The following is a 57,671-nucleotide window of genomic DNA, read 5'->3' on the forward strand; positions in this document are numbered from 1 at the left end:
CCCGCGGAGCGGGATATGCCGCGCTGGCGCGCGTCATAGTGAATGAATTGCGCAAGCGCAATTCAGATTCCGGCGCAAGCGCCGGAATGGAATTCCGTAAACGGAATTCCTAACCGAATGCAATTCGCGCAAGCGCGAATTGGGGGGCGACCGCGCAAGCGCGATCACCGGGGCTGGCTACAAGGGGAGGTGCATCGCGTGCGGGCCTGTGTAGAGCTTGGGGTTCCTGGCCACCATCCCTGCAACGGATGTGACGGGCCATCGGTCTGACGGAGTGCCGGCCCCACTGCAGTGAAGGGTTCCGCTGCGCTCCACCCTGGCCTCTCCCCCACCATCGAAACTGTCCGGTCAAGCTCGCCGATGCCCCGCCAGCATACAGGACAACCGGCTGCTCGTGGGTGAGAATGAGTCATGCATCACCCTGGGGGGGCGAAGTTGGCGCGGGAGGGATGCATCACGGATAGCTGCTGTGTAGAGTCTGGGATCGAGCACCACAACCCCAGCGTCGCGCACCTCGCGCTGGGATTCTCTTTCTGATTACGCGTCGCATTCCGCAAAAAGGAGAACACGGGGCATGGCCGTGAAGTTGCGTGACCATCAGATCGAGGCCGTTGCCGCTATTGTGCGGGGCTTCGATATTCCGCCGGGTGGTATTCCTTGGAATGGACTTCGTGGGCAGGTGCACGCCGCGTGCGGAACGGGAAAAACCATCATTGCGGCGGCGTCGGCGAAGCGCATGGTGCCCAAGGGCCGCGTTCTCGTTCTGGTGCCGACGCTGGACCTCTTGGCTCAGACGGTGAAGGCGTGGCACGACGCCGGGCACAAGGGGCCGGCGGTTGCCGTGTGTTCGCTCGGGGACGACCCGGAGCTGTGGAGCCTGGGGGTGCGCTCCACCACGAACCCTGTGCAGCTGGCGCTGTGGCACGGTCAGGGGCCGGTCACCATCTACGCCACCTACGCGTCCCTGGGGGTCCTGGCGGAGGCGTTCGAGGGCGTGTACGGGCAGCAGTTGGCCCCGGTGGACCTCGCGGTGGTCGATGAGGCGCACCGGACGTCAGGGTCGATGGGTAAGGCGTGGGCGGATGTCCACGACCAAGCCGTTATCCCGGCGTACCGGCGGCTGTATCTGACGGCGACGCCGCGGATCTGGGAGGAGCGCCTCAACCGCGAGGTCGCGGAGGGGGTGCGTGACCCGCTGCCGCGTGAGATGGCGGCTTCCATGGACGACGAGGCAGTGTTTGGGCCGGTTCTCTACAAGCTTTCGCTGGCGTCTGCCGTCTCGCGCGGGCTACTTGCGCGGTACCAGATCATCGTCCTGGAACTGTCCGACCCGGTCGTCACGCCCGAGCGGCTGATGGGCGAGGAGCGGCACACCGAAGAGGTGCGCGGGGAGCGCCTCGGGGCGCTCCAGGCCGCGCTGTTGCACACGATGGCGCAGCACAACCTCAGCACCTGCATCACCTTCCACCACCGGACGATAGAGGCACAGGCATACGCGGAGGGCCTGGAGCGCGTCGCGGCCAAGCTGCACGCCGACCAGCCCGAGAAGTACCCGGCGGCGATCTGGGCGGACTGGCTGTGCGGCGAGCACGTCCCCGAGCGCCGGCGGGGAGTCCTGGGCGGCTTCGGGTCCACCGCGCTGCGGGCCGTGCTCTCGAATTGCCGTGTCCTGGGTGAGGGCGTCGACATCCGGGCCGTGGACTCCGTGGCCCTGCTGGACCCCAAGGGCGCTCCGCACGACATCGTCCAGGCCATCGGCCGGGCGCTGCGTCAAAAGCCCGGACAAGGGAAAGTCGCCTCTCTGATCGTGCCGGTATTCCTCCAGCCCGGAGAAAAGCCGGAGGACATGTTCACCTCCGGATCGTATCGGCCTTTGGTGAAGGTATTGGAGGGGCTGCGCGCTCACGATGAAGAGGCAATCGAATTGCTCGCGATTCCGCAGGAGCCTCAGAAGGACGTCGCTCAGCCGTCCGAGTACATCGGTCCGCCGCCCGAGGAAGGCGAGGATGAGTCTCGTCTGCTGCTTCGTTTTGCGGCTCCGCGTGACCCGGTGATGGTCGCGGACTGGGTGTCCTTCAACGTGATCGACACTGAGCGCCAGGACTGGGGCCGCGGCTGGGCGGCACTCAAGAAGTTCGCGGAGCGTGAGCTTCACGCCAGGGTTCTGTACGGGCACAAGGAGGGCGCGTACCCGCTCGGGCAGTGGATCGCGGAACAGCGACGGGCGTACGGGGCGGGGCAGATGACCGGCCAGCGCGCGAAGCGGCTGGAGAAGCTGGGCATGGTCTGGAGCCTCGTGGATGAGCGGTTCCAGGAGAACCTGGAGGCCGCGAAGGCGTACTACGACCAGCACTGGACGCTGTGCGCGCCCCGGCCCGCGACCATGCTGGACCGGCCGGTGGGGCAGTGGCTGTCCAACCTCCGCCGCCCCGGCGCGCTCGCCGAACACCCCGAATGGGAAACGGCGTTGAAGGACATCGACGAGGACTGGAACCCGTCGTGGCCGGCGGAGTGGCAGCGGCACTACGCCGCGCTGCGCGAGCTGATGGCCGACGAAGAAAGCCAGGCTGGTGCCTCGGAGGTCCTGCCCGGCTTCACCGTCCACGGCATGGACATCGGGAAGTGGCTGGCCCGGCAGCGCACCCGGTCGGTCTGGCAGGCCCTTCACGACGGGCAGCGCGAGCGCCTGGAACAGCTCGGCATCGTCCCGCCCGCCCCCGAGTTGGAAGTACCCGCGAAGCCGTCCACAGCGCCCCTGAGCGCCTTCGAGAAGGGCGTAGCAGCCCTCGCGCAGTACAAAACCCGCACGGGCTCCGTGACCGTCCCCAGAGGCCACGTGGAGCAGTTAGAAGGCGGCCCTGCGGTCAAACTCGGAGTGTGGATCATGAACCAGAAGGGACGCCGCGCCAAGCTCACCACCGACAAACTCGCGCAACTGGCCGCCCTCGGACTCGATTGGGCAGCGGCGTAGGCGATCGGACGGACCTCGAGTGCTGTGTCTGTGGGGGGCCTTCGCTGTCCCGGGCCTGCGGCATCGCACTGGAGTGCGTGTAGGCACTGGGATCCCGGGCCGCTCCCCCTCGGGCTATGTGGCGGCCGGGAGGGGTTCTGTAAGGCTGTCCAGCTGTTCGTAGAGGGCCCGTACGAGCCGGGCGCGAGACCTCAGGAGAGCCGGTCGTCATCACCAGCTCGATCACGGATCGCCCGTCTGGCTCGATGCCAGGCTTCGAAGACTTCGGGAAGCTGGTCCAAGAGGCCGCGCACTGTAAACAAGAGGACGCTCACAGCGCCCGCAGTACCCAAGATCCACATCGTCAGGGCATCCACCGATTCGACACCTTCGTGACAGAGGTCGAACCAGCGACGGATATTGCTCAGTTCGACCACAAAATGGTCAGAACTGAGTTCCGCGCCGACAGCAAAGCTCAGGTACAGCTCAGGAGGGTCAGGCGGGAGCCAGGGCATCCGCAGGCGGCCGTTTGGCGTAGGAGTCCGGGTCGTGGTTAACGGATCACAACAGGATCGACGACATGTCGGCTCATCAGCACCTGCGCCTACTTCCACTAGCCAAGCACACCGCACGGCTCCCAGGCCGGAACGCCTCAACATCACGGTTCAACCAGGCAGTCCGTGATAATGGACGATCCGTCGTTGAAACGCACCGGCGCCGACCACCCCAACCAACCCCCTCACACGGAGAGTCCTACGGGCTGCTGGCGCTGCGGAATTCCCCTACGGCACGCCGCAGGACGGAAGCGAGGTAAAGCTCGGAGTGTTCCTCAGCAACAGCAAGAGCCGCCGGGACAAACTCACCACCCACAAACTCCAGCAGCTGGCCGCCCTCGGACTGCAATGGGCAGCCGCGTAGGCGATCGGACGGACCTCGAGTGCTGTGTGTGTGGGGGGCATGTCGGAGTCGGCGTGGCCCCCTCACGCGGTGTCAGGCGCCAGCCTCTTTTGACATGGATGGTCAGGGCTGCACCACCCCCAACGGCCTTGGTGTGGCGCGGAGATGGAGCAGACGGGTCAGGGGCGGGCGGGCATAGTGCTGAGGGTCTCGCGCTTGTACGCCTTGGAGGAGTAGTTGTGAGTCAGCCGTCCGTCGCGCTCGTCCGTGCCCAGGCCGTGCAATACCGTGAACGGGTCGCGAGCTCCTGCGGCTCCGCGTTGACTGCGGAAGAGACCGCCCTCGTCGGCAAGGAGGCCGGCCGGGCCGCGGCCCGCCGGGCCATTCACGAGGCGGTCACCAGTACGTGGGAGCCGATCGGCTGGATGGGTCCGCTCCTGGTCGCCGCCGCGCTTCCCTGGATCATCCGCAAGCTGACGGCCTCCCCAGTGGTCGAATTGTTCTTCCCTTTCTCCTGGCTCTCCCACGTCATCGAGACGAATGACGCCCCCGGACACTACTCCGCGCTGTTCTACATCGGCTTCGGCCTCCTTTTCGCCGTCGTACTCGTCCTGTCGCTCGTATTTCTGCTGGGTCCTTTGCCGAGCGGCGCGCGGGCCGTGCGTGCCGGGCGAGTGGCCTTCGTCCACAGCCTCGCCCTCTGTGTCGTTGCCGTCTCGCTGATCCTCTTCGCTGTCTCGGGAGGTGTCCACGGGGGGCAGTGGTCCACCGCCAGCGAGATCCTGGCGAGAACGGCCGCGAAGATCGCCTTCGTGGTGCTGATCATGTTGGGGATTGGCCTGGCCATCGCAGTCTGCTTCGTGACGGTCTCTGTCCTGCTCGGGTGGGTGATCCGGCCCATCATGCGGCCCTATGATCCCCTGCTTCTCGCCCTGGTCGACGCCTGCGCCGTGACACATGCCCACCGCGATACCTGGTTCCTGCCGAATTCGCGGAAGGCAGTGGAACGCGCTTTGAAGAACGCCGCCCGCCGGGCAGAGACCGCAGTGCCCGCCCGGCCGTTTCCCGGCGGGCGCGAGCTCGCGCGGGCCGACGTGCTTCGGCTGGCCGCCGTCATCCGGCAGCACCGCATCCCGATAGCTCGGGCCAGCGGCCCGGCTTCCTTCGACCTGGTCGCCCAGTCCCTGTGGTCCGGGGTGATCGCGCTGATCGACGACGACTGGGACGCCCTGACTGCAGCCGCGGAGCCGGTGACCGCTCTCTCCCGACTGCGCAGGACAGCGGTCGCGCTGTGGCCCCCGGTCGTTCTCCTCGCCGCGGCCATCGCGCTGCCGTGGATACCTGGGGTGGAGCAGGCACCCGCTTTGGTGAACGGGCTGCGCGTCACCCTCGTCGTCACAGCCGTGCTCGGCCTTGCCCTGCCGCCCGAGTCTGCCGCGAGGACCTCCATCCTCGACGTCCTCGGCAAGGCCCTGCCCAAGTAAGGCACGTCCATGAGCCCGGCAGGACCTCGGGCGCGGTGTGCGGCCCAGGCCCTACACGCACTCAAGTGCGATGCTGGGGGCCCGAAGGCGGTGGCGTCGCACTGGAGTGCGTGTAAGCCTTGAGATCTTGGGCCCGGTCCCCCGGCGGGCTACGTGACGGCCGGGAAGGGCTCTGTGAGGCGGTCCAGCCGCGTGTAGATGGCCCGTACGAGCCGGGCGCGGTTCTGGGCGCAGCGGGCGGTGCGCTCCAGTGGTGCGGACAGGCGGCCGTCGGTTTCGCGGAGGACGACTTCGGCGAGGGCGCCGCGGCCGTCGCTCTTCGGCAGGGCGGCGGCATGGTGCCGGCCGTTGACGGCGACCGCGCGGGCATGCCCGGTCAGCTGGAGGGCGATCTGCTCGTTCATCTGCTCGGATACCGTCTGACCCATGGCTTCCCGCGAACACCCGCCGCTCCCCGAGTCGGTCCGTCACGGTCTGCGCGCGATCGTCTTTGACACGAACTCCTTATCCCCGCGGTGGGCTTGACTTGGACCTTCTGCGGGAGTGGGCGCAGCGAGCCTTGGACGATGAGTTCGAGGTCTGGGTGGCGGAGCCGGTGCTGTGGGAGATCGCGGAACACGCCGCCGCATCGTGGAGGCTTGGCGGGCGAGTACGAATCGGGCCAGGAAATCGATGCAGGCGGCCGGGCTGAGGATTCCCTCCGACGATCTGTACTACTCGCGTGCGGAGGTAATGGCCGCCGTGGACACATCCGTTCGGAGCCTTGCGCCGTCAGTCCGGATCATCGCCCTTGACGGTGATCTGGCAGTAGAGGCACTCCGTGACCAGGTGCAGATACGTCCGCCCGCCAAGAAGAAGAGTGACGTCAAGACGGGTGCCGCCGACAGCGCCTGGATCCGGCAGGTCCTGCGGGCCGCCGACAACGACATCGACTCCTTCGTGATCGTGGGTGCGGACGCAGATGTCTACGAGGCCTTCAAGGGCTGGAACCGCCCGAAGCCGCACATGGTGCCTTTGCACGCGCTTCAGAGAACGCTCTTCGTCCTGGAGGCTCCGAGCGACGAAATCAAGGACGCTTTGGTGCAGTTCCTCCAGGGCCTGGTGGGCCAGCGGCTGGAGGCGGGGCGTACGCCGGATGAGGACCTGATTCTGGGCGACGTCGCAGTTCTGACCGAGCTTGTCGACGATTGGGAAGACGACCAGATTCGTGACGTGGAGCTTGGCCGCATTAGAGCCGTCGTGGGTATGAACCAGGTGAAGATCCGCCGGAGAGGACTAGTAGGGCTTGGTCAGGTCGGTATCGGTTCTGGCATGTCGCGGTGACAGGTGGGGCAGGCGCCGGTCCAGACCGCGAGGAGTAACTGCAGTTCGCGGGCGACTTGGTAGAGGCTCAGGCCGGCGCCGTCTCTTTTGGGGACCGGGTGAGTCTCTGGAGGGTGCAGAAGGCGTGTGCGACGGAGACGAGGGTGACGTGGTGGTGCCAACCTCTCCAGGTGCGGCCTTCGAAGTGGGCCAGGCCCAGGGCCTGCTTCATCTCGCGGTAGTCGTGCTCGATTCGGCGGAGCTTCGCGGTGCGCACGAGGGTGGCCAGCGCCGTGTCGGCGGGCAGGCTGGACAGCCAGAACTGGACAGGTTCGGGCTCGGTGGCGGGCCATTCGGCCAGCAGCCAGCGCACCGGCAGCTCCTGGCCGTCGCAGGCTTTGCGGATCTCGCATCCGGCGGGCCTGATCCGCAGGGCCACGAAGCGGGAGTACATGCGCTTGAAGCCGCTGCGGCCGCTGCCAGGACGGGATCCTTCCCGCCACTGCACCGGCTTCGCGGCCTGCCTGCCGGCCTCGACGACCAGCTTCTTCACCGTCTGCGCCGGCTCGGGGTAGCCGGGCTGGGGCCGGGGGCCGCGACCGCCGTAGGGCGGGATGTGCGGCCGCGCCCCTTCCGGCTGCGCGGTCGTCGTGGTCGAGATGCCCACCACGTAGTCGAGCCCGCGTTCTTCCAGGCCCAGCCGGAAAGCGGCCGTATCGCCGTAACCGCCGTCGGCCACGGCGAGCGGGACATCGATACCCCACGACCGGGTCTCGTCGATCATGTCCAGCGCCAGCTGCCACTTCTCGACATGGCCCACCTCGGCGGGGATGCCGCACGGCCCACGACGGGCCACCTTGGCGGGATCGGCCTTCGGCGAGGCGGGATCCCAGCTCTCGGGCAGGAACAGACGCCAGTCGATGACCGCCGACGCACGGTCCGATGCCAGGTGCAAGGACACCCCGGCCTGGCAGTTGGTGTCCTTGCCCGCGGTGCCGGTGTACTGCCGCGTCACGCACGCCGAGGCGTCACCGTCCTTGAGGAGTTGGGTCGGGGACGGGACGCCGTGCACCCTCTCGGGTGTCGGTTTTCTCATCCCCGCCCGCCGAACCGGACGTGCCCGTTGGCCGAGCATCCGGCTCTCCACGTGATCCGATGGGTCAGGCGAGGTATTCACTGACCTGGCCGACGAAGGCCACATCGTCGTGGCTGGTCCGGCGGAAGCGAGCCCCGCGTGGATCGACCTCGTCGATGTTGTAGGGCGTGCTGATCTGCGCTCCGCGGAAGCGGTAGCGTTCGACCTTCATCTTCGCCGGGTTGTAGAGAACGATCCCGCCCTCTGCGATGCTGTCCGCTGGGAAATATCGGCGTCGCATCTGTTTCCAGGTCATGCGGGGGTGCTTGCGGCGAATCCAGAGATTCATTCTCCGCCACGCGTGCCAACCGAGGTACGAGAACGTCTTCTTCGAGACGCCGTAGCGGAAATAGGCTGCCCAGCCCCGAAGAACCGGGTTGACCGCCCGCAGCACCTCCTCCAACGACAGCGAGGTCATACCACGCCCCGTCAGCTTCTTGATCTTGTGCATCACCGATGCCAAAGCCTGCTTGGACGGAATGGTGAGCACAACACGACGACCTCCGCCCCAGAGCCTGCGCTGGATGTGGAAGCCCAGGAAGACGAACGCGTCGTCGATGTGTGTGATGTGGGTCTTCTCGTCAGAAAGGGTCATCTTCAACCTGTTGGCCAGCAGCACACCGATCTCCGTCTTCAGTGCTTCGGCCTCTTCCTTCGTGCCGTGCACAAGCACCACGAAGTCATCGGCGTAACGCACCAGCCGGAAGTTCGGCAGCCCCTTGCGACGCCGATGCTGCCGACGCCAGGCCGGGGTCATCTCGATGTCCCAGATCCGTGAGAAATGCCGGTCCAGGACGGAGAGATAGATGTTCGCCAACAGCGGTGAGGCGACTCCTCCTTGCGGAGTTCCGGTGAGGGATTCCGCGAATCCACCCTGCAATTCGACAACTCCGGTCCGCAGAAACGCGCTGACCAGCCGCAGAACCTTGCGGTCCTTGACGCGCTCGGCCACCAGGTCCATCAGGACGTGGTGATCGACGTTGTCGAAGCAAGCCTTGATGTCGCCCTCGATGACCCACTCGTAGTTCGACGGCTTACTGGTGAAGTGGTGGATCTCGGCGATGGCATCCTGAGCCCGACGTCCAGGCCGGTATCCGTAACTGGATGGATAGAAATCGACCTCGAAGATCGGTTCCAGGACCAGCTTGAGGGCCATCTGCGCCACCCGGTCGCGCAGAGTCGGGATGCCCAAGTAACGAACCTTTCCGTTCTTCTTGGGAATCACCGCCTGCTTGACCGGAAGCGCCGTGAAGGACCCGTCCTTGAGCGAAGAGCGAAGCTCCTCCAGGAACGGAATCAATCCATGACGTTCCTCGACGTGGTAACGGGTGACCCCATCCACGCCCGCTGTCCTGGCACCCCGGTTGCCAGACACCCGTTCCCAGGCCACCAATAATGTGGCCCGATCACAGATCAAGTTGAATACATCATCGAACCGGCGATCTGGTTCGGTCCTTGCCCATCGGTGCAGCTTGATCTGGTGATCGAGTACCCGTCGCTCAGCCGTCATACTGCCCGGCCAAGTTGTTGTCGACGGCACGTCGTTATTCAACAACGTTCCTCCCCGACAGCAGTCTTGCTGCTATCACGCTGTCGCCCTTTCCCGTGTGACCGGCTTTCCCGGCCTCTGAGTACTACGGCGACTCCGCCACGATCTGGCGTCATCAGCGGGCATTGCGCCTGCCCGCCGCCCGGCCGGCTGCCGGACGGGGAGGGCGATGCCAGATCGCTTCCCACGTTCACTGAGAATCTTTGCGACGGCTTCGGTGCCCGGCTTTACCCCGGCAGCATCGCCACGGACCGCATATCGCAGGATTGGTCCGGGCCTCCCGACGTGCCACAAGCTAAGGACGTCGGGAGAGGAGAGGCCACCGGATAGAGCACTCTCCAGCACTGCGGCGCGGTCCATCCACCAGATTTGGCAGACCGCTGACGACTCACGGGGCTTCAACCACCGGTTCAGTTTCCTTGCACCCATTCCGTCTTCGCTTGCGGGCACGAACCATCTGGTGGTCTCGGTTCGCCCCTACGTTGTCGAGGCCGCTTCCAGCTTCACCCCCAACCCAGGGTTCCGCCTGCCTCCAGCTTCAGCCAGTCACTGCGATGACCAGCGGCGGGTTCTCCCTCCCGCTCGATTCCTCAGCGCCTCGTGGCGCACACCCGGTGTCATCAATGATCAGCGCAGTCGGTTTGATCACCTGCTGCATCCGCCACGCCAGCCGGGCCCGCACATGCGCGGCATCCCACGGACTGGAGGTGATGAAGTGGGCCAGAGCCTGCCGGTTGCCGTCCTCGCCCAGCCGGGCGGCCATCGGCTCCACCGACTTGCGCCGCCCCTCCAGCAGCAGTCCCCGCAGATAGACCCCGCCCCAACGGCGCTGATCCACCCGCGCGAACGGCTCGAACACCTCCGCCGCGAAATCCTCCAGATCACACCGGACCGCGGCCAACTCCCCACCCATCACAACAGGTCAACGGCCCACCCCATCAAACGGACACGCCACCAGCGACTGAACCCGACCAAGCCCTACTAGATGCCTTCGGCGATGACCTCGTTGGGGCGCTGGGCACCGATGCCCCGCTGTGCGTCGAACAGGCGCCGGGCGTAGTCGGCCTGGAGGTGGACGGTGATGCGCCGTGTGCGGCCGTCGTCGGTGGTGCCGACGGGCGTGGTGTATCCAAAGCGGGCGGGCCTCCACAGTGATCCCGGTCGTGGTCGCAGCCTGCTTGCGGCGCCGGTCCGGGAATCTTCTTGTCGAACACCGGCGCCGTGACGTGGACCGGCCCGGACAGGCCGACGGTGAGGCGGGCCGCAGCGGCGAGGAAGGCCGTGTTGATATCGATGCCCACCGCCCAGGGCAGTAAAAGCTCCTCATCGGACAGCAGTTGCGGGTCGCGCACCCACCGGTAGGCCTCCTCATCCAGGAAGCCGCCCTCCCAGCCGTGCGCGACCGGATGCTCGGGCGGGGCCTCCTGGCGGCGCGGGATCGGTCGGCCAGGCCAGTGCGCCCGGGTTCGGACCGGACACCCACGCGCCGGTCGCCTCATCCTTGACCGGCCGGGTCGGCGGCCGCAACGCCGTCATGAGCTCCAGACCGGTCACCGCGGTGGAACCTGAGGGGTGGGTACCCGGGATGCGAACACGCCCAGGACACGGACCAGATCGGCGGGATGCAACTGGGCGGCGTCGCCCCAGGCGCGGCTGTCCATGGCATCCCACAGCAGGACCGCCAGCTGCACGCACTGCCGCCGGCCGCCGCTGCGCTGTTAGAGCAGCAGTTGGAGCCAGTTCGGGATCTCCGCTCCTGCGGTGCGGCCCAGGCCCGTGGCGATTCCGCCGATGAAGCCGAGGATCGCGACCGCGGCGGCGCGGCGTAGGCGGGAGGTGTTGCGCTGGGGGGCATCGGGAGCCGTCTGGGTCATGCTGCGAGCTTGCGGTGTACGGAGGGTCGTGCGCAGCGCGCAACAGTTGCCAATGATGCGCAACGCGTTGCCAATTCCTGCGCAACAGTCTGACAGCGCCAAGTGGTAGCCGACACTGGGACAGTGACGACCAGTAGACGCCGAAGCGGGGCCAGCGCCCTTGGCCGGCTTCACCCGGATGCGAGCCCGGAGCGCCGGGAACTCGCCCTTGCTCTGCGCGAGTTGTTCCAGAGGCTTGAGTTGCCCCTGCGGACTTACGCGGACAAGGAAGCGCGCGCCGCCAGCTCCGTAAGCCGTGCGCTCAGTGGCGAGCGGCCGGCGCAGGAGGATTTCGTGAAGAATCTCCTCCACGACGCGGGCGAGCCCCCTCGGCCGCCATTGTCTGAGAAGGAGACCGCCCGGGTGTGGGCGCTGTTCCGCAAGGACGAAGAGAGCCGCATGGATCCGGCGAGCCGCATCCGGCTCCTTGAGCGCAGCAGGCGCGAACTGGAGAAGCGCCTGCGCGAGCTGGAGGACAGCCGGGCCGCCGCAGACGCGGACGGCACCGCAGCCGAGTTGGACTCCCTGCGCCACCGGCTGCACCAACGCGAGCGGGAGCTGGCACGGGTCGAGCAGGAGCGCGATCAGCTGGCGCGGCGCATCAGGAAGCTACTCTCCGAGGCCGGACTCCAAGACGGCCACAGGCCCGTGGTGATCCGGTCGCCGTTCGCCCGCTGGTACGACCCGGAGGCACGGCCCGATCGGGAGTGGTACTGGCCCGCCTACGCCGACCTCCTGAGGCAGCGGGGGTGGGCGGACCCGAGGATGGCAGACCTGGACGAGGCGACGGACCAGGTGGTGGAGAAGCTGGCCGACCCGAGCGCGGCGGAGGCATACCAAGCCAAGGGCTTGGTGATCACGCCCGTGGGATCCGGCTCGAGCGCCCACATCACCGGCACCGTGGCGAAGGCGGTCGATGCGGGCTACCGCCTGGTCATCGTACTGACGGGGCCGAGCAACACGCTGCGGTACCAGCGGCAACGGACCCTCGACCGCGATCTGGTGGGGCGGGAGAACATCTTGCGCGGCGCAGACGAGTCCGACGACTCCGAGTACGGGGACGATCCCGACTGGTTCAAGACGGACGGGTTCCTGCGGCACGGCCGACATCCCGCCTCGGAAGGTTCGTTCGACATTGTCCGTCTGACGACGCGCGACAACGACTACGCCAGCCTGCGCCAGAGCCTCGCCGCGCTCGAGTTCGAGAAGCGGATGCCCCAGCTGCCGCTGAACGGTCCTGAGAACCTGCACGCCACGGCCGTACGGCTCATGGTCGTGAAGAAGAACAAGACCATCTTGTCCAGGCTGGAAAAGGACCTGCAGAGCATCCAAACGCCGCTGGCGGAGATCCCCACGCTGATCATCGACGATGGCACTGAGTGGGATCCGGGCGTCGTGAACACCCACAGGAAGGCGACCGGAGCTGGGAAGGTGGGCCTCACGTCCGTCCAGGTCGCCATGGCGGAACTGCTGGGCCTCTTGCCCAGGGCGCAGTACATCGCCTACGCCACGTCACCCTTCGTCGGCACCCTCATGGACCCAGCCGCCCTGGAGGACCTGTTCCCGAGGGACTTCATCGTTTCCCTGCCGCGCCCCGCCGGCTACGTGGGTGTGGAGGACTTCCACGACATCGACTCGGACGTCCCGGAGGAGCAGCGTACCTTCGCCAACTCCCCGGAGAAAGCACACGTCCGCAACCTCGTGCTCCGTGACGAGGACGATAACCAGGGCGAACAGCAGGCGATGGACATGTTCGTGCTGACCGGCGCGGTGAAGCTGTACCGGGCCACGCGTGGCGGGGGCGAAGCACCAACCGACTATCGCCACCACACCATGATCGTTAACTCTTCGGATCGCGTCATTCGGAAGCGGGAACAGGCAGCGCGCTTGCGCCGCCTCTGGTACGAGGGCTCCTACGACCGGGCCGACGGTCTCGGACGGCTCCGCGAGCTGTACGAAAGGGACGTCGAGCCCGTTTCCTGCGAGCGAGCCGACGGGCTGCCCGTCCCCGAGTCCTTCGACGAGCTCGTACCGTACGTCGTTGCTGCATGGTCGCGGATCGACTCCGACGGCAACGCCGTCGTGATCGAGAGCGGATCCACGCACGACGAACACAGCAGGTACGAGCTGGACTTCACGCGGCGGCACATCTGGAAGATCCTCGTCTGCGGCTCTCGGCTCTCCAACGGCGGCACCGTCGAGGGTCTGACCGTCATCTACCAGGGGCCCCGCACCGATAGCTCGGTGGTTCTGGCCGGGATGGGACGCTGGGCCGGCTTCCGTATCGGCTACCGGGACCTGATGCGGCTCTACTTCGCGCGGGTCCCGACCGATGCCGACGGGGGCCTTTTCCACGCCTTCGCGGCGATCTTCCGCGACCAGCTCTCGTTCCAGGAGGACCTGGCGCGCTACGCCGTCGAAGTCGACGGCAGGTCACAGCTCACGCCCGCCCAAGTGCCCTCGCTGCTCGCGCAACACCTGGGCGCGGTGGACCCGGAGCAGCGACGGAACGCTCTCTTCAACGCCGAACTGGTCGAGATCCGCTCACCCGGCCGGTGGATCGAGCCGCTCGCCCACCCCGTGGACGCGGCAGCAAAAGCCCGCAACGTCCAGCAGTGGCGGCCACTGCTGGACGTTCTGGCGAAGCCCCGCGTGCTCAGCGGGCGATCCACCTCCCTCCGCGCCCGCACCGGCCTGGTCGCGCACGCCCGCCTGATGCATGTCTTCTCCGAGCTGGAGGGCACCGGACCGCAGCTGCGCCCGCACCTCGCCTACCTGGAGCAGCTGGGACGGGAGCCCGGGGGCCAGTGGCTGCTGGTCGTGCCGCAACCCGCTGGTGACGGACCCACGGCATCGGTACTCGGCTTTGAATCGCTACCCCTCTTCCGCCAAGCGCGTCGGGCCAGCCGGGGGGACAGCTTCGGCAGGATCACGAAGCCGTCGCACGAGTCTGCGGTCGAGGCCGCAGTGGGTCGGACTGACGGAGCGTTGCCGCTCCTGGGGGCGGTGCTCCTGTACCCCATTCACGAAGGGGAGGACGGCTCCGTCAAGGAGCGGGAGGCGGACCCGTCGCAGATCGTCTTTGGGGTCGGCGTCTACACCCCAGAGAAAGAGGAGGGCCCGTTGCTTCGCTTCCGTTCCGTACTCAGCCCTTGATGCGACTGGCGTTTGAGCCGGAGGTACCCCGTCGATCCCTGAGTCGGCGGTAGGACGCCAGCACGGCGCAGCCAGACCCCCAGTCTGGCCCGCGTCAAAATCCTGGCCAACTATGAAGCGGGCACTGAGCCGTGTCACCCGTTACCTCACTGAGGAGGCCTGCGCGCCGAGGTCCAATCCCGCATCGCCGCCCCAGGCTGGTCCTGAGACGGTTGCAATCGTCCGTCACTCGCTGGGCTCCGTGGCAGCTTTCCAGTCTGCCCACCGGCTGACGCGGGAGCTTCCGCTGCTGCTTCCCCGCGGGGGCCGCGTACGGTGGTTTACGACCGCCTCACCGACGCCAAGGCGGTGCCGCCCAGCGCTGAGTGAACTTCGCTGACCGCGACGACCTGGTAACTGCGGCGCTCGATCTCGCGCCGCTCTTTGCCGACCCGTACGGGGCGCTCTCCTCCGACTGGACGCTGGACAATGGTTCCGAACTCCACCGGGCGGAGTCATACCCCGGCGAGCAGCCGTCGGCGAGGCCGTGGCCAGGGCACTCGGATAAGACGGGGCGATCGGTCCCTGCCGCTCGCGACAGACAGATGCGCAGCCACCAAGCTGGGCGTCCCAATGAAGATCCGGGCTCGCGGGCTGCCGCGATTCGTAGCCGCCCGGGAGCGAACTACGGGCCGCGAATGCGCGGGGCTTGCCCTGGCTGCGGGCCTCGCGGGCACGGCGGCCGGCCCCTCATTGAGTCCCTTGGCTTGCCTTCGCGCAAAATGCCAGCTCAGGACTGTCTGAGTCCCCGTAGCAAGGGACTAGAGGGACTGAAGGGACCGAAAAATCCAGTTCCGTTGATCACGGGTGCGTGTGTATGCGCGCGCACAAGACAAAGACGTTCTACGTGAGCGGTTCATAACAGAGATATTCGGTCCCTTCAGTCCCTCGATGGGCCGAGACCTTCATGGTGACCTGCTGTTTTACACAGGGACTGACGAGAGACCAAGGTGCCCTGAAGCCCTTGAGTCCCTCCGACCCGTCCCGCCGGGCAAGCTGCGACACACCTGGACGGCTGAGGTGACCAAACTGGAATGGAAACGGACATCGACCCCAACTCCCCAGGTGGCAAAGGGACTGAAGGGACTGAAGGGACTGAAGAAGCCAAAGGGCTACGTCTGCGCCCGACTGCCTGATGTAGGGTCTGGCGGTATTGGAAAACTCAGTCCCTTCAGTCCCTTGCCCGGCAAATGCAACGCTGTGAGCAGGCGTTTTTCCGCAAGGGACTGAACAAAAGCTGTCAGCCCCTCGGGTAGGACAATCAGCGTGCCGCGTCATGGTGAGACCAGCCTCCCCTCGCTGGGAGGAACCTCGAGCCCTCACGACATCGCCCGCTGATGCGCCGCGAACGGCTGGCCAGTCCATCCGCTCGCTCCAGGCCGCAAGACCCCCGCCGCGAACTGCTATCCGTGCCGGGATAACCCCCACGGCCACCGGGACTGCCCCTGCAAGCCCGCGGGCAGGTGGTGCCATGGATTCCACGCCGCGACCACGAACCCCGCGCTCCTGGACGCCTGGTGGGAAAACAACCCCGCGTTCGGCGTCGGAGTCTCCTGTGGCCCGGCAGGTCTCCTCGTTCTGGACATCGACACGCACAGCGCGCAAGTGCCCGACCGGAACCGCCTCCTGCCCGGCATTCCCATTCATGAGAGCGTCAACCTGGCGGGCCTGGCCTCAGGATTCGACACGCTCGCTCTGCTCGCGGCACTCCGCGGCCAGCAAAGCCCTGCGGACGACGAGGCGACGCTGCGAGTGCATCTCACGGCAGAACAACTGACGTTCTCGTGGCAGATGACATGAGGTGCCGCACGCCGAATCCCCGGCGCACGGCCGGGGTTTCGGCATGGGTTCGGGCCGGCTACCAGCTGGGGGCATGCCTCGATCTCCACAGCTCGATGCTGGCGGGGTCCATGTCGACGACGCCGTACTGGGGTTGCTCCAGGCGGCGGTGTCACCACATGAGTCCGGCGACAGCCAGCGGGTCCTTGCCGGCCAGGCGGCACAGTTCCTTCGCGGTCATGCCGCGTCGCTGCGCGCCCTCCCACACCAGTCGCGGCGATACCGCGCCCACCGCGAGCTGCAGGGCGCCGTCGCAGAAGCCGGCCATCAGGCTGGCGTTGTCGGCATTCCTCACGCCGACCATCGCCGCCTTCGCGAGAGCCTTGTCGTAAGCGTCCGGAGCGACGGTCCTACCCGGCTCGGACTTCGGCTCGACAGAGGTGGTGGTCGCGAATGCGGCGGGGCGGGCCGCCGAGTCGATGCCTGTGGCCAGGTCGCAGAAGTACCGGTCCTGCTCATGGTTGGTCGCCGGATCGGCCACGACGAGTTCTCCGAGGAACTGGCAGAACCCCCAGGGGCTCAAGTTCTGCACGTACTCCAGCGCCGTGCCGGTGGCCTGCTCGCGGTAGATGAACTGGTGCCAGGCACGCGCCGCGGTTAGTCCGGCCACGATTTCCTCGTAGCCCTCCAGCGCGCCCTGGTCCTGTACGCGCTCGTGGGCGATCCGGATGAGCCGGTCGGCTCGCAGGTGCATGGTCGTGCCCCCGGTGGAAGCGAGGCGTGTCCGGGGTCAGTGCGAGCAGCTCGCGCAGCCGGCCGGAGTAGGAGTCGGCCGCGGCGCGGTCGGCGGCGCGCGCCGACTGGTTCGACAGGTGGATGCGGACCTGGGGCTGTTATGTAGTCCGCACGTAAACGCCTCGTGCCCGGCATTGAAGCTTCCTGGGACGAGGCGTTTCACATGGATGAAGGCTGGGCCGTGAAGCCTCAGACCAGGAGTGACTTTCAGCCCGATGTGACTCGGAACTTCTCGGAATACCTCGGAAGGACTCACTCATCCTCACTCCACCGCAGTGACCGGAACCAGACGGAGGGAAGGATACGTACGCAACGATGTCCTCTCGACCCCAATCCGCCCCCAATCCGATCAGAGTGACGCGCATCACATCATTCGAAGCGCTCTGACCTGGGGTTTTCTTCCCGCCTCTACAACTGTCCTCTAAGTAAATTCTGGGTTTTCAATGGGTTCAAGTGCTCCGCTGAGAGCGGGAGTTAAGCGCGAGAAACGGCCGCCGATAGACTCCTGGAACGCGGAAGGAGCCCTGCATCCCAACAGGTTTGGTCGCCTCAGGTTGGGAGGGCTCCTTGCGCGGTGTCCCGAACGCATGCGACGAAAGGAACTCCATGACGGAGCCTAACGCGAATTCGCAACCTGAGCATCCACGTCCGGTAGACAAATGGAGGGCTGCCGCCCGGGTTCATCTGCGGAAATGGGTCGGCGGTCGTAGACGTAGTGTCTACCGTCACTTCGCGCAGGGCGTCGCCTACCAGCTGGGCAGCGGCGCCGTTACGGTGCTGATCCTGTGGTGGGAGACACGCCACTGACCAACTCCGCTGCCGACCTCGGCAAGGCGCGGTTGAAGGTGCTGGTCGACGAGCGGCTTCGCGACTGGGAGATGGGCGTCTTCGAACTGCACCCGCCTGCCGCTCTGCACGCCCGGTCCCCCGAGGAGGCGGCCCGCCGCGAATTGCTGGGCGAGTGGTGCTACCGGCCGCCTGGCGGTGAGGCGTTCACCGACGTCGCCCTACGGGTCGGGCAGTTCGTCTCCGACCTGGGCCGTGCCGCCCCCGGGGGGGCCTGGTCGTGGCGCACGATGGCGTGATCATCGCCCTGCGCCACGTCCTCTCGGGAATCGGCGCCACCGCGCCCGATCGGCTGCCGCCCGTCCCGAACGCGTCGGTTTCGTCCTGGAGCGGTGACGGTCACCAACTGCACCTGTCTGCCTGGGGTGAGACCTCCCACCTCATCTCGCCGGACCTTATGGAAGGGACACCCGCATGAACGACCACTCCCCCACCGACCCGGTTCTCGGGCACGTCCGGCCCGTTCCCGGCGGGCTGTACGGCGACCAGCCATACGAGGCGGCCCTCGCCGACCTCCGGGCGGCCGTAGCGGAGGTCTCTGCCGCGCTGCGTGAAGCCGACGGCCCGACAGCCGAGCAACTGGCGCACTACCAAGCAGATCTCAACCGCACCCAGCTTCAACTACGTCTGGACGACACCGAAACCCACCAGCGCGCCCACGCCCTCGCCCAGACGGTCCGTGACCACCTCGTCAGCGAGACCGGCGCGTGAGCCCAACACCGAGGGGCAGCTGCCGGCCACCGGCAGCAGCAGGCAGGTGATCGGAATCGCGCTCTCCCGAAGGAACACGGTGACCAGTTGCATGAACCCCACCAGCAGAATGCCGACGTGCTGGCCGCCGTGAGCCAGGGGCACACGGACTGCGGTCCGAACACGCTGTCAGCGACATCAGTCGTGTGCGGGTACGGGTCCGCCCCCCGAGCCGAGGGTCGGGGGGCGGCATCGAGCGGCATCGCTACGAAGGCCATGCAGTGGCCGCCGGTCAGGCTCCACGACGCTGGGGATTCAGGTCGCGAAAGCCAGCCGGCCGCGCTGTGGTCAGCCCCGTCGACTGCTCTTCAGGGGCCCAATTGGGTTCTCAGCACCTGTTGGACCACTCGTGGCTGGCGATGTTGTCGTTCATCGACTGGCCCTGGCCCGGCTGGCCGTCCCACAGGAAGTAGATGCCCGTCAGGTTGTTGAGGTAGCGCCCGTTCGGCAGGCAGTTGCGTGATCCCTCCTGGCCGGGGGAGTAGAAGAGGTCGACGTCCTCGTAGGCCCCGGCGTACCCGCGGTTCTCCAGGGAGCTGGCCCTGTTGCGCATGCTGATCGAGGAGTTGTTCTCGCACGTGTTCCAGTTGGCGTCGTCCTCATACCAGCGGCACATGGTTCCGCCCCTGTTGGCGTTCACCCAGGCGTAGAGGTAGCCGTCCGGTGCGGCGGCCTGGGTGGGGCCGGCGGGCTTGAGCGGTGCGGCGGCCTGGACGGTGCCGGTGCTGACGAGGAGCGAGAGGGCGGTGAGCCCGGTCGCGGCGATGAGCTGGCCGAGTTTCGTCATGTGCTGTCTCCTTCTCGGGTGGTGTGGTGATGGTGGAGTGGTGCGCGTCAGGCGGTGCCCGCGAGGGTGCGGGCCCGGGTGAGGGCGTCGTGTTCCAGCTGCGACTTCGTCCGGTACACGGACGGGTGAGCTTTGCGGGTCTGCTCGCCGTACCGTTCGTCGAGGCGGCGTGTGGTGGATGAGAGCCCCGTGAGGTCCGCGCATCGCGCCTCGGCGGTGGCCGTGCGGATCTCCTTCCTCCCCGGCGCCGTCCCAGCCCGGCTGTTGTCCATGAAGGCGGCGCGTGCCTGGTCGGGCGAGTCGTAGGCAAAACCCCTGGTTCTCATGCAGTGCGACCAAGTGGTGACCGCCTTGGTGAACGCCTTGTCGTTGACGACCTGCCGGCGGCGCTGTTCGTCGAGGGCTTGTGCGAGTGTGCTGGCGGTGAACCAGGCGTTGAGGTCGCCGTAGAGCGTGCGCTGCGCCTGGGCGGTGCAGCCGTCGTCGAAGCGGCCCACGCTCACGCCGCCCGGGGTGACGACTTCCAGGCGTTCGGCGGTTTTTCTCCCGTGCAGTGCGTCGACCGCCCGCTGCCGGTCGGCCGCGGACAGCGAAGAGAAATACCGCCGGTTGGGGTCGGAGGTCCGCAGCGTTTCGCGCTGGGCGATGAAAGCGGACCCGTAACCGTGTACGGAGGCCCACCGGGCGTCGTGGACGCCGTAAGGGAAATCGCGATCCTGCGGAATCGGCCAGCGCGGGGTGATCCACATACGGAAACCCCGCTCCCGCATGCACGACTGCGTCAGCTTCTGCTCAGCCTCGTGGAGCAGGTCCTTCTCCTGCTCGGTGAGACCCTGCGTGAGGGTGATGCCGGTCCCGGTATCCGGGCGGTCCGGGCGCGGAGAGCCGGTGCTGCTCTGGCAGGCGCCCACGAGACCGACGGCCAGCAGGGCCGCCACCACGGCACGACGGCGCCCAACGGTCGCCGCCCCACGGTCTGTCATGTTCCTTCCTCCCCCACATGGACCCCGTGAGACCGCGCCCCCGGGAGCTCTTCCCGCCTGTCCCCTCGGCCGGGGCGGCGTGGGAATGACAGTGGCACGACGTACCTGTGGAGAACCTGAAGGTGATTGACGCCAAATCAGGTATCGCCTCGCGGCGCTCGCCGGAATGCTGGCGGGATGCGGATTCTGGTGGTCGAGGACGATCGGCGGATGGCGGACCTGTTGCGCATGGGACTGGTCGACGAGGGCTACGCGGTCGACGTGGCCCACAACGGTGTGCGCGGCGTGGAGCTGGGTCTGGAGAACCCCTACGACGCGATCGTGCTCGATGTGCTGCTGCCCGGGCTGGACGGGTACCGGGTGTGCGCGCGACTGCGCGAGGCCGGGGTGTGGGCGCCGGTTCTGATGCTCACCGCCAAGGACGGCGAGTACGACCAGGCCGAGGGTCTCGACACCGGTGCCGACGACTACGTCATCAAGCCTTTCTCCTTCGTCGCGCTCGCCGCGCGCCTGCGTGCCCTGATCCGCCGGGGCCGGCCCGAGCGGCCCGCCGTCATGCGGATAGGCGACCTGGAGATCGACCCGGCCTCCCGCCGCTGCCAGCGGGGCGACACGCACGTCCCCCTCACCGCGACCGAGTTCGCCGTCCTCGAACTCCTCGCCCGCCGGGGCGGCGAGACGGTCTCCAAGACCGACGTGCTCGATCACGTCTGGGACGACCGCTACGACGGCGACGTGAACATCGTGGAGGTCTACATCAGCGCCCTGCGCCGCAAACTGGACACGCCCTTCCAGCGGCGCACCATCCACACCGTCCGGGGCTCCGGCTATCGACTGGACGCCGCCGAAGGGTTACCGCAGTGAGACCGGCCGGCCTGGGGCACCTTCTCCGCCGGCTGCGGCCCTCGGCCATCAGGACACGGCTGACCCTGCTTGCCGCGCTGACCTCCCTGGTGCTTCTGTCCGCGGGCGGGGTGGGCGTCGCGATCGCCGTACGCGCGTCCGTCCTACAGGACGCCCGGGAACGCGGCGCCGACCAAGAGCCATGGCGGCGTGTGTTCATCGAGGAGAAGCAGCAGGTCTCCTACCGCGGCAAACCGGTGCCGGACTGCGAGTCGACCTCTCCGATGCCCACGGGAGACCGGCAGACCAGATTCTGCGCCGTCCGCTACGACCTCAGCCTGGTCAAAGCCTCACTGCCCGGACGCCCGTCCATGTTCGACTCCCTCACCAGCCACGGAACGCTCTCCCTGAACCCCTTCACCGACCCGCTCCACGGCACCACCCCCATCCGGCACGCCAACGCCTATCTCCAATTCCCCGGATACGTCGTCATGGTCTACTCGATGGAGAAGAGCCAGGCCCGCGTCAACACCGCCATATGGTCCCTGACCGGCGGCGTCCTCGGTCTCTCCGCCCTAATCGCCGCCAGCATCTGGTACACCATCGGCAGAGCGCTACGCCCCGTCGAAGCCATCCGCGTTGAATTCGCGGAACTCACCGCCCATCACCTCGACCGGCGCATCACACCACCACGCGAAGGCACCGAAGTCGCCCGGCTGGCCGCGACCATGAACTCCACCCTCGACACCTTGCAGACCGCCATCGACCGCCACCGCCAGTTCGTCGCCGACGCCTCCCACGAACTCCGCACACCCCTCGCCACCCTGCGCTTCACCCTCGAACTCGCCCTCAGCAAACCCCACCTGACCCCCCTGGGCCGCACCGTCCGCGAAGCGCACAACGACACCGTCCGCTTGGAGAACCTCACCGACGACCTGCTGCTCCTTGCCCGGCTCGACATCGAGGAGGCCGACCGGCCCGTACACAAGACCATCGACCTCGCCGACCTCGTCCGCGACGAGACCGCCCGCCGCCGCCCCCCGCCCCACCTTGCCGTGGAAACCCGGATCAGCCCCGACCCGTACACGGTCAGTGGTCGGCAGGCACTCCTCTCCCGAGTCCTGGGCAACCTCCTCGACAACGCGGAACGGCACGCCAAAAGCACCATCACCATCACTCTGACCCGCGACACCCAGCGCCACGAAGCCGTCATCGATGTCGTCAACGACGGACCTCCCATCCCCGCCAAGGACCACCAACGGATCTTCGACCGCTTCACCCGGCTCGACCACTCACGCACACGCGACACCGGCGACAGGGACGGCTCCGGCCTCGGACTCGCCATCGCCAGACGCGTCGTCGCCACACACCACGGCACCATCACCGTCACCCCCTCACCGGCCGGTGCCCACTTCGTCCTCCGCCTCCCCCTCCACGATTCCTAATCTCGTTGTCAAACTGCGACTGTAAACAGATTTTCTGCGAGGACTGACAGTGAAGTCCTGTCGTTCACAAGGCTCGGAAACTGCACCGATCCACCCCCAAGGTGTGAGGTCCGCCCGAGCGGGCACGTTGGCTGCCACAGCACAAGCGGCACAACCTCCGCACGTCCGACCTCAACGACACAGGGCGCGCGATGCTTGATCAGGGCGTGACCGTACGGCGCCGCCGGGCTGCACCCTGTGGCGTCGCGGGCAAGGGCGTGCATACCACGAAGGGCAGGTCCTCCAGCAGGACGGCGGTTCGACGCCGACATCGAGGTCGTCGGACCGCGCGAACTGCGGTACGTGGTAGGACACTTGGCCCACCGCTATGCGCCGAAGCGGCGCCACAGCCGTCGTCGGTATCGTGCCGGTCGTACACCGATGATCGCCAAGGTGCTGACCCAGCCCATGGGCATCCCCGGCGCGGCCCTGCCCGAAGACGCGTTCATTGTGAGACTCGAAGCCGTCGCCCGCTACGTACGCACCAACCCCCTCGGATTCACCGCAGCCGCGCCCACCGGGGACTGGAGGGCGCGGTCAACCGGCTGGCCGGGCCGCCATGGACCGGCTCCTTCGAGGTGAACGCCCGCCCAGCGGAAAGTGCGGCATCAAGACCTCGCCAACGAGCCGCGGTCGACCGCACTGCGTTCTACGGCACCCGACCGTACGCGCACCTCCGCCTGGAGTTAAAGCGACGCTTGAACACCTGCGGGAGGCTCCGAATCCGGACCCCAGGTACTGACGCAGAGCCTCCCGCCCTCCCGGAACGAAGCACCATTGGGCCTTTGCCCGAAGCCTCGCCCTGGAGCGTTCCAACTGGTCATACTGACAGGACAATTACCCGACTGGGGGTGCGATGGCGGCTACGGGCACAGGGCGTGGTGGTGTCCTCTTCGGCACGGCCGCCGTGGCTGCGGTCGTGGCAGGCGGCGTAGTCGCCGTATTCGTCCCCGTGCACGACGCTGGGGCAGGCGGTCTGTGGCTGCTCGCCTGGTGGTTGTTGTGTGCCGGAGCCGCGGTGCAGTGCGCCGAAGTGGCTGTCGCACGCGCTGGACGGGCCCGTTCGTTCTCCGGCGGGTACGAAACCCGGAAGCTACGGTTGCGGCCCGTCGGGAGCCTGGCGACGGCTTTGGCGGCCGAACTGGCCCTGATCACCGCCAGACTGGCCGGGGAACAGATCTACGGAGCAGCCTGGGTGTCTGGCGGCATGCTCCTCGCACTGTTCGTCGTTGCCACTTGGCGTATCTACGTCATCAGCGACACCTACGGCTCGGGTCACACCCCGGCCGACACCCTCATGCTCTCTGCCGCCTTCGTGCTGGCCGAGGTGAGCGGCGGCTGGCTCACCGTGCGTTTCGCCGCAGAGGGTCCGCCGTGGGCGGCATGGGTTCTCGGAGCCGCGATGGTGGCACTGGCTGCGGGTTTCTGGCTGTGCGACTCGCAATACCACTCGTACACGTCCACGTACGCGGCGGTGTTCGGAGGCGCCGCGGCACTGGGTACAGCAGGCGTGGTGGCCCGCTCCGTGGTCCGCAGCGAGAATGCGCTCGCGTGGTGGGTGGGCGGCGTCGCAGCCGGTGGTCTGCTGCTCGTCGGCATTCTGGCCTGGTTGGGGGCTGTGGGCCGTCGCGGCAGGCAGGTCTCACCGGGAGCCCAACTCGCCGGGGTTCTCGTACCACTGGCGAGTCTGGTGTGGGCAGTGTGGGGCGGGGAGCGGTGGAGCGGGCAGGGTTCCGGCGACGGCTGGCTTGCGGGGGCGAGTTATCTTGCGGGCGCCAGCGCGATCCTGCTGGTGGCGCAGAACGCCGTGCTGGCCTGGGCGGACACCGTGCCACCGTCGCGTTTGACGGATAGAGCCGTCCATTCCGTGCGGCGGTGGGCGAGCCAGGGACGCGCGTACGGTCAATTCCCGAGGTTCGAGAAGCTCACGGCCTACGAGTCCCTCAAGCATCCCCTGCAGTCTGCCGGCGTGATCTCCATCCACGGGCGCACCGCTGTCAACACTGGACTTGACATCAACACGGTCTGGCCCCGGATCGAATTGGTCGCCCCCGAGCAGGTCAAACGGCAGGTGCGGCGCGGGGAACGAAGTGTGCTGGCCTGGAGGCTGGTCATCGCGAGCGCCGTGTGCACGGCGCTGGTGTGGCTGTTCATCGCACTCACCGGTCTCAGCGGCGACTCGCCGGCACTGCTCGTCGTGGGGCCGCTGCTCGTGGCAGCGTTTGCGATCGGGCAGGCTCGCGGCCAGCTGGTCGCGGTGTACGAAGCGAAGGCGAACGCGGTCGACGTCTTCCGCTACGACCTGGCGCGTCTTCTGCACCTTGAGCCGTCGGGGGACCGCTCCGAAATGATCCGAATTGCCGACGTGCTGAGCGGTGAACACGAGCACGATGAATTTCCGAGGCGTCCACCACAGCCGTGGGGCCAGGGCCCGGAGGAACGCGCGGGAGACCTGATCGCCGCTGATGTAGCCGCGCGGCTGCGCAGGGATGTTCAGGCCGATGTGCGACAGGCGGTCCTGGATGGGTTCGCGTCTGTCCCTCAGCGAAATCCGGCACACGCCACGCTCACGGAATTAGATGTTGTCACGCTCGCGCGCGAGATCGCCCGCGGCGCGGCAGGGCCCGTCAGCACCCACCTCAAGAGCCACCTGACGGAACTACAGCAAAAGTTCCACCAGGATCTCCGGGCCACGGTCCGCTCGTCACTGGAGGAGTCCGTGACCGGCACGCCGCTGACGAACTTTGTCGGCTATCTGGCTATCGAACTGGACCGGCGCGTAGGCAATGAGGCACACCAATCCGCACGCGCCGAGGGCGGAGCGATCAAGACCCCGGCAGGCCAGCGCGTGAACCTGATGGTCTCCGTCGTGCGTGACCCGCGCGCGCAGAATCTCGCCTCAGTCGTCGCGATCCGCCCGGACAAGGACTTCTTCGTTTTCGAGCCGGTACGGGTCGAAGGGGGCCAGGACGCTCGCACCGTCTCGTTCGACGCGATGGCCGACAGCTCGACGCTCACGCCTCTACCCCAGCGCCAGCATCTGCTGGTCGAGGAGGAGAAGCAGACGGCCTTCGGGTTCCAAATGCCGGATGAGGAGGGCAGCCACGAGGTGTGGTTCCAGCTGTACCAGGCGGCACACCTCGTCCAGGTCGTCGCCCTCAAGATCGAGGTGGAGGCCGCTCACCCGGATTCCGAGTCACGCGAGGCGACAGGCGGCGCATGAACCAAGCACGGCCCCCCGATGTCTCCGTGCGCGTCCTGACGAATGGTGAAGCGACCCAACTGGATTTCACCGCCCGCCGCCCAGGCGTCACGCCCGTACGCGTCACGCTCGTCGGCAGTGACGCATTACTGAGGGTCCGACGGGAACTGGACACGGGACTCACCCGACTCAAGGACGAATTGACCACTTTCGCCGTCGAGGACAAGGACCTCAACCGGGTCTTCCAGAGCCTGCACGGCCTCGGCCGCACCCTGCTCTTCATCCTGTTCGGCTCGCAGCAGGCCGTTCTCAAGGAGCTGCAGACGTTCTGGAACAGCGCCCTGCCGGCCGGCATGAACCCCCAGCTGCCGCCCCCGCTGGTCCAGTGCGTCGGCGGCAGGGACGGTTTTCTCCCCCTGGAGTTCCTGCCGCTCTTCCGAATGTTCCCCGGCCCGCCGGTCGAGACGCAGGACGACTTCGCCACGGCCTGCCGCACACTCGTCGGCTTCTCGTGCGTGGTGCGCCGCGCCATGCTGCCCGCTCCCGTGCACGGCGGGACCACGCTGCAGACCGGGCCGCAGGACCGTGTCCCCGTCCGCTACCTGTACTACGAGCATCTTGAAGGCGCCGTCGAGGAATTGGCGTGGTTCGCCGGCGCCGGGGGCGCGTACATCGACCTCGAAGGCCCCTACCCTGACGGCGCGGGGCGGGCACCGGGGCTGGCCGAGCAGATATTCAACCCGCGGCTCCTCCTCAACGGGGGGCACCGTGAACTGCCCGATCAGGTCCAGCACTTTGCCTGTCACTGCTACACGCGCTCCGACGATACGCTCGCCGCCGAGATCGAGCTCAGCGGAGCCGGCCACCACTCGCGCACCACGCTCGGTGCCCTCGGCGCCGACCTCGTCGCCCTCAGCACGAGCCAGGACGAGCGGGACTTCGATCTGCCGCTGGTGATGATGAACGCCTGCGGTTCGGGCCGCATGCGGGCCCCGGGGGCACCGTCGTTCCCGTACCTGTTCCTGATGAACGGCAATCGCGGCTTCATCGGCACCGAGACCGAGATTCCCGACGACGTCGCCGCCGCCTTCTCCAAGGCGCTGTACGAACGCTTCCTCATCCGCCGGATCCCACTGGGCAGAGCGCTCCTCGAATCCCGGCGGCAGCTCCTGAGTACCCTGCGCAATCCACTCGGCCTCGCGTATGCCGCGTACGCCGATCCCTGCCTGCACGTCCGGCCGAACCCCGAGGAGAGACCATGACGCCGTCCCAGCCCACGCCCGACACTCCTCGAACGATCAGCGTCCTCGGTCTGGAGGACACCGACCAGGGCCGCACTGACCGGATGGCCTTGCGGCGCTTGGAGGAGTGGCGGGCGGCCCGTACGGAGATTTCCGCCGAGGAACTCCAGTCTCGGCTCGGCGACTTCGTGGCCACTATGCGCGGGGTAATCGCCTCCTTGTCGCAGGAGGCGGGTGAGTTCCAGCTCAACGAGGTGACATTCAGCGCCGAGGTGAGCGCCAAGGGCACTGTGTCGCTGCTTGGTTCAGGCGGGGAACTGGCCGGACAGGCAGGTATCACCTTTACGTTCACTCGGGGCTAGGGTCTGTTGCGAAAGTGGATCTTGTTCGTTCATGATCACGTCTAGTGGGACGTGGGGATCTGACGAATGGCCAGTGGGCCCGGCTTGAGCCGTTGCTGCCTTCGGGCATCGAGCCTGACCGGCCGCAGGTGTGGACGCGGCGGCAGCTGATAGACGGCATACGGTGGCGGGCCCGGACCGGTGCCCCGTGGCGGGACGTGCCAGAGCGTTACGGGCCGTGGGACCGGGTCTACGACCTGTTCCGGCGCTGGCAGCGGGACGGGACGTGGGCTCGGATCCTCACGCAGCTCCAGGCCGAGGCGGACGCGAAGGGCCTGATCACCTGGGAGGTGAACGTCGACTCCACCGTCTGCCGGGCCCACCAGCACGCCGCCGGGGCGGTGAAAAGGGGGATCTCCAGAAGGAGCCGCCCGGCGGAGTCTTCGTTGAGCCGCCAGACCACGGTCTCGGCCGGTCCCGGGGCGGACTGACCAGCAAGATCCACCTGGCGGTCGAGCAGGGACAGAAGCCCTTGTCGGTGGTGATCACGGCCGGGCAGCGCGGCGATTCCCCGCAGTTCGAGCCGGTCCTGGAAGCGATCCGGGTTCCGAGGCTGGGGCTCGGCAGGCCGCGCAAGCGCCCGGACCGGGTGCGGGCCGACAAGGCGTACGACTCCCGGAGGAATCGCTCTTACCTGCGCAGACGCGGAATCAAGGCAACGATTCCGGTTCCTGTGGACCGAGTCCGCAACCGGCTGAAGCGCGGATCGCGCGGAGGCCGCCCGCCGAAGTTCGACAGGGACGACTACAAGCAGCGGCACGCGGTGGAGTGCGGGATCAAGCGCCTCAAGCGCCACCGTGCCGTCGCCACGAGATACGACAAACTCGCCGTCCGCTACGAAGCGACAGTGCTGGTCGCAGCCATCAACGAATGGCTGCGACCAGCAATTTCACAACAGGCCCTAGACGCAGGCGGGCCGCGGGGTACGCCACCAGCCCTGTCCGCCGAAGTTCACCGAGCCGTAGTAACAGTCATTGGGGAGACCGTGAAGCTCCATGCCGATCGCACCACTGTGTGCGGGAGAGGTGAAAGGGGTTCCGTCACGGATGAAGCGGCCGTCACCCGTGGAGATTCGCAGTCTGACTCCGAAATACGTGACGCCGCTGCGGTTAGTAAACCATGCGGTCGTCGGCACACCCGGGCCGGTGCTGACGCAGATATCGCGATTGGGGTCGTGATCGATTGACGCACAGCTTGTGTCCAGCTCCTGGGATGAGGACCCGGAGCTGCGTGGTGCACCACCGGCCTCATTCGCGGCCGAAGGCGTTACTCCGGTCAATGACAGGCATGCCACTGCCACCGCGACGGATCCGGCTCGTGACCATTTTTTCATGAACGTCACTGTCCTGCTCCTTGATGAGTGAGGCCTGAAAATTCTGGAGGTTTGTCGAGCATGGATGTCCCCAGAGCGGGACTACGGAATCTTCCGAGCGTGCGGTAATGCACTCACCGGTCCGGTCCGCTCTGCAGGTGGTCCAGATCGTATGCGGCGGTCGTGTGGGTCATCCCGGTATTTGAGGAGCATCAAATCCTGGCCGCGCGAACGTGCGTGTCCGACTCGCGGATTGGCCGTGCTTGGGCTGTAGCCTCCCGGCCCTGGCCGTGTGCCGTGGTCACATCGCCTGGAGGACTTCACTGGATCGGGACGGATTTGGGTGGGCAGGACGAGGCCTCGGACACTGGGGTGTGATGACTCGGCTGGGCAGGACCACCGAGGCGCTGTCGCGGACCTCTTGGGCCCCGGTGGGCCAGCCTCTTCCGTCCGGAGTGCAGGCGGTACGAGCCGGTTCACTGGTGGGCGTCACGGTGACCGTTATCGCGGTCAGGTCCGCAGCAACGTGCGGGCCCGCGCTGTGCAACGGTAGTGGACGAGCCGTCCCCGGCGCTCACGTTGCACGAGGTCGGCGGCGAGGAGACGCGAGAGGTGATAGGAGACCGACCCCGGGGTCAGGTGGTGGCGCATTGCCAGTTCGGTCGTGGTGCGACGCTGGGTAAGGCTCTTCAGGAGGGCGAGACGTGTGGCCCCGAGAACCGGTCCGATCCGGAGCCCTTGGGTCTGCTGCCTGACAGCGACGGGCACGACGAGTTGCCCTCCCAACCGCTGGAGCGGGGCGTGCAGGCCAATGCGGCGAAGGAAGCGGGACGGTACGAGCGTGAGAGCGGAGCTGCCCTCCACCCGCCCTGTATAGGCACAGGTCACCTCCAGTGCATCGCCGCGCCACGTCAGGCTCGAGTGGAGGGATGCCAGACTGCTGCCGAGGCCCTCCCGTGCCGTCAGCCGGCCGTGGCGTTCGATGAACTCCTCGCTCCCTGCAGCGATACGAGACCATTCAGGAGCAATCAACTGGGTCCACAACTGATGCAGCTCTTTGGCCAACTTCTCTCGAAGGTCGAATTCGTTTGTCTCGATGCGCGCGTGCACGCGATCAGCTACCTGCTGAAGCTGACTGCCAGCCAGCCACGGACACCGACGGCGACGGTGCGCGCCTCCGACCAGGAAAGCAGTGAACTGGCTGTTGATCTGCCGTGATTTCGCCGTCGCCAACTGGTGCAGTTGTTCGTCGATATCTGGTGAAAAAGACAAGGGATGAGGGGTGAGCACCTCAGGCAGATAGACCGTATAGCCACTGCAGATCGCCGCCAGCGTCGGCAGACGTCCGGACCGCAGCAGTGAACGGGCTGAGGACATCGCGGGATCCCGGGCCGGTGACTCCGATACTTCGACCAGAGCCGCCGCCAACTCACCGGCGGGCGAAAGGGCCCAGCGAGCCTTCGACAAGCGTTCTGCGGGCATGTCGATCCGAATCATCACATCTACCTCTTCGCCGTTTCCCGCCCGTTGCTCGTGCTCTCACGGACCTACGCCAGGCGGAGGACCACCAAGATCTCACCGTCACACTGCCCAGCATCTGACATGCGTCACCTTGCCGACCCTGCTGCACGCAAATGCGACGTCGCCCCCGGCACAGCGCAGTCCGGCCCTCAGCGACGAAGAGCCCACAGCCAGCCCTGTCGGCAACGGACCGCCCTGGCTTGGAGCCTCGACGGCTTCACGACCGACGCCATGGGCATCAGGCTTGAGGCGCCCGCCCGAACACCAGCTGGTCCGGGTGCCGCTTACACCCGGATACCGAACTCGGCGCTGGAACTTCGGCAGCGGCGGCTCGACTACTGCGCACAGCTCGTCGTCGGCTTCCCACGGCCCTCAAGGAGGGCCTACGCCAGCTGGCCTGGGACAACCGGACACTCGAAAGACCGCCTCCAAGCCGCCCGCTCCAACACACGCTTCCTAGTATCCTGAGTCGTTAATTCGTGTGCAGTATGCGGCGAGGGTGTCGAGGATGTCGTCGGCGGTCTTCGTCCGGACGAACGGCTTGGGGTTCTTGTTCCACTCGTTGATCCAGCCGCGGATGTCGCGTTCGAGTTCGATGACGCTGCGGTGGGTTGAGCGGCGGAGTTTGCGGCAGGTCAGCTCGGCGAACCAGCGTTCGACGAGGTTGAGCCAGGACGCCGAGGTGGGGGTGAAGTGCAGGTGGAAGCGGGGGTGTCGGAGCAGCCACTTCTTGACCGGTTCGGTCTTGTGGGTGGCGTAGTTGTCCAGGATCAGGTGGAGTTCGAGGTTGTGGGGGACGGCGGCGTCGATGACCTTCAGGAAGCGGAGGAACTCCTGGTGGCGGTGGCGGTAGTGCTGGGCGATGACCGGGCCGGAGGCGATGTCCAGGGCGGCGAACAGGCTGGTCGTGCCGTGGCGGACGTAGTCGTGGGTCATCTTCGCCGGCGTGGTCGGCGCCATCGGCAGCACGGGCTGGGTTCGGTCCAGGGCCTGTATCTGCGACTTCTCGTCCACCGCGAGGACAAGGGCGTTCTCCGGCGGGGACAGGTAAATGCCCACCACGTCGCGGACCTTGGTCACGAACTGCGGGTCGGTCGACAGCTTCCACGTCTCCACGATGTGGGGCTTGAGGCCGAACGCCCGCCAGATCCGCGAGACGGCCGACTGCGACATGCCCGCCACCCCGGCCGTCGAACGCGTCGACCAGTGCGAATCACCCGTCGGCGGCGCCTGGCCGAGCGTCCTGGCGACCAGGGCTTCGACCTGCTCGTCCGTGATCCTCCGCGGCGCCCCCGGACGCGGCCGGTCCACCAGTCCCTCCAGCCGGTCCGCGACGAACCGGGACCGCCACTTACGCACCGTCTCGCGCGAGACACCCAGGTCATCCGCGACCCGCGCGTTCGGCAGGCCCTCCGCACACGCCAGCACGATCCTCGACCGCAGCACCAGTGCCTGCGACGCGCTCTGCTTGCGCAACCAGCCCCGCAGCACCCGGCGTTCGCGATCGGACAACTCCAGCGGCAACGGCTTCGGACCAGACACAGCCACACCCTACAACCGCAAGCGAACTAACGACTCAGGACACTAGGGCCGGATCGACACCGACCGACTGCGTTCGCTGCTGGCCAGGCTGCCGCTGCCGCGGCTCCCAGACGGGCGGTTGGTCCTGGCCGTCGACGTCTCGCCGTGGTTGCGGTCAGACGCGCCGTGCTCGCCGGAGAGGCTGTTCTGTCACGTCTACGGACGGGCGAAAACCGCCTCGCAGTTCATCCCCGGCTGGCCGTACTCGTTCGTCGCGGTGCTGGAGACAGGTGCCACCTCGTGGACGCAGTTCCTGGATGCGGTCCGGCTCGGTCCGGCGGATGACGCCACCGCCGTCACCGCAGCCCAGCTCCGCGGCGTCGTTGAACGGCTCATCGTCGGCGGGCCAGTGGCAGCCGGACGATCCGGACATCGTCATCGTGACCGACGCCGGCTATGACGTCACCCGTCTGGCCTGGGTCCTGCGGGACATGCCGGTCGAGCTGGTCGGCCGGATCCGCGGCGACCGGTGATGCGCCTGCCGAAGCCGCCCCGCGTCTACGACCCCAAGGGCGGTCGGCTGCCCAAACACGGTCCGGAGTTCCGCTTCGCCAAGCCGGAGACGTGGCCCGATCCGGCGGTCACCACCCGCACGGCGACGGCGAACTACGGCAAGGCCATCACGCAGGCGTGGGACCGGGTCCACACCGGACTGCCTGGCTGGACCACGCTGGTGAACTCCCTTTGGTCGAAGGCAAGTTGATCAGACTGGAGGTCGAGCACCTGTCGAAGGACCGGCGGCACCGGCGGTGTGGTTGTGGTCCTCCAGGACCGGCGTCGGCGACACAGACGTCGACCGGGCTTGGCATGCGTTTCTACGCGCTTCGACCTGGAGCACACCCTTCCGGCTGTTCAAGCAGACGTTGGGCTGGACCCGCCCCAGGTTGCGGGAACCCGAGTCGGCCGACCGGTGGACCTGGCTGCTCGCCCAGGACCTGCGGCACCCGTGGGAGAAACCGACCGCGCCGAACCGGCTCACACCTGCCCGGGTCCGGCGGACGTTTCGGAACCTCCGCCAGCAAATGCCCTGTCCCACCAGAGCACCGAAACCCCACCGGCCCGGCCCCGGACGGCCACTTGGCCCCCGAACAGACACCGGGCAACCCGCTACGACATGGGCAAAACCGTCCGACACGAGAAGACAGTCATCGCCTTACAACGGTTGAAAGGATAAAGAACAGGCTCAGGTGAGTTGCAATAACTGATCGTTTCAGAATGAGGGTGTGAGGCGTCTCAAGCAGATGATGCTGCAGGCGAGTTGGAGGAGTGCGAGGTGTAGGTCGGCGCGTATCTCGTAGCGGATGCGGAGTCGTTTGAACTGGTGGAGCCAGGCGAATGTGCGCTCTACCACCCAGCGGGTCTTGCCCAGGCTGGAGCCGTGAGGTGTGCCTCGGCGGGCGATCTTGGGTTCGATTCCTCGAGCCCGGATGAGGCGCCGGTACTTGTCGAAGTCGTAGCCGCGGTCGGCGAACAGCCGCCGGGGGCGATGACGTGGCCGTCCGCGCAGGCCGCGGATGTGGGGGATCGCGTCCAGGAGTGGCATGAGCTGGGTGACGTCGCGACGGTTTCCGCTGGTCAGCGAGACGGTGAGCGGGGTTCCGTGCCGGTCGACGATGATGTGGTGCTTGCTGCCGGGCCGGGCGCGGTCGACCGGCGAAGGTCCGGTGTGAGCCCCCCTTTGAGCGCCCGGACGTGCGAGCCGTCGATCGCGGCGTCGTCCATCTCCAGCAGGCCGTCTTTGCGGAGTTCCGCCAGCAGGACCTCATGCAGCCGGGGCCACACCCCCGCTTCGGTCCAGTCCCGAAGACGCCGCCAGGCCGTTACCCCGCTGCAGCCGACTCGCCCCGCGGGAACGTCCCGCCAGCTCACACCCTTACGCAGCACATAGACGATGCCCCGAAGCGCCGCACGGTCATCCGCCGGCAACCGCCCGGGATACCGGTGCCGCCGGGGCGGACGAACCGGCAACAGCGGGACAACGCGTTCCCACAGGTCATCAGGCACGAGATCAGCAGCCACACAACAGATCCTGCCGACACACCACCCAACTGACAACCCACCAGACGGTGTTCATTTTGAAACGATCAGTAAGAAGGGCAACGCTTACCGGATCTGCCCGGGCCGGGCGGGCCGTTTTCCTCATCAGCTGTGCTGGGCGAGGAAGACGCGGGCGTGCTCGTCGAGTTCGGCTGCTACCCGCACGCCCCGGGCCCGGTACGGGCGCAGGCCCCCGCGTAGTGAGCGGATGGCTTTGATGGTCCGGCTGGACTTGACCCCGGCCATGGTCTCGATCGCCCGGTCCCAGGTGGCGCACGCTTGCTCGATGCCGCCCTGTTTGGCCTGTTGCTCGGCTTGCGCTACCAGGTCGAGGGCGATGATCCGGGCGTACGTCGCCTGGCCGGCTCGCGGCAGCGGTCGCGTAGCCCTGTGCGGAGTTGCTGTGGTCGCCGAACGTCTCGAACACCTTCGCTGTGCGGGAGTGGGCGGTGGCTGCGGGTGGCCCCCACGCCAGTGCCCAGAACGGCGCCTCGTCCCCGGCCCCCGCCCCGCCGCGAGGGCTGTGTGGGCGCGGTCGACGCCGGCGAGCGCGGCCTGGCGCCGGCCGGTCTTGGCGAGGGCCAGGCAGTGCTCGGGCCGGTGCAGCTTCATGCCCTGCTGCGACATGGTCCTCATCACGAACCCGTCCTGGCCTGCGATTCCCGACTCCCGCGCGAGGAGCAGCGACTGCATGTAGTACCGCTGGGCGAGGCCCTGTTCACCGCTGTCGTACGCCTTCCACCCACACAGGTGGGCCGCGGCGGAGGCGACGGACAGCGCCTCGGCGCGGACTTCCTCGCTGCTGAAGCGGGCGCGGCACAGGTCACGGACGTCGGTGATCAGGTACTGCACGAACGCCGCCCGGCCGTGCTGGCCGCCGTGGCGCTCGTCCATGTCCATGAACAGCTTCACCATGTCGCGCACGGCCGCCACGTCGGCGTGGCCGGCGAGCGCGCCGCCGCTGATGGTGCGGGTGCGGGCGGCGGTCTCCTGGACGGACTCCAGCGGCAGGGTCGCGGCGGCCATGGAGAACGCGGAGGCGGCAAGGAAACGGCGTCGGTTCACGTCTGCGCTCCCGATGGCAGTCAGCGTCTCGATGGGGTCGAAGTCCAGCGTCAGCCCGATGCTTTCATCTTCGCTACCAAGCCGGGAACCGAGTCCGAGGTCTTCGCGGGTGATCCGGCGGCCCAGACGCCGGGAGAGCGCCTCAGCCAGGTACGCGGAGGTCTCCCCCTCCGGCACGGCGCCGCGCGTCCAGTGGTGGACGGCCGACTTGTTGGTCCCCAACCGCCGGCCGCTCTCCGCCGCGACGGCCTTCACGGCGCGCGCGACGCCGTCGTAGGGCAGGCCGAACTCGTCGATCAGATTCTTGAGCTGGTGGTTCGCCGTGCGCTGGGTCATGGGGCCCCTGCCCTCGTATACCCGATATGCGGCTCCGCGTGCTCCGTAGGCTACCCGCCAAAAGTTCCGGAAAGGTGCGTCCGCTCATGCGTCGAGGGGTGCTCCCGGCGGCGGCTGAACAAGCAAAGCTGCAGCATCGCTCGGGGCGCGACCGCGTCCATCGGCGGTGTCTCGCAGGACCAGGACGAGGCATTCGTCAATCTCGCCCTGGCCATGCCGGCGCCCATCGCGATCGTCTTCATGCTGCTGGTCGCGACCTTCCGCTCGCTGATCCAGCCGCTGATCCTGCTGGTCTCCATCCCGTTCGCGGCCACGGGCGCGCTGGGGCTGCTGATCCTGACCGGTGTGGTCGAGGCGGTCGTCGAGGGCGGCCGGCACCGGCTCCGGCCGATCCTGATGAACCGCGCTGGCGACCATCTTCGCGCTGCTGCCGATGGCCCTGGGCATCACGGGCGAGGGCGGCTTCATCGCCAAGCCGCTCGCGGTCGTGGTGATCGGCGGTCTGGTGAGCTCGACGCTGCTGACCCCGCTGCTCGTACCGACGCTGTACGCGATGGTGGAGCTGCGCAAGGAGCGCCTCGCGAAGAAGAAAGGCGGCGAAGCGGCATGCGAGGTCGGGCGGCGCCCCGGCCTCCGAGCCCACTTCGAACCCGGAGCCGGAACCGGCCAACGTCTGAGCGGCTGAACGCTGTTCGCCCCGGTGCGCCCGCAGTACGCGGGTGCTCCGGGGCGATGGTCTTTTGCCGGCGAGGGTTGGTCCCCAGGGGAGTGATCGTTCCCCTGGCGTTCACGATCTCCTCATGTCTGGGCTTCGTGCGCGCGGGACCTGCGACTTAGCGTCCGTCCAGAAGTCCAGTTCACCCGAAATAGACGAGGTTTGAATGTCCCTCCGGCATGCACTCGCTGCCCTGGCCGTCGTGCCCGCGCTCGCCCTCCCGGCGACCGCACAGGCGGCCCCGGCCCACCCCAACGTTCTGCCCCAGAAGACCCACTTCGACCTCCAGGCCCACCGTGGTGGCCTCGGCCTGACCACCGAGGAGTCCCTGGAGGGCTTCGGCAAGGCCCTGAGCCTCGGGGTGAGCACCCTGGAGCTGGACACCCACGTCACCAAGGACCAGAAGGTCGTCGTCAACCACGACCGGCAGATCAGCGCCCAGAAGTGCGAGGACACCGGCCCGGTGACGCCCGGTGACCCGATGTACCCGTACGTCGGGAAGTACATCAAGGACCTGACGCTGGCTCAGATCAAGACCATGGACTGCGGCTACCAGCAGCTCCCCGGCTACCCCGAGCAGCAGCAGATCAAGGGCTTCCGGATGCTGGAACTGAAGGACGTCCTCAACCTGGTCAAGAGCTACAAGGCCAATCAGGTCAAGCTGAACATCGAAACCAAGGTGGAGGCCGGCGCACCCGAGCAGACCGCGCCGCGCGAGCTCTTCGTCCGCCGCGTCTTCGAGGAGATCCACCGCTCGGGCATCGAGAAGCAGGTCACCATCCAGTCCTTCGACTGGGGCTCCCTGAAGGAGATGCACAAGCTGGCGCCGAAGTACCCGCTGGTGGCGCTGACGAACTACGACTTCCTCCAGGTAGGCATGGACGGCGCCTCCCCGTGGCTCGGCGGCATCGACGCCGACGACTACGACGGCGACTTGGTCAAGGCCGCCTCCGCCGTCCCCGGTGTCACCGCGATCTCCCCGAACTACGGCTTCCCGCAGAGCGGCACGATCGCGGACCCGGACTTCCGGTTCTACCCCGACAAGAAGATGATCTCCGACGCCCACAAGAGCGGACTGAAGGTCATCCCGTGGACCTGTGACGACCCCGCCACGATCGAGGCGCTCCTGGACATGGGCATCGACGGCATCATCACCGACTACCCCGACCGCGTGCGCGACATCATGGCCGAGCGCGGCATGCGCCTGCCCAAGGCGTACCACGCGCCGCGTCACTGACGTCAGGCGCGCGCCGTGGCCCCGTTTCGGCGCGGCCCGATGAAATCGAGAGTGACGGCGGCATGAGCGGTTGCTGAACTCATCACGTGAGCCCTTCCGCTCTCGCGGGAGAGATCAACAGAATCGAGTGGTGATCAAACTCCTTCTGACACCTTTGCGTGTGTTGGCCGTTGGCTGTCTGCTCGCCACTGCCCTGTTGCTGTCCCCCGCGGTCTCCTTGGCCGCCGCTCCGGCGGCCAAGGAGACGCACCCCGACCACGGCCGTGGGCCGTACTCGCTGCTGCAGATGAATCTGTGCCTGAGCGGGTACGCCGGCTGTTACTCCGGTACGGAGTACCCGAAGATCGTGGATGAGACGGTGGCCCGCATCCAGGCGAACCGGGTCAACGCGGTTACCCTCAACGAGGCTTGCAGCGAAGACGTGGCCCAAATCGCCGCTCGTACGGGCTACCACTTCCGGTTCGCGACAGTCATTTACAACGGCGCACCCCTATCGTGCAAAACACCTGAAGGCCGGGGCGTCTTCGGCAACGCCGTGCTGACCAAGGAAGCGATCAAGGCTTCCCAGGACGCGCCGTTCTCCGTATTCAGCGGGGTCGAGCAGCGTCGATGGCTGTGCGTGACGACCGCGCGCGGGCTGGACGTATGCACCAGCCACCTCTCCACCGACGGCGAGGCTCCCGGCAGCGCCAACTCCGTCCAGTGCGCGGAGCTGTCGCAGGTGCTGGCCACCCGCGGCCGGCCGACGGTCTTCGCCGGCGATGTCAACCGGCGCTCCTCCTGCGCCCCGACCGGCCTGTGGACCCTCACGGACGCGGCTGCCACCCAGTCGCCCGGCATCCAGCACGCCTACGGAAACCTCGTGGCCCCGACCGTGGAGATCGAGCCGACCACATACACCGACCACGACGCGATCGTGGTACGAGCACGGCTGCCGCACTGACCCACTGCCCCGACGCGTCGTCGGGGTGGGCCGGCAGGTTCCGTGCCAGGTGGGGCGCCCCTCGGGGAAATCCGTAGTGGGCGGCCCCGGTCCTTTCCCACCCAGCGGGCCGGTCCCTTGGTCCTGCCCCCCCAACCGGGCGAAGCCCGTCCCGGGTGATCTGTGGGACGGGCATTGCCGGTGGTGTCAGGCCCGGGTGCTGGCGTGGAACGTTCGGGACGGGCAGGCTGGTGTATGACGTGATGGCGCGAGGAGGCACTGCCTGTAGGGAGCGTGACGACGGGTCCGGCGACCGGGCTGCCGGTCCGCCCGGTATGAGGCTGGGGACAGAGCTGCGGTGGCCCGGGCAGTACAGGCGAACCGGCGGGGACACCGTGGGCGTCGGGCAGGGCACGGACCCTATCGACGCGACGCAGATTCCCGAGCCGGGCCTGGTGGTCCTGGACATCACCGCAGAGCTGGTGGTCCTGGACATCACCGCAGAGGATGAGGCCACCGCGCGTGCCGTGATGACCGCGCTGGAACGCCTGTGGGCCTACCTCCGGCATCGCCCCCGTACGGCGGGAGGCCGGGGTGCCGGGAGTCCGCGCCCGCGTGCATGCGGACATCCGGCGCCCCGGCGCCAGTAGCCCCTCGCTTCGTCTTACGGTGCGGGGTGTAGACGACGGCGGTGGTCTCGCACGGCCCGTCCGCGAGGACCTTCAGCGCCTCCAGCTCACGCTCATCGGCAGCCAGGTTCCAGCGGAGCTTCGTCGCGACCCACTCCCCCACGTAGCGGCACTGCTGCCCGGTGGCCGGCGGCAGCCACTGCGACGGGTCCTTTCTGCCTGTTCGTACGCGCCGTCACCGCAACGCGTGTCGTCTCCGCGTCCTGGTCGCTCGCGTACGCCTCACGCCGCTGCGCGGTCCACGCAGAGGCGCCGGAGTCCCACGCCTCGGCGAGCGGCACCATGTGGTCGATGTCCAATCGCGGCGGGGTCGGTGACCATCTGCTCGTCGTAGTAGCTGAACCAACGCCCACCGGACAGGGCGCAACTCCCGCTCACCTGCGGGGCCTCCAGCGCCTCGGCGAGGAGGACCTCTGCGCGGGTGTGGCACCCGTCGGCCGGGTCCAGGCCGACGTTCCAGTGGCGGAAGGACGTGCGCTGGTAGCCGTCACGGCTCTCCACCGCCTCCGGCAACTCCCCGACAGCATCCGAGAGCACCGCCACATCAGCGTGGGCCGGCGTAGCGGAGAGAAGAGGAACGAGAACGGCAGAGAGCGCGAGAGTGCGCAGCAGATTCTTGATCACAAAACGCAGGGATACCGGCCCCCGCCGCTCGTCGCGCCGATCTCCGTGCCCACTCCCCCGAACGGACGCAGAGTTTCACCGCAGATACCTCACGAAGCGAAGGCGTCAAGTTGACGGCGGGTCCGCAGACCTCCACAGCCTTGTCTGCCGACTCAGTGTCGATGGTCACTCAACGCTCCCCTGGGCGGGCTGCGGTCCGGTGCACGGCTAACACCACCAAGACGAGTGGGCACAGCGTCCGCACGCCTGTACGCATGCACCTGGGCGAGAACCTCGCAGGGGCGGCGGCGCCGACATTCCACCTCCATACGTAAGGGCTCGGTTGGCTCCTCCCAGGAGAAACCGGCCGCATGGAGACGTTCACCGACCGGCTCGGCGGATGGCAGTGGAAAGCCATCCTGTCGTGGATCTCGTAGGCGGTCTTGGCCCAGACGAAGGGGGCGCGCCAGCAGGGCTTAACGCCGGTTTCTACCCTCGGGCAGGCGGTCACTTTCGGGGCATCGTTCGATACCCCTGTCAGGCGTTCCACCATTCGTCAGTGCCACAGCCGACTTCGTAGTGCCACCACCCTTCCTCCTGCCCTTGATCCAGGAGTGCCTTGATGCCGGCAAAGTCCGCACCAGCCAGTGCGGTAAAGGCAACCATGGGGAAGTCGTCGCTGAAGACCTCACCTCCAAGGCCGAACACCGAAAGCCGCTGATGCACCGCTTGCGGACTGCGGCCCAGAGGCCCGGTGGGGACAGGCACCACACGGACCGTGCAGTTGCCGGAGGAACTCACCCGCCCAACAGCCCAGTGGAGCCACTCGGCATCGGTCTCGAACCGCACCACATCGCCCTCAGCCACCCCGTCCTGAAGGAACGGCGGGTTCTGCACCACGGCCGTGTTATCACCGCACTTCGTCGCCCACAGCCCCTCCGTGTCCTGCGGCAACCATCCCTCACGCGGAACGAACCGGAACCAGACCTTGACCTTCTCGACCGCGCTCTCCATACATCCGTCATGCGGCAACATTCAACAACACCACGCACCGGGTCGAGACTGCTCGACAAACCTCCGGCTGGCGGCAGAAACCCGGAGGTTAAACACAAGCTCCACGTCCAAGATAATCGCTCCTGCGGGTGGCAGGGGCGCTGCGGGCGAACCGTTGGGGCCGCGGTGTGCGTCGAGCGGGGTATGAACCGTATCAACGCAGGTCAGATTCCTGAGTCCGGCCTAGTGGTTCTGGATGTCACCGCTCATGATGAGGCGACGGCGTGCGCGGTGATGGCAGAGCCCGAGGCGCGGTGGGCTACCTCCGGCATCACCCCGGTACGACGGGAGGCCGGCGGGGTGCCGGGTGTCCGCGCCCGCGTGCATGCGGACAGCGGACATCCGACGCCCGGCGATAACCCCTCTGGCTCCGTCCTACGGTGCGGGGGTAGACGACGGCAATCGTTTCGCGCGGCCCGTCAGAGAGGGCCTTCAACTCGGTCTCGTCGACAGCGGAGTTCCAGCGAAGCTTCGTGGCGCCCCGCCCCCCACGTAGCGGCACTGCTGCCAGCAGCAGCCGACGGGTCGGGTCCCGGTCGTTGGCGCAGGCCTCGCGGCGCTGCGCGGTCCACGCGGAGGCGCCGCTGTCCACGCCTACCAGCGGGACCATGTGGTCGATGTCCAGCTTGGCGGGGTCGGTGACCGTCTGCTCGTCGTAGTAGCTGAACCACCGGCCGTGGGTGCCAGCGGATCGGGCGTCTGACGGCCGGGCACAGGAGCGGGTGCGGGATACGGCACCAGGCCGTGCCGTCGCCGGCGGGGTAGGCCGTGCCGGAACTGACGTGCCAACGAAAAGCCTCGGGGACCGTGCAGGCGGGCAGTTCGTTGGGGTGGAGGGCGACGGGCCGGTGGCCGGTGCGCTCGTACCACTCGACGCGGTTGCCGCACGCGGTGCAGGGGCCGCTCTGCCCGGTGCGCAGGAGACGGCTGGTACTGGTCGACGCGACCCGCAACCGGCGATGACTGTAGATCAGAGGCTGGGTGCCGTCCCAGTGGCGCCTGGTTGAGGCGGATGTGGAGTGCATGGCGGCGAACGTGCCAGGCGGCACACCGCCTCGTGGGTGTCGCGGCCGGGCACGTCCCCCGGACGGCCCCTTCACTGACACACCCGTACGGCCGTCCGCGCACGCGTTCGCAAGTCATCACTAGTGCGGGTGATCCGTCCTGCGGCCTTGAGGGACGGGCCGAACGGCCTCAGTCGTCCTGCGGGGCCGGTGGTTCGTGGCCCGCGCACAGGGTGCCGAAGAGTTCGTCGAGCGGGGCGCCGAGAGCGTGCGCGAGGGCGTGCCAGGTGGCCAGGGTTCCGATGGTGCGGCCCTGCTCGATCTCGATGAGTGTGCGCCGTGACAGGCCACTGCGGCTGGCCAGTTCGTCATAGCTCCAGCCGTGATCGCCCCGCAGCCGCGCCAGCTCCAGGCGCAGCGCTTCGAGGTTCGGGTCCGGCGGGAAGATCGTCACTTCCCCATCCGAAGGTGCAGACACCTGCCCTGCCAGTGCAGACCTCTGCCCTATTTGCGGGGGACGTAGGCCGAACGAGAGGGCATAGATCTGCACTACGGTGCGCCCACCACCCCACTCCCCCGCCTCAGGTCACCGAAAGACCCCGCACCGGCGCAGCCAGACAAGGAGGACCACGCGCCCCATGAGGCTGTGCACCACCCCATACGAGACCATGCGACGCACCTGGACCGTCGAACTACGCCCGGCGGGCGACGGGCCGGCCCTCCACTGCCCGCAGTGCACCCTCGCCACCACTCTGTGCCACCAGCCTCCGCACGGTCCACGGTCCTCGCGCACCTGGCCCGCCACACACGCCGCGCCGCACTCCCCGCCCATCTGCGGACCTGCCAGTGCCACCAGCACGGCTGCCACTGGCACCCACGCCACCGCGGCTGCGCCGGACCGATCCTGCTCGTCCTCACCCGCGAACACAACGGCCGCACCTGGCGCCTCGCCGACACCTGCGCCGCCTGCGCCGCAGCCACCCCACACGCCGCCGTAGTCCCCGACACCACCCTCGCCACCCCGGCCAACAGACCTGCATCCTCCGGCCGCAGTCGGAACAGGAAAAGACGGCACAGCAGAAGGCCCGGCGGTCTGTCCGGGCAACTCCGCGTCCAGGAAATGCTCAGCTACCTCGCCGCCACCCTCCCCCACAGTGCAAGCCCAGAAGCCCGACTGCTCGCCCTCCAGTGCACCCTGCGCACCGACAGCCACGGACAGGCCCACCTGCCCGCCGGACTCCTGAAAGGCATGCGCCTGCACCACGACCCAGCCCCGTGGCAAGAACTCGAAGCAGCCCGCTGGCTACGCCTGGCACCAGCAGACAACGCACCCCGCCACCACGCCCGCGCCGTTCAACTCCTCGACCCGGCCATCCTCACCCAGGCACCCAGCCGCACCGACCGGCACCAAGCAGCCGACTGGGCCCTGCGCATCATCGCCTCACCGCCACCGGGTGCCCAGTCACCCTCGGCACGCCGCACCCACCTGGCCCTCACCGCTCACCACTCCCCCGGGGCCACGCACTCCAGCACCGAAACCGACCGACCGACCGCCTGTCCCGCGCCTGCGGCCTCAAACCTCACAGCCTTGAACAGACACTCGACCAACTGGTCCTCACCGGCGCAATCACCCAATGGCAGTTCACCCAAGACAACGAAGAAATCCACTGGACCCCAGCCCCGCCCGCGTCTCACACACCCGGGGCACAGGCCGGGGTGTAACAAGAGGCGACAGGCTTCGCAGGACTCACCACCGAGAACTCATACGAAGAAAGTGCATGCCCGTCACCAGAGTTCACACGATCTCTAGCTGACGGCGTCGAACCAGGCGTCGCCGGGCGGGGGTACGAAGAAGTAGCCGCCGCCGGTGGTGAGCACGTACTTCGCCAGCGCTTCGCCCTCCAGCCGTTTCTGGACCGCCTCGAAGCCCTTGGCCAGGTCCCGCTGGAAGCAGTTGAAGATGATGCCGGTGTCACCGTCACCACGGTCGTAGCTGTAACTGCGCCGCACAAGCTGAGGCGGATTGCGACGATCAGGGGCAGCGAGCCGCACATGCGAATCGAGCGGCGTCCGCCGACCCTTCGGGTCCGCCGCGAAATTCGGCTCCTCACCGGCAGGCGCCCCGTCCAGCCACCCCCCGTCACGCCGCCGCCCCATAATCCGCTCCTGCTCATCAACGGAGTCCTTGTCCCACAACTCCGTCGCGAAACGAATCACCCGAACAACCTGATAACTCCCCCCGACAGCCCACTCCGGCTCACCCTGCCCCTCACGCACCAGGACCCGATCGGCAACCTCCCGCTCCGACTCCGGATTCCCGAACCCCTCAGTGAAATGAAACGGATTACGGGCAAGACCCCGACCACCCTCAAGACGGTTATCCGCCCGGAACCCGTCAATGGCCCAACGAACGATCCAACCGGCCTTCACCGCAACGGCCTTAACCTCCGCCACGGCCTTCCGCACCACTGCGGCGTCTTCCCCCGCCGCCCGCACGAGCAGGTCGCCGTGCGACTGCGCTGGATCAAGCAGATCACCGGCGAAGGTGGGCATGGTCTTCAACTGCCGAGGCTCCCGCGACCCTGCACCCTCGAAGAGAGAGACTCCCAACCCGAACCCTACTGCGGCGTCGACCCCACCGGCAGACCGCGCCTTCTCGACCAGCGCCCTTACCGCACGCCCCACTTCCCCACCGGACCAACCGCGATCAAGGGCCACGATTCCCATGTAATCCTCCGGCTGCACTGCTCCCAGCACCCGCGCCGTAGCGTCTGCCTCCCCCGAACCGGAGACCGCATCAGCCTTTGACTCACTCTCGCCCAAATGACCGACGACCGCAGTCCCACCCACGAGCCCCAGCCCGATCGCCGCCCCGGAAACCACCAACAACCTACGCCGCACAACGCCCCTCCACATAACGAGACACACAGAATTGAGTATATCTCTCGCCGCTTCCAGGTAAAGGATTCCTTTAGCACCTGCCCTTGCCGGTTCGGGGGACTCCACACGTAGAAGCGCGAGAACGACAATGAAGAAATCAGCTTCGCAATTTCAGGACACACGTAACCAGGCCGCCATCCGAGCCGACAGCCAGGCGACGACGGCGATGACCCGCCGCTGTGCGGAGCCACCTTCCGCTGTCGTTGCCGTCAACTACTGCCGCCACCCCATTCAGAAGCCCCGCTAGGACGCACCTGGCGGGGCTTCAACTTTGCAGTTCGGTATGACGCGGAAAGATACTGGCGAGATCCCCGGATAGAACCTCTCCTGTTCCTCCAGGCACCAAGAAGCTACTTACCTTCTGCGCTCAGCAAGATCTGAATCTTTGACGGAAATTGCGGATCATCCACCATTACCGAGCAGATCACGGAGTCACGGAACCCTGAAAATTGCATTCGGACATAATCGTTCGCATCGTGCAATACGAGCCATCCGGACGAACACGGCAGCGACGCCTCGAACAGTCTCACAGGAAGCGCCGTAGGGGGGGCCGACTTCCACACCTCACATTCAACCGGACCATCGACACCGGCCTGAACGCTGAAGATAAGTGAACTACCCTCTCGATACCAGCTGCTAGACGTCGGATCCCAGTCGCTGACGTCATCGTCACTTGCTGCATCCCGCAAGATCAGGCATCCGTGCTCGATTTTTGCGAGGAATGCAACCAGGGGGCTACTAGCTACCATTCCTTCTTGCTCCTTGCCTGTGACAGTTGTGAGACGACCCCAGCCTGTCTTCTAGCGCAGGGCCAGCAGTGCGGATACGCCGTCTGGGGAGACCCGGGGGCGACGAGACTAGATGGCGGCTGGTGATCTGGAATCCAGTCTCCGTACTTGGTACCGGGCGTCGTGGCAGGGCAAGTGTGACAGCCGTGCGCATTTCCGGATTCATTGATCAGATCTCGAACGCCATCGGCTTCAATGTCGCCGTTCTCCAGGGCTACTCCCTCGCGGGCATTCGGACCAGCCCCCAGCGTCAGATCGCACTTCTGACCTGGTGTTGCGTTGTGAGCGAGGACCGGTGTGGCGCCCGCCAGCACATAGTACGTGTGGATGTCGTCGACGGTGAGGTTGTAGACGGTCGTTGACTTGGTGTGGTGGGTGATGGCGGTGATTTGGGTCCAGGTGCCGGTGCTGGTCTGGAGCCACTGGCCCGCAGTGAGTTCGTCGGCTTCGATCCAGCGGCCGAGGGCGGGGACCCAGAAGGGGTGGCCGTCGGTGGCGGTGAGGGTGCTGGTTTTGCCCGTGTCGAGGGTGATGTCGACCAGTTGTTTGTCGCCGGTGCCTTTTATCAGGGCCGTTACGGGGCGTGGGCCTGATTCGCCGGTTTCGGGGTCGGTGGCGAGGACTTGGTCGCCGATCTGGATGTCCTTGATCGGTTTGCGGGTGCCGTCCGCGAGGAGGACCGGGGTGTCCTCCGTGAAACTGTTCTTGGGGATCCGCACTCTGCAGCCCGGGCCAGGGATCGCCGACTTGGCGTTGTCGATCTTGCCGAGAGATGCCCACTTGCCGATCATGCCGCCGGCGCAGCCGAGTGCCGCTGAGGTGCCGACCTGGCCCCAGTTGACCTTGCGGCCGGAGAGGCGCTGGCCGAGCCAGTCCAGGCCCGCTTCGCCGAGGCCGCCGATCACGCAGCCGGCCAGCATCGGGGAGTTGCCCGTGGGGTCCGTGTAGGTGGTCGGGGAGCTGAGGGCGTACTGGTAGAGGTTGGTGCCGCCCGCGTGGCCGATCGGGTCCTGGGAGATGAAGCGGCCGGACTCGGGGTCGTAGTAGCGGTTGCGGTAGTAGAGCAGGCCCGTGCCGTCGGACTCGCGGCCCGTGAAGGTGTACGGGTTGGTGGAGGCAGCGCCCGTGGTGGTGGGCTGGCCGTACGGGTCGTAGGTGTAGCTGGTGGCGACTGTGCCGTCCGCGTTGGCCAGGCCGACGACCGTGCCCAGCGCGTCGGTCAGGTAGACCTGCGTCGCACCGTCCTCCGTGCGGGTCAGGTACTGGTCCAGGCCAGACGTGGCGACCGTCGCCTTCGCAGCGCCCGCACCGTCCTGCTCCACCAGCGGGTTGGAGCCGTCCGTCAGGTACTTCTGCGTCGCGTCGCCCAGCTTCTTCGAGCTTCGCGTGCCCAGCGGGTCGTAGCCAAACAGGCCCGCGGGTCCGCCACCGGTAGGCGCGACGCCCGACAACTGGCCCCTCGCGTTCCAGTTGTACGTCCTCTTGCCGTCGGACTTGAGCTGCCCGTCCGCGTCGTACGTGAACGAGCGGCCGCCCAGGGACGTGACCCGGTTGTCCTTGCCGAACACCGCCCCCGTCTCGGCCGCCGGCAGAGCGACCGACGCCAGGCTGCCCGTCAGGCCCGTCTGAAGGCCCCGGGTGTCACGCGTGTACGTCAAGTCGCCGACATCGGTGCTGCCCCGGGTGTAGTCGATTCCGGAGACCACGCCGGTCTTGTCGAGCGTGGTGGTGCGGGTGATGCCGCCCGGCAGGGTCGCCGTCTTCTCCCGGCCCACCACGTCCAGACCGAACCGCACCTCCTGCCCGCCCGAGGTGACAGAGGTGAGGATGCTGGACCTGTCGTAACCGTAGACGGTGGTGGTCCCGGCCGCCGTCATCTCCTTCCGGCGGTCCGCCCCGTCGTAGTCGTAACCCACCGTACCCGTCGGGCCGGTCACCGTCTTCAGCCGGTCGTAGACGTCGTAGCCGAAGCTCTGGTCGCCAGCCTGCGTGTCCGTGACCGTCTTCGGCAGGTCCACCACGTCGTACACGTACGTGGCCGTGGACTCGGCCACGCCGGCCGCGTTCACGCCGTACTTGGTGTTCTTCGCCCTGCCCAGCAGGTCGTACTCGGCCGTCGCGGCCAAGCCCGAGCGGTTCGTCGCCTTCGTCAGCCGACCCGCCGCGTCGTACCCGAACAGCGCCTGCGCACCCAGCGGATCCGTCACCGACTCCATACGGTCCGCGTCGTCATACGCCCACGTGGTGCTGTTCAGGCGCGCGTCAGTCAGCTTCTTGAGGTTGCCGTTCTCGTCGAAGTCCAGCGACGTCGACTGGCCGAGCGGGTCCGTGACCTTACGCGTCTGGTTCAACGCGTCATACGTCAGCGTCGTGACCGAGCCCGCCTCGTCCGTGATCACGGTCGGGCGGCCTGCCGCGTCCAGGAACTGCGCCCCGGTGCGGCCCTCGGCGTCCTTCACGGAGACCAGATCGCCGTGGCGGTAGGTGTACTCCGTCACCGCGTCCGACGCGTCGGTGACGGTCTTGACCTGGCCGTCCGGCGCGTACGTGAGGGCCGTCTTCCGGTTCTCCGGGTCGGTGACCGTCCGCAGATCACCCGCCTCGTCATACCCGAGGAGAGTGGTATTGCCCAATGGATCCGAGACAGACGTCGGTTGGTCGTACGGGCCGTCGTACACCGCCGTACCCGACGGGCGAGCCTGCGGCGTACCCGCCAGCTCCGTCGTACGGGTCACGTAACCGTTCGCATCGTACATCAGCTCCGTCCGCCGGTTGTACGGGTCCGTCACCGCGTCGATCCGGTGCTTCGCACCCCGGTGGTACTGCGTCTCGCGGGCCAGAGAACTCCCGTACGCCTCGGTGTCCTTGACGCCGTAACCGTCGGTGTCGAACTCCACCCGCCGCACCGAACCGCCCGGCTGCGTCACGCTCGCCGACGTGATCTTCCCTGCGCCGGTCTGCGTGTACACGAACGAGTACTCCGCGCCCTCGGTGAGCGTCTGCTTCTTCACCCGCCCGTCGGCGTAGAACTCGTTCTGCATGTACGTGATGCCGCGTGCGTCGATCGCCTCAGAGATCCGGTTGGACGTGCCGTCGTACTTGTATGTGGTGAGCCCGCCGACCGGGTCCTTGACCGTCTCCAGCCGGCCCGCGTTGTAGGTGTACGACGTCGTACGGCCCGTGTTGTCCGTCGCCGACGTGACGCGGTGCTGGGTGTCGTACTCCAGCGTGATCCACCGGCCGCCCGGGGTGGTGATACGGGTGATGTCACCCTTGTCCGCGTTGCTGCCCCCGCGTCTGGTCAGCTTGACCGTGTTGCCGTGCCGGTCGCGTATCTCCCGGAGCGGCCCGTACTGCGGGAACTCCCACACCGTCCCGTCACGGAACGTCAGATCCCACTGCCCGACACCGTTGGTGATCTTCGCACCCTGGAAATCCGACGGAGTGTCCTCGGGCTCGAAGACGGCGTCGTCCCAGCCCGTGCCCGGCGAGGTGCGCGTGAAGTGGACCTTGCTGCCGCCCGGCAGATAAAGATCCACCTCCTGCCAGGGGCGTTTGGAATTCAGGAAGACGTTGTACGACAGGTCGCGGCCGATGCCGAACGCCCGCGTGTGCGGGTCGCCCTGCCAGTACGTCCGGGTGACCTCGGCTCCACCGCGCGAGTCCGCGACCGCCAGGTCCGTACGGGAGTCGGTGAGCAGGCCCGTGGAGAGTTCGACCGGGTCGCCGGACAGCCAGTTCATGACGTCCTGGAGCCAGGAGGTGTCCCAGGGGATCAGGTCGTCGGTGTTGAACATGGCGCCGTGGAAGGCCCAGACGCGGGTCTTCTTGTCGGGGAGGACCTGGCTGCCGTCGGCCGACACCTCGCCGGTGCCGTAGACGTGCCAGCCCTTCTTCTTCGGGTCGTAGTCCAGGAACTTGACCCGCGTGCCCGGAGCTTCGCGGGTGTAGTTCGGGTAGACGATCTGCGCGCCCTTGGGGAAGACGTACGTGCCGCCCGGCTGCACGGTGAAGTACACCGGCACGATGCCGTTCTCGGGCAGCGGGAACGGCGGCCGGTCGATCGGAATCGCCGTGATCCCCAGCTCCGTGACCGGCTTCCCATCCTCGTCACGGACCACCGACCCCTTCGGGATGCGGACTTCGAGACCCGGGATCTTCGGGGACTTCAGGACGACGTCGGCCTTCGCCGGCGCCGCGAAGCGCACCGTGTTCTTCGTGTCCAGCGGCGTCATCCACACCGGGAACCCGAGATCGACCGTCCGGCCCGCCTTGGGTGTGATGCGGATGTGATAACGGCCGTACTGGCGCTTGGAGTTGTTCGCGCTCGCGCCGTCGACCACCAGCGTGGTGGCCGTTTCGGCGATACCCGACAGCAGGAACCGGCCGCGCGCGTCCGTCTTCGCGGACTTCTTGCCCACCGAGACCGTGACCTTCGCCAGCGGCTTCCCGTCCAGCTTGAGGGCATGACCAGTCAACCCGGTCTTGCCCGGCGGACCCCGCAAGGCCGGCGGCGCCTTCGGCGCCTTGCCACGCGCCGTCACCCAATCCCGCCCCGCCAGGCTCGACTTGCCCGGCTGCCACGCGTCCGGACCGGTCGGGAGAACGCCCGCCGCCGGCTCCTTCGCCGCAGCAGGCTTGTCCGCGGCATCCACTGCTTTCTGCGCCTGCGCGCCCGCGGACAGGGTCAGTTTCAATGTGCCCCGGGCCCCCCGGTTGGGGTCGACGACCACCCGGTAGGTTCCAGCCTCCGCGAGGGCGGCCAGCGGGAAGGTGGCGGGGCGGCCCGTCGTGACGATCTTCTCGTCGACGACCGCAGTGCCCGACGGCGCGAACACGGACACCCGCAGGGTGTCGGCGAACGTGTTGTCGCTGACGCCGAGAGAGAGGGATTCGCCGGCGCTCGCCTGGAAGGCGGACTCCGCGTCCTGCGCGAAGCGCGCGATGTCCACGGCGACCGGGCCGCCCGTGGTGGAGAGCTGGGCGACGCCGAGCGGGCGCGACAGTGTCAGGGACAGGTTGCCCGTCGTGACCGCGTTGCTGGGCAGCGCGGCAATCGTGTACGTCCCCGAGTCGGGCAGCGCCGCGGAGTCGTACTCGGTACTGGTGGTCCCAGGCGCCAGGAAGAACGCGAACAGCATCCCGTTCGGCCGCCTGATCTCCGTCCGTACGTGACCGGTGAAACCGGTCGCCGTCACCCCCAGCGACACGCGCTCGCCCGCCTGGGCGGTGAAGGTCGCGCGCCCGTCCTGGCCCGGCCGGGCGAGCGGCAGCTCAACAGTCGGGCCCGCGGAGTCCAGCACGCCCGCGTCCGCGTAGTGCGACCCGGTCACCTTCACCGCGCCGGAGGCGCCCGTGTCCGGGTCCAGCGTCAGGGTGTACGTGCCCGACTGGGCCAGTGTGTCCACATCGATCGCACCGGCATTGCCCGCCCCTACGAAGCGGTTGATCACCTGGTCGCCGTCAGGACCGTAAAGACGCGCGTACATGCCCTTGGGCATGCCGGCCGAGTCGACACCGAGACTCAGCGAGTCGCCGAGCACGGCCTGGAAGGTGAGGACGCCGTCCTGCCCGGCCCTCGCCAGGGGCACCTCCGCCGTCGGTCCGGTCAGGTTCAGCGCGACAGCCTTGGGGGCGGACACCGTGATGGTCGCCTGGCCCACGGCGGTCGCCGCCGGGGTCAGGATCAGCGAGTACGTCCCCGCCTGCGGAAGGTCCTCGACCTCCCAGTCGTCCGCGACACCCGTCAGCCCCTCGCTGCCGCCGACCGGCTCACCCTCCGGGTCGTAAAGCCGCGCGGTCACAGTGGCGTTGAACGTCGAAGCGGTGAATCCAATGCCGATGTCGGCGCCCTCATCCGCGTCGAAACGAACCTCCGCACGGTTGCCCGGCATGGCCACGGTGACCGTCGGCGGACTCTCGTCCGTCAGCGACGTCACCACCGACGACTCGATCTCGCCCGCCCCGCTGCCCGAGACCACCCGGAAAGTACCCGCCGACACGGCGCGGCCGTCGGCCGTCTCAACCTCGACCGGACCGGTGACCGCGCTCGGCGGCACCTCCACCGTCAGCGTGGTGGCCGTACGCGCCGTCACCCGGGCGACGATGCCCCCACCGAAACGCACCACATTGTCGATGAGCGCGGTGGCGAACCCCGCACCGGTCAGGGTGACTGTGGCGCCGACAACACCGGAGGCCGGGGCGAGGGCCGTGATCGACGGTGCCGACGCGGCCAGCGTGAACGACTCCGGTGACTGGGCCGTCGTGCCGCCCTTGGTCACCGACACCTTGTCGTTCGCCGCGGCGGCCGGGATCGTCACCACCAGACGGGTGGCCGTCGCCGAGGTGACCGTGGCCGCCGTCGTACCGAACGTCACCGAGTTCGACGCCGGGGTGGTTGAGAAACCGGTGCCGGAAAGGGTGACCTTCGCGCCCGCCTGGGCGCGGACCGGCACGAGGGAGAGAACGGACAGGGTGCTGGACGCGAACCGGTCCACGCCGAGCCGGTTGCCCGCCGCGTCGTACCGGTAACGGGCCGTCTCACCCGCCGGATCTGTCACACCGACCAGACGAGAGGCCGCGTCGTACGCGTACACGGCGTTCTTCGTCGTCGGCTCGGCCGCCTTCGCACTCGCCGGGGCCACCGGGCCAACAGGAGCGGCCGGAGGGACAAGTGGAGGAGCCTGGGAGGTCTCGGGCGCCGACACCCGCGACGGTGGCGCCGCCTCGGCCGACACCAGACTCGCCGAGAGGGCCAGCGCGAGCAGACCGACCGTCAGAGATCGTCTGCGCGCGGACATACGTATCCCAAAACGTTCGCCGTGCATGCGCACCGCACCCCTCCCCAAAACCCCCTCATGAGCCACCAAGGACCCATGACACTCACACTCCCCATGCAAGCGGTCACAACTTACACACAAACTGTCACCACGGCGAGGAAAAAGATCAAGATCAAGCCAACAGCCTCGAACAGCAAGGCCGAAGACAGCCGGATCTCGCTCCATGGTGGCCGACGGTTCACACTCCGGGACGGCAGCCTGGGCACGGGCAACCCGACGGTAAAGACGCCGTCGTCTCCCGGCTCATGAACGGCCCGCCGGAAACCTGTACTTGACCGGATTCTGCCGGGCGACAGCGTCCCCTGCGGCGGACTGTTGCCCGGCAAAAGGGCCGGGCGGCCGCACATGTCGGCCCGACCAACAGCTCCCGAACGGGCCCCGCCCGCCGCGATCTGCCGTCGCCGGCGGGCGGGGTGAACCGTGAGCGGGTCCGGTCAGCAGCCGTTGAGGACGGACGACAACGCGCTCTTCTCGCGCGAGTCGACGCTGAGGCCGTAGTAGTCGTAGTAGTGCTTCACCTGCACCCAGGCACGCGCGTACGTGCACTTGTACGCGTTGCGCGAGGGCCACCACGTGCCCGGGTCCTGGTCACCCTTGGACTGATTCACGTTGTCGGTGACCGCCAGAAGCTGCGGCCGGGTGCGGTCGTTCGCGAACTGCTCCCGCTTCGCAGCCGTCCAGTTGTACGCGCCGGACCCCCACGCCTCGGAACAGGGGCACCATGTGGTCGATGTCCACGTCGGAGGCGGCGGACCAGGTCGCGCCGTCGTACGGCGAGTACCAGCTGCCGGACGTCGCCGCGCAGGACGAGTTCGTGACCACGCTGGTGCCGTCGCGCTTGAGGATCGTCTCTCTCGTGTCACACGCACCGCTGATCGTGATCCAGTGCCTGAACAGGTCCAGGTTGTAACCGGTGGAGGTAGGAGCGGGCGGTCGACGCGGCGATCGGCGTCGGCAGCGCAGCCTGGGCCGGGGCGGTTCCAAGGAGCGTGACGGCGGTCGTGGCCGCGGCAATCACGGTAGTCAGGACGCTGCGACGGGCGGACATACGCATGGGGGCTCTCCCGGGGCTCGGGGACAGACATGACGTGGTGCGCGCTCATCGTGACGGCAACAGGTCTATGCGGGTAGACCGCCTGCGTGAACTCCGGGTGACGGCACGTCACCAGCCGATGCCCCGCCCGCATGCCCCTCAACGACTCGCCCTGGCAGGAAGTCGTTGACGGCCTGAGCATGCGTCACCACCCGTAAGGGTGGTGCGGACCCCGCAGGAGAACCGCCCGGGGCACCGGGGCTGTCCGGGGGTGCATGGACCGTATTAATGCGACGCAGATTCCCGAACCCAGCGTGGTCGTCCTGGACATCACCGCCCCTGACGAGGCGACCACGCAGCGTTAACTGCACCATCATCGCCTCGTTGGTCACGGCGTTACATGCCGCGATCAGGGAGCAAGCGATGGATGTACGCGATGAGTTGATGGAGGGGCAGCGGGTCATTCCCCGCCTCGGACGAGTCGTCGAGGTGAGCCGGGCACATCCGCCGTACGCGGTGCTCGACCCGGTGGGAGCGAGGTCGAGCCGGTCACGGCGTTTCTGCGGGACCTGGCGCTCGGGGATTCCAGCCCGCTGATCTGCCGGAGTTACGGCTACGGGATGCTGCGGTGGTTCCGCCTGCTTTGGTTGCTGGGCACCGAGTGGGACCGCGCGACGGAGTCCGGGGTCGCTGTGCTGACGGGTTGGCTTCGCTCGGCGGCCAACCCACAGCGCCAACGACACAGGGTCGACGCGCCGGTGGCCGGGGCGGTCAATCTCCGCACGGGCAAGGCGTCTCTGGGGGCCGGGTATGCGCCGCGGACCATCAACCACGCCCTGACGGTGATCAGGGGGTTCTACGAGTTCCACGCCCATCAGGGACGAGGTCCGGTCGTGAACCCAGTGCCGCACTCGCCGCAGCGGCGCCGGGCTCTGGGACACCGTAGTCCGCTGGAGCCCACGCCCTTGGTGGGACGGGCCCGGTTGCGGCAACGGGTGCCCGACCGGCCGCCGCGCTCCATTCCCGACCGGCTGTGGGACGAACTGTTCACCACGATGAACTGCGACCGGGACCGGGCACTGCTGGAGATCTACGTCTCCAGCGGTGCCCGTGCCGAGGAACTCCTCGGCATCACGGTCGGCGATATCGACTGGTCCGGCCAGCGCATCTACGTGATCACCAAAGGCACGCGGGCCAGGGAAGCGGTGCCGGTCTACCCACAGGGTCTGTTCCGCATGGCCCTCTATCTCGACACGGCGGGCACGCCCACCGGGGGTGCACCGGTCTGGCAAACCCTCCGCGGACCCGAGCGTCCGCTGACCTGCTGGGCGATGCGCCGTGTCATGCAGCGAGCGAACACGCTGCTGGGCACGAACTGGTCCCTCCACGATCTGCGGCACACCGCTGCTTACCGCATGGCCAACAGCGGGAAACTCACACTCCCCGAAGTCCAGACGATCATGCGGCACTCCGACATCCACACCACCGGCCGCTATCTGGCCGTTCACATCGAGGAGCTCTTCGACAAGCTCACCGAGCACTGCTCCGCGCCCCGGCCGCCACGGCACTATCCCGCGGGCTACGCCACTGCGGACATCGAGGCGGTGTTCGGTGGCTGAGCTGACGCGCCCCACCACCGGCGTCCGCCGCCGCCACGTCCAGGTCAGCGACGAGTTGGACTTCGCCGGCCGTTTCGTCGCAGGCCAGGTCGAGGCCCGCCCAGCGTCCCCGACCACACTGCCCCGCCCCTTCGGCGACCTATCCCCCACCCCGTCACAGTGCATCGGCCAACTCGCGCACGACGTCTGTCCGGCAGCCGTCGCGCAGACCGCCGCTCAGCACCGGGCCTTGACCCGTCGTGTCCTGACCTACCTGGACGGGTTCGAGGGCAGCACCTGGCAGCGCCGCTGGGACGCCAGCCCACTGGGCCGGGGCGATATAAACGCCGCTGACCTGGGCACCAACCGGTACGGGCAGAACTACAGCATCGGCGTCAAGACGCTGTTCTGCCTGCGGATCGTCCAGCCCACGCTGCTGGTGATGAAGAAGCACAACTTCAACGGGTTCGCCGACCAGTTCATCGCTGCCCAGAAGGACCCGCCGCTGGAGAAGTACTCCGAACACGTCACCGCCCATGACATCTCCTGGCCGCATAAACGTGAAGCGCTCTTCGACGTGTGCTCCCTGCTCGCGATCCAGGGCATCGGCTTCGCGGATCTCGTCCCTGCGGCCCTGCTCCACCACGCCCACGAATCGCGGAAGGCCAAGCCGCCCTGCGGCCGGGCAAGAAGGACTCCAACGTGTTCGCCGGTCGCGCTTCCTGGAACGTCCTCCACGCGATGGGGCACCTCTCGCCCAGCACACCCGCCACCATGCGTCAGGCACTGCACCGCGGCCAGCTCACCCTCGAGGAACTCGTCGACCGTCATACCATCCGCAACCAGAGCGTCCGCCGACTCCTGCTCGACTACTTCCACCGCCGCTAGGCCGACACCGGCTACGCCTCCCTGGTCAATATCGTCCGACACCTCGCCCACGACTTCTGGGCCGGCAGCGAAGAGATCAACCCCGAGCAAGCCGATCTGAAGATCCCGGCCGACCTCTACAGCGCCTGGCGCAAGAAGATCTGCATCCGCAAGGACGGCAAGCCCCGCCTAGGCGTCGACGCCATCGTCATCGCCGTCCGCAGCTTCTACTACGACCTGCACACCTGGGCCGCCGATGAACCCGAACTCCGCCGAGCTGTTCCACGTCATCGCCTCCGTCATCCGACGGCACACTCGCGACGCAAACCCCGTCCCGCTCCTGCGGCGCTTCGACCCGCACGACAAGGTCTGGAGCCCTCCGATGCCGTTCCTGTTCCAGCGCAAGATCGGCTCCACCCGCAGCGTGATCAGCCCCGTAACCGTCCTGAGCATGCTCGAACGACGCTGCAAGGACCTCGCTGAAGGCAGCCCGGCGCGGTGCAAGTTCTGGCGGATGCCAGCGACCTCCTCGGGGATCAGTAGTTTGCCTTCAGGGAGGCTGAGCTGGGCGAACGCACCGGGCTGGCCGCAGCGGGCACGGACCCGGCTCCGTGTCACCGCCCGTCCAGCTTGGCCAGCGCCTCCCTTAACGCCTGGGAGATGCTCTCGTCGCTGCTGAGGGCCTGGCGCAGAGGCTCCACGGCCCTTTTGTCCCCCAGATCGCCGAGGGCCCCCGCGAGGTAGTTCCGGACCTGAGCGTCGTCCTCGGCAAGCAGCGCCGAGCACAGCGAAGACACGAGCAAATCCCGCTCCGCATCGGTGAGTTCCTCGTCATCGTATGCGGTCAGACCGTTGCCGCTCGCGCTGCGCCAGGCGATGTTCTCCAGCTCGCGTGCCGCACGGCACCTCAGCTCCTGGCGCCGATCTCCCAGCGTCTCGAGCAGTCCGCGCAGCATCAGCTCTGCCCCGCCCATGTCCAACAGGGCCGGAGTCACCCAAACGACGGCCGCAACGAACGGAGGCTCATCGGGGGTGTCCACGTCTATCTCGTGCCAAAACTCCTCAATGCGCAGCAAGCCCACAAGGCGCTCCTCGGCCTCCGGTCCGCCGAACTCAGCCAGGGCATCAATGATGTCGGCTGCGGACGCCTCCAACGTGGCGCTACGCACTTCCCTGTCGAGGGCGTCGAGCAACGGGCCCACTGCACGCGGATCGCCCAACCGTCTCAGCTTACGAACTGCCTCCCTGCGGACGGGGACTTCGTCGTCCTGCAGCGCCGCGCACACCTCTTCCACTGAGTTCGAGCGGCGGTCTCCCGCACCAGCACGGCCCCTCTTCCACCATCTCATCCGTCCCCCCGCGCCCATCACCATCGTCCGACAGTCCAAGGGCGAGGCTACTGACCGCCCCCGGGGACCCGCCCCGGCCAGAGGAGGCACCAGGGATACCTCCCTCAACTGCACCCAACCCTTCACTGTCCCCTCACACCTCGGAGGTGCCTTGACGAAGCACATTCCCGTAGCTACCCGTTCGGGTGAAGTGCAGAGAAGCACGCCGTGATGGCCGGCCTGGAGCGTCTGTGGGCCACCTCCGGCGTCACCCCGGTACGACGGGAGCCCGGGATGCCGGGAGTCCACGCCCGCGTACACGCGGACATCCGACGCCCCGGCACCCAGGCATGACAGTGAACCGGTTCTACGGTGCGGGGGTGTAGACGACGGCGGTGGTCTCGCACGGCCCGTCCGCGAGGACCTTCAGCGCCTCCAGCTCACGCTCGTCGACCGTCAGACTCCAGCGGAGCTTGGTGGCGACCCACTCCCCCACGTAACGGCACTGCTGCCCGGTCGCCGGCGGCAGCCACTGCGACGGATCCTTGTCCGCCTTCGAGCGATTGGTTCGCGCTGTCACCGCCACCAGCGACGTCTCCGCGTCCTGGTCGTTCGCGTACGCCTCACGCCGCTGCGCGGTCCACGCAGAGGCGCCGGAGTCCCACGC

Annotated in this window: 36 protein-coding genes and 11 pseudogenes (1 of these 47 running past the window's edge); 23 read left to right on the plus strand and 24 right to left on the minus strand. The window is 67.5% G+C overall.

The features are described 5' to 3' along the window. The first annotated feature begins 574 nt into the window (after positions 1-574). Entirely contained in the window at positions 575-2,971 is a 2,397-nt protein-coding gene (locus ACIBBB_RS34735; protein ID WP_398989224.1) for a Helicase associated domain protein, read from the plus strand. Positions 2,972-3,162: 191 nt separating this feature from the next. Here the strand turns inward: ACIBBB_RS34735 and ACIBBB_RS34740 are convergent, their stop codons facing one another. Beyond that, complete coding sequence (locus ACIBBB_RS34740; protein WP_398989225.1) at positions 3,163-3,387, minus strand: hypothetical protein; 225 nt, start codon at positions 3,385-3,387, stop codon at positions 3,163-3,165. Between the two features lie 699 nt (positions 3,388-4,086). On the opposite strand from ACIBBB_RS34740, the gene ACIBBB_RS34745 reads away from it, so the two are divergent. After that, on the plus strand, positions 4,087-5,331 hold the full coding sequence (locus tag ACIBBB_RS34745) for a hypothetical protein (protein WP_398989227.1): 1,245 nt from the start codon (positions 4,087-4,089) through the stop codon (positions 5,329-5,331). Between the two features lie 149 nt (positions 5,332-5,480). Here the strand turns inward: ACIBBB_RS34745 and ACIBBB_RS34750 are convergent. Next, positions 5,481-5,729, minus strand: a pseudogene (locus ACIBBB_RS34750) (restriction endonuclease); the annotation flags it as partial. A 202-nt stretch (positions 5,730-5,931) separates the two neighbouring features. Between ACIBBB_RS34750 and ACIBBB_RS34755 the strand changes: the two are divergent. After that, positions 5,932-6,654 (plus strand): hypothetical protein, encoded by a 723-nt coding sequence (locus ACIBBB_RS34755; protein ID WP_398989229.1) that lies wholly within the window; start codon positions 5,932-5,934, stop codon positions 6,652-6,654. Between the two features lie 67 nt (positions 6,655-6,721). On the opposite strand, the gene ACIBBB_RS34760 is transcribed toward ACIBBB_RS34755, so the two are convergent. The 5 genes and pseudogenes from ACIBBB_RS34760 to ACIBBB_RS34780 form a co-directional block, all read right to left on the minus strand. Further along, positions 6,722-7,729, minus strand: a complete 1,008-nt coding sequence (locus ACIBBB_RS34760) for an IS701 family transposase (RefSeq protein ID WP_398989231.1) — start codon at positions 7,727-7,729, stop codon at positions 6,722-6,724. Between the two features lie 64 nt (positions 7,730-7,793). Then, complete coding sequence (ltrA, locus tag ACIBBB_RS34765) at positions 7,794-9,320, minus strand: group II intron reverse transcriptase/maturase (protein WP_398989233.1); 1,527 nt, start codon at positions 9,318-9,320, stop codon at positions 7,794-7,796. Positions 9,321-9,927: 607 nt separating this feature from the next. Continuing rightward, a pseudogene (locus ACIBBB_RS34770) lies at positions 9,928-10,230 on the minus strand (transposase); the annotation flags it as partial. A gap of 74 nt (positions 10,231-10,304) precedes the next feature. Then, positions 10,305-10,506, minus strand: a pseudogene (locus tag ACIBBB_RS34775) (XRE family transcriptional regulator); the annotation flags it as partial. 529 nt (positions 10,507-11,035) lie between these two features. Continuing rightward, the gene (locus tag ACIBBB_RS34780; protein WP_398989235.1) at positions 11,036-11,191 is read right to left on the minus strand and encodes a hypothetical protein; all 156 of its coding nucleotides are present in this window, start codon (positions 11,189-11,191) and stop codon (positions 11,036-11,038) included. Between the two features lie 333 nt (positions 11,192-11,524). Here ACIBBB_RS34780 and ACIBBB_RS34785 point away from each other — a divergent pair, with 333 nt between their 5' ends. Together ACIBBB_RS34785 and ACIBBB_RS34790 are read left to right on the plus strand one after the other, a co-directional pair. Continuing rightward, the gene (locus ACIBBB_RS34785; RefSeq protein WP_398989236.1) at positions 11,525-14,386 is read left to right on the plus strand and encodes a Z1 domain-containing protein; all 2,862 of its coding nucleotides are present in this window, start codon (positions 11,525-11,527) and stop codon (positions 14,384-14,386) included. A 1,377-nt stretch (positions 14,387-15,763) separates the two neighbouring features. Next, positions 15,764-16,180, plus strand: a pseudogene (locus ACIBBB_RS34790) (bifunctional DNA primase/polymerase); the annotation flags it as partial. A gap of 196 nt (positions 16,181-16,376) precedes the next feature. Here ACIBBB_RS34790 and ACIBBB_RS34795 read toward each other — a convergent pair. Continuing rightward, positions 16,377-16,958, minus strand: a complete 582-nt coding sequence (locus tag ACIBBB_RS34795; protein WP_398989238.1) for a hypothetical protein — start codon at positions 16,956-16,958, stop codon at positions 16,377-16,379. An 829-nt stretch (positions 16,959-17,787) separates the two neighbouring features. On the opposite strand from ACIBBB_RS34795, the gene ACIBBB_RS34800 reads away from it, so the two are divergent. Then, positions 17,788-18,084, plus strand: coding sequence for a histidine phosphatase family protein (locus ACIBBB_RS34800; protein ID WP_398989240.1), 297 nt, complete (start codon positions 17,788-17,790; stop codon positions 18,082-18,084). Positions 18,085-18,259: 175 nt separating this feature from the next. Further along, on the plus strand, positions 18,260-18,556 hold the full coding sequence (locus ACIBBB_RS34805; protein WP_398989242.1) for a hypothetical protein: 297 nt from the start codon (positions 18,260-18,262) through the stop codon (positions 18,554-18,556). 367 nt (positions 18,557-18,923) lie between these two features. On the opposite strand, the gene ACIBBB_RS34810 is transcribed toward ACIBBB_RS34805, so the two are convergent. Then, positions 18,924-19,382: a hypothetical protein gene (locus tag ACIBBB_RS34810; protein WP_398989244.1), complete on the minus strand. Its 459-nt coding sequence runs from the start codon at positions 19,380-19,382 to the stop codon at positions 18,924-18,926. A gap of 47 nt (positions 19,383-19,429) precedes the next feature. Then, positions 19,430-20,365 carry a hypothetical protein gene (locus ACIBBB_RS34815; protein ID WP_398989246.1) on the minus strand — a complete coding sequence of 312 codons (936 nt, stop codon included), beginning with the start codon at positions 20,363-20,365 and terminating at the stop codon, positions 19,430-19,432. A gap of 177 nt (positions 20,366-20,542) precedes the next feature. Here ACIBBB_RS34815 and ACIBBB_RS34820 point away from each other — a divergent pair, with 177 nt between their 5' ends. The 7 genes and pseudogenes from ACIBBB_RS34820 to ACIBBB_RS34850 all read left to right on the plus strand — a co-directional run. Then, positions 20,543-21,229 carry a winged helix-turn-helix domain-containing protein gene (locus ACIBBB_RS34820; RefSeq protein ID WP_398989248.1) on the plus strand — a complete coding sequence of 229 codons (687 nt, stop codon included), beginning with the start codon at positions 20,543-20,545 and terminating at the stop codon, positions 21,227-21,229. Next, positions 21,226-22,653: a sensor histidine kinase gene (locus tag ACIBBB_RS34825; protein ID WP_398989250.1), complete on the plus strand. Its 1,428-nt coding sequence runs from the start codon at positions 21,226-21,228 to the stop codon at positions 22,651-22,653. The genes ACIBBB_RS34820 and ACIBBB_RS34825 overlap by 4 nt, the downstream gene beginning before the upstream one ends. A 420-nt stretch (positions 22,654-23,073) precedes the next feature. Beyond that, on the plus strand, positions 23,074-23,274 hold the full coding sequence (locus ACIBBB_RS34830; protein ID WP_398989252.1) for a hypothetical protein: 201 nt from the start codon (positions 23,074-23,076) through the stop codon (positions 23,272-23,274). Positions 23,275-23,821: 547 nt separating this feature from the next. Then, entirely contained in the window at positions 23,822-25,915 is a 2,094-nt protein-coding gene (locus ACIBBB_RS34835) for a hypothetical protein (RefSeq protein WP_398989254.1), read from the plus strand. Further along, positions 25,912-27,156 carry a CHAT domain-containing protein gene (locus ACIBBB_RS34840; protein WP_398989256.1) on the plus strand — a complete coding sequence of 415 codons (1,245 nt, stop codon included), beginning with the start codon at positions 25,912-25,914 and terminating at the stop codon, positions 27,154-27,156. The genes ACIBBB_RS34835 and ACIBBB_RS34840 overlap by 4 nt, the downstream gene beginning before the upstream one ends. Beyond that, positions 27,153-27,497, plus strand: a complete 345-nt coding sequence (locus tag ACIBBB_RS34845) for a hypothetical protein (protein ID WP_398989258.1) — start codon at positions 27,153-27,155, stop codon at positions 27,495-27,497. The genes ACIBBB_RS34840 and ACIBBB_RS34845 overlap by 4 nt, the downstream gene beginning before the upstream one ends. Positions 27,498-27,541: 44 nt before the next feature. Further along, positions 27,542-28,419: pseudogene (locus ACIBBB_RS34850) on the plus strand (IS5 family transposase); the annotation flags it as partial. A gap of 939 nt (positions 28,420-29,358) precedes the next feature. On the opposite strand, the gene ACIBBB_RS34855 reads toward ACIBBB_RS34850, so the two are convergent. Together ACIBBB_RS34855 and ACIBBB_RS34860 are read right to left on the minus strand one after the other, a co-directional pair. Beyond that, positions 29,359-30,345, minus strand: coding sequence for an ArsR/SmtB family transcription factor (locus ACIBBB_RS34855; protein WP_398989260.1), 987 nt, complete (start codon positions 30,343-30,345; stop codon positions 29,359-29,361). Positions 30,346-30,825: 480 nt separating this feature from the next. Continuing rightward, on the minus strand, positions 30,826-31,911 hold the full coding sequence (locus ACIBBB_RS34860) for an IS630 family transposase (RefSeq protein ID WP_398989262.1): 1,086 nt from the start codon (positions 31,909-31,911) through the stop codon (positions 30,826-30,828). 46 nt (positions 31,912-31,957) lie between these two features. Here ACIBBB_RS34860 and ACIBBB_RS34865 point away from each other — a divergent pair. Next, positions 31,958-33,124, plus strand: a pseudogene (locus ACIBBB_RS34865) (transposase); the annotation flags it as partial. Positions 33,125-33,160: 36 nt separating this feature from the next. On the opposite strand, the gene ACIBBB_RS34870 reads toward ACIBBB_RS34865, so the two are convergent. Both ACIBBB_RS34870 and ACIBBB_RS34875 read right to left on the minus strand, forming a co-directional pair. Beyond that, positions 33,161-33,969 (minus strand): IS5 family transposase gene (locus tag ACIBBB_RS34870; protein WP_398989264.1). Its coding sequence is split into 2 segments (ribosomal slippage): positions 33,161-33,630 and positions 33,630-33,969, totalling 810 coding nucleotides; the frame shifts between segments, so codons are not numbered across the junction. 123 nt (positions 33,970-34,092) lie between these two features. Continuing rightward, positions 34,093-35,388: a hypothetical protein gene (locus tag ACIBBB_RS34875; protein ID WP_398989266.1), complete on the minus strand. Its 1,296-nt coding sequence runs from the start codon at positions 35,386-35,388 to the stop codon at positions 34,093-34,095. 135 nt (positions 35,389-35,523) lie between these two features. On the opposite strand from ACIBBB_RS34875, the pseudogene ACIBBB_RS34880 reads away from it, so the two are divergent. From ACIBBB_RS34880 to ACIBBB_RS34895, 4 genes and pseudogenes are all read left to right on the plus strand, one after another. Then, positions 35,524-36,065, plus strand: a pseudogene (locus tag ACIBBB_RS34880) (efflux RND transporter permease subunit); the annotation flags it as partial. A 204-nt stretch (positions 36,066-36,269) separates the two neighbouring features. Then, the gene (locus ACIBBB_RS34885; protein ID WP_398989268.1) at positions 36,270-37,340 is read left to right on the plus strand and encodes a glycerophosphodiester phosphodiesterase family protein; all 1,071 of its coding nucleotides are present in this window, start codon (positions 36,270-36,272) and stop codon (positions 37,338-37,340) included. A gap of 130 nt (positions 37,341-37,470) precedes the next feature. Beyond that, the gene (locus ACIBBB_RS34890; protein ID WP_398989270.1) at positions 37,471-38,283 is read left to right on the plus strand and encodes an endonuclease/exonuclease/phosphatase family protein; all 813 of its coding nucleotides are present in this window, start codon (positions 37,471-37,473) and stop codon (positions 38,281-38,283) included. Positions 38,284-38,657: 374 nt separating this feature from the next. Continuing rightward, positions 38,658-38,912, plus strand: coding sequence for a hypothetical protein (locus ACIBBB_RS34895; RefSeq protein WP_398989308.1), 255 nt, complete (start codon positions 38,658-38,660; stop codon positions 38,910-38,912). 22 nt (positions 38,913-38,934) lie between these two features. On the opposite strand, the pseudogene ACIBBB_RS34900 reads toward ACIBBB_RS34895, so the two are convergent. Together ACIBBB_RS34900 and ACIBBB_RS34905 are read right to left on the minus strand one after the other, a co-directional pair. Beyond that, positions 38,935-39,575: pseudogene (locus ACIBBB_RS34900) on the minus strand (DUF1524 domain-containing protein); the annotation flags it as partial. A 516-nt stretch (positions 39,576-40,091) separates the two neighbouring features. Continuing rightward, positions 40,092-40,568: a DUF4265 domain-containing protein gene (locus tag ACIBBB_RS34905; protein WP_398989272.1), complete on the minus strand. Its 477-nt coding sequence runs from the start codon at positions 40,566-40,568 to the stop codon at positions 40,092-40,094. Between the two features lie 183 nt (positions 40,569-40,751). On the opposite strand from ACIBBB_RS34905, the gene ACIBBB_RS34910 reads away from it, so the two are divergent. Then, positions 40,752-41,249: a DUF6207 family protein gene (locus ACIBBB_RS34910; RefSeq protein ID WP_398989304.1), complete on the plus strand. Its 498-nt coding sequence runs from the start codon at positions 40,752-40,754 to the stop codon at positions 41,247-41,249. Between the two features lie 53 nt (positions 41,250-41,302). Here ACIBBB_RS34910 and ACIBBB_RS34915 read toward each other — a convergent pair. The 5 genes and pseudogenes from ACIBBB_RS34915 to ACIBBB_RS34935 all read right to left on the minus strand — a co-directional run. Beyond that, positions 41,303-41,632 (minus strand): annotated as a pseudogene (locus ACIBBB_RS34915) (DUF6083 domain-containing protein); the annotation flags it as partial. A gap of 169 nt (positions 41,633-41,801) precedes the next feature. After that, on the minus strand, positions 41,802-42,065 hold the full coding sequence (locus tag ACIBBB_RS34920) for a helix-turn-helix transcriptional regulator (RefSeq protein WP_398989274.1): 264 nt from the start codon (positions 42,063-42,065) through the stop codon (positions 41,802-41,804). Positions 42,066-43,417: 1,352 nt separating this feature from the next. Further along, complete coding sequence (locus ACIBBB_RS34925; protein ID WP_398989276.1) at positions 43,418-44,338, minus strand: Dyp-type peroxidase; 921 nt, start codon at positions 44,336-44,338, stop codon at positions 43,418-43,420. A gap of 955 nt (positions 44,339-45,293) precedes the next feature. Continuing rightward, positions 45,294-52,139: an RHS repeat-associated core domain-containing protein gene (locus ACIBBB_RS34930; RefSeq protein WP_398989278.1), complete on the minus strand. Its 6,846-nt coding sequence runs from the start codon at positions 52,137-52,139 to the stop codon at positions 45,294-45,296. Between the two features lie 473 nt (positions 52,140-52,612). Beyond that, positions 52,613-53,232, minus strand: a pseudogene (locus ACIBBB_RS34935) (HNH endonuclease family protein). Between the two features lie 947 nt (positions 53,233-54,179). Here ACIBBB_RS34935 and ACIBBB_RS34940 point away from each other — a divergent pair. Further along, complete coding sequence (locus ACIBBB_RS34940; protein ID WP_398989306.1) at positions 54,180-54,830, plus strand: tyrosine-type recombinase/integrase; 651 nt, start codon at positions 54,180-54,182, stop codon at positions 54,828-54,830. A gap of 154 nt (positions 54,831-54,984) precedes the next feature. Here the strand turns inward: ACIBBB_RS34940 and ACIBBB_RS34945 are convergent, their stop codons facing one another. Beyond that, positions 54,985-55,455, minus strand: a complete 471-nt coding sequence (locus ACIBBB_RS34945; RefSeq protein ID WP_398989280.1) for a hypothetical protein — start codon at positions 55,453-55,455, stop codon at positions 54,985-54,987. 56 nt (positions 55,456-55,511) lie between these two features. Between ACIBBB_RS34945 and ACIBBB_RS34950 the strand changes: the two genes are divergently transcribed. Further along, positions 55,512-55,697 carry a hypothetical protein gene (locus ACIBBB_RS34950; RefSeq protein WP_398989282.1) on the plus strand — a complete coding sequence of 62 codons (186 nt, stop codon included), beginning with the start codon at positions 55,512-55,514 and terminating at the stop codon, positions 55,695-55,697. 593 nt (positions 55,698-56,290) lie between these two features. Here the strand turns inward: ACIBBB_RS34950 and ACIBBB_RS34955 are convergent. Further along, entirely contained in the window at positions 56,291-57,190 is a 900-nt protein-coding gene (locus ACIBBB_RS34955) for a HEAT repeat domain-containing protein (RefSeq protein WP_398989284.1), read from the minus strand. A gap of 45 nt (positions 57,191-57,235) precedes the next feature. On the opposite strand from ACIBBB_RS34955, the gene ACIBBB_RS34960 reads away from it, so the two are divergent. Beyond that, positions 57,236-57,358 (plus strand): DUF6207 family protein, encoded by a 123-nt coding sequence (locus ACIBBB_RS34960; protein WP_398989286.1) that lies wholly within the window; start codon positions 57,236-57,238, stop codon positions 57,356-57,358. Positions 57,359-57,371: 13 nt separating this feature from the next. On the opposite strand, the pseudogene ACIBBB_RS34965 reads toward ACIBBB_RS34960, so the two are convergent. After that, positions 57,372-57,671: pseudogene (locus tag ACIBBB_RS34965) on the minus strand (HNH endonuclease family protein); it runs 326 nt beyond the window's last position.

Source organism: Streptomyces sp. NPDC051217 (genome assembly GCF_044455465.1).
Classification (GTDB): Bacteria; Actinomycetota; Actinomycetes; order Streptomycetales; family Streptomycetaceae; genus Streptomyces.

Bases quoted from the DNA above. Each gene is read 5' to 3' on its own strand.
- ACIBBB_RS34855 (WP_398989260.1), bottom strand. From the start codon at position 30,345: ATGATTCGGATCGACATGCCCGCAGAACGCTTGTCGAAGGCTCGCTGG.
- ACIBBB_RS34810 (WP_398989244.1), bottom strand. From the start codon at position 19,382: ATGACGAAACTCGGCCAGCTCATCGCCGCGACCGGGCTCACCGCCCTC.
- ACIBBB_RS34760 (WP_398989231.1), bottom strand. From the start codon at position 7,729: ATGAGAAAACCGACACCCGAGAGGGTGCACGGCGTCCCGTCCCCGACC.
- ACIBBB_RS34845 (WP_398989258.1), top strand. From the start codon at position 27,153: ATGACGCCGTCCCAGCCCACGCCCGACACTCCTCGAACGATCAGCGTC.
- ACIBBB_RS34875 (WP_398989266.1), bottom strand. From the start codon at position 35,388: ATGACCCAGCGCACGGCGAACCACCAGCTCAAGAATCTGATCGACGAG.
- ACIBBB_RS34805 (WP_398989242.1), top strand. From the start codon at position 18,260: ATGAACGACCACTCCCCCACCGACCCGGTTCTCGGGCACGTCCGGCCC.
- ACIBBB_RS34840 (WP_398989256.1), top strand. From the start codon at position 25,912: ATGAACCAAGCACGGCCCCCCGATGTCTCCGTGCGCGTCCTGACGAAT.
- ACIBBB_RS34795 (WP_398989238.1), bottom strand. From the start codon at position 16,958: ATGCACCTGCGAGCCGACCGGCTCATCCGGATCGCCCACGAGCGCGTA.
- ACIBBB_RS34910 (WP_398989304.1), top strand. From the start codon at position 40,752: ATGAACCGTATCAACGCAGGTCAGATTCCTGAGTCCGGCCTAGTGGTT.
- ACIBBB_RS34955 (WP_398989284.1), bottom strand. From the start codon at position 57,190: ATGTGCTTCGTCAAGGCACCTCCGAGGTGTGAGGGGACAGTGAAGGGT.
- ACIBBB_RS34735 (WP_398989224.1), top strand. From the start codon at position 575: ATGGCCGTGAAGTTGCGTGACCATCAGATCGAGGCCGTTGCCGCTATT.
- ACIBBB_RS34780 (WP_398989235.1), bottom strand. From the start codon at position 11,191: ATGACCCAGACGGCTCCCGATGCCCCCCAGCGCAACACCTCCCGCCTA.
- ACIBBB_RS34820 (WP_398989248.1), top strand. From the start codon at position 20,543: ATGCGGATTCTGGTGGTCGAGGACGATCGGCGGATGGCGGACCTGTTG.
- ACIBBB_RS34885 (WP_398989268.1), top strand. From the start codon at position 36,270: ATGTCCCTCCGGCATGCACTCGCTGCCCTGGCCGTCGTGCCCGCGCTC.
- ACIBBB_RS34960 (WP_398989286.1), top strand. From the start codon at position 57,236: ATGGCCGGCCTGGAGCGTCTGTGGGCCACCTCCGGCGTCACCCCGGTA.
- ACIBBB_RS34930 (WP_398989278.1), bottom strand. From the start codon at position 52,139: ATGTCCGCGCGCAGACGATCTCTGACGGTCGGTCTGCTCGCGCTGGCC.
- ACIBBB_RS34905 (WP_398989272.1), bottom strand. From the start codon at position 40,568: ATGGAGAGCGCGGTCGAGAAGGTCAAGGTCTGGTTCCGGTTCGTTCCG.
- ACIBBB_RS34830 (WP_398989252.1), top strand. From the start codon at position 23,074: ATGATCGCCAAGGTGCTGACCCAGCCCATGGGCATCCCCGGCGCGGCC.
- ACIBBB_RS34815 (WP_398989246.1), bottom strand. From the start codon at position 20,365: ATGACAGACCGTGGGGCGGCGACCGTTGGGCGCCGTCGTGCCGTGGTG.
- ACIBBB_RS34925 (WP_398989276.1), bottom strand. From the start codon at position 44,338: ATGGGAATCGTGGCCCTTGATCGCGGTTGGTCCGGTGGGGAAGTGGGG.